At 70.7% G+C, this 55,917-nt stretch carries 55 protein-coding genes and 1 pseudogene (1 of these 56 only partly in view); 9 read left to right on the top strand and 47 right to left on the bottom strand.

Features of this window, described 5'->3' with window-relative positions; translation table 11 throughout:
* From argC to infC, 12 genes are all read right to left on the bottom strand, one after another.
* On the bottom strand, positions 1-506 hold the beginning of the coding sequence (gene argC / locus GY24_RS06915) for an N-acetyl-gamma-glutamyl-phosphate reductase (RefSeq protein ID WP_104474969.1). It extends 544 nt beyond the left edge of the window; only the first 506 of its 1,050 coding nucleotides appear in the window; it begins with the start codon at positions 504-506; its stop codon lies off the left edge, out of view.
* Positions 507-731: 225 nt separating this feature from the next.
* On the bottom strand, positions 732-1,169 hold the full coding sequence (locus GY24_RS06910) for a DUF1801 domain-containing protein (protein WP_202972921.1): 438 nt from the start codon (positions 1,167-1,169) through the stop codon (positions 732-734).
* A 178-nt stretch (positions 1,170-1,347) separates the two neighbouring features.
* The gene (gene pheT / locus GY24_RS06905; protein WP_104474968.1) at positions 1,348-3,873 is read right to left on the bottom strand and encodes a phenylalanine--tRNA ligase subunit beta; all 2,526 of its coding nucleotides are present in this window, start codon (positions 3,871-3,873) and stop codon (positions 1,348-1,350) included.
* A 2-nt stretch (positions 3,874-3,875) separates the two neighbouring features.
* Positions 3,876-4,946: a phenylalanine--tRNA ligase subunit alpha gene (pheS, locus tag GY24_RS06900; RefSeq protein WP_407662154.1), complete on the bottom strand. Its 1,071-nt coding sequence runs from the start codon at positions 4,944-4,946 to the stop codon at positions 3,876-3,878.
* A gap of 44 nt (positions 4,947-4,990) precedes the next feature.
* Positions 4,991-5,938 (bottom strand): amino acid ABC transporter permease, encoded by a 948-nt coding sequence (locus GY24_RS06895; RefSeq protein WP_104474967.1) that lies wholly within the window; start codon positions 5,936-5,938, stop codon positions 4,991-4,993.
* Positions 5,935-6,582: an amino acid ABC transporter permease gene (locus GY24_RS06890; protein WP_104474966.1), complete on the bottom strand. Its 648-nt coding sequence runs from the start codon at positions 6,580-6,582 to the stop codon at positions 5,935-5,937. The genes GY24_RS06895 and GY24_RS06890 overlap by 4 nt, the downstream gene beginning before the upstream one ends.
* Positions 6,583-6,677: 95 nt before the next feature.
* Positions 6,678-7,553 (bottom strand): glutamate ABC transporter substrate-binding protein, encoded by an 876-nt coding sequence (locus GY24_RS06885; protein WP_407662153.1) that lies wholly within the window; start codon positions 7,551-7,553, stop codon positions 6,678-6,680.
* A gap of 81 nt (positions 7,554-7,634) precedes the next feature.
* On the bottom strand, positions 7,635-8,435 hold the full coding sequence (locus tag GY24_RS06880; protein WP_083364457.1) for an amino acid ABC transporter ATP-binding protein: 801 nt from the start codon (positions 8,433-8,435) through the stop codon (positions 7,635-7,637).
* A gap of 104 nt (positions 8,436-8,539) precedes the next feature.
* Complete coding sequence (locus GY24_RS06875; RefSeq protein ID WP_104474965.1) at positions 8,540-9,352, bottom strand: TrmH family RNA methyltransferase; 813 nt, start codon at positions 9,350-9,352, stop codon at positions 8,540-8,542.
* Between the two features lie 73 nt (positions 9,353-9,425).
* The gene (gene rplT, locus GY24_RS06870) at positions 9,426-9,818 is read right to left on the bottom strand and encodes a 50S ribosomal protein L20 (RefSeq protein WP_083364459.1); all 393 of its coding nucleotides are present in this window, start codon (positions 9,816-9,818) and stop codon (positions 9,426-9,428) included.
* Positions 9,819-9,862: 44 nt separating this feature from the next.
* Entirely contained in the window at positions 9,863-10,057 is a 195-nt protein-coding gene (gene rpmI / locus GY24_RS06865) for a 50S ribosomal protein L35 (RefSeq protein ID WP_047406521.1), read from the bottom strand.
* Positions 10,050-10,646 (bottom strand): translation initiation factor IF-3, encoded by a 597-nt coding sequence (infC, locus tag GY24_RS06860; protein ID WP_083364460.1) that lies wholly within the window; start codon positions 10,644-10,646, stop codon positions 10,050-10,052. The genes rpmI and infC overlap by 8 nt, the downstream gene beginning before the upstream one ends.
* Before the next feature lie 266 nt (positions 10,647-10,912).
* Between infC and GY24_RS06855 the strand changes: the two genes are divergently transcribed.
* On the top strand, positions 10,913-11,293 hold the full coding sequence (locus GY24_RS06855; protein ID WP_104474964.1) for a DUF1844 domain-containing protein: 381 nt from the start codon (positions 10,913-10,915) through the stop codon (positions 11,291-11,293).
* A gap of 70 nt (positions 11,294-11,363) precedes the next feature.
* Here the strand turns inward: GY24_RS06855 and GY24_RS06850 are convergent, their stop codons facing one another.
* The 7 genes from GY24_RS06850 to GY24_RS06820 form a co-directional block, all read right to left on the bottom strand.
* A complete protein-coding gene (locus GY24_RS06850; RefSeq protein ID WP_233279239.1) occupies positions 11,364-12,845 on the bottom strand; it encodes a pyridoxal phosphate-dependent decarboxylase family protein in 1,482 nt (493 codons plus the stop codon).
* Between the two features lie 75 nt (positions 12,846-12,920).
* Positions 12,921-13,763, bottom strand: a complete 843-nt coding sequence (locus GY24_RS06845; RefSeq protein WP_104474962.1) for an SseB family protein — start codon at positions 13,761-13,763, stop codon at positions 12,921-12,923.
* A 17-nt stretch (positions 13,764-13,780) separates the two neighbouring features.
* The gene (priA, locus tag GY24_RS06840; protein ID WP_083364464.1) at positions 13,781-14,527 is read right to left on the bottom strand and encodes a bifunctional 1-(5-phosphoribosyl)-5-((5-phosphoribosylamino)methylideneamino)imidazole-4-carboxamide isomerase/phosphoribosylanthranilate isomerase PriA; all 747 of its coding nucleotides are present in this window, start codon (positions 14,525-14,527) and stop codon (positions 13,781-13,783) included.
* A 111-nt stretch (positions 14,528-14,638) separates the two neighbouring features.
* A complete protein-coding gene (hisH, locus tag GY24_RS06835) occupies positions 14,639-15,280 on the bottom strand; it encodes an imidazole glycerol phosphate synthase subunit HisH (protein WP_083364465.1) in 642 nt (213 codons plus the stop codon).
* Positions 15,277-15,888, bottom strand: coding sequence for an imidazoleglycerol-phosphate dehydratase HisB (gene hisB, locus GY24_RS06830; protein ID WP_104474961.1), 612 nt, complete (start codon positions 15,886-15,888; stop codon positions 15,277-15,279). The genes hisH and hisB overlap by 4 nt, the downstream gene beginning before the upstream one ends.
* 9 nt (positions 15,889-15,897) lie before the next feature.
* Entirely contained in the window at positions 15,898-17,046 is a 1,149-nt protein-coding gene (locus GY24_RS06825; RefSeq protein ID WP_104474960.1) for a histidinol-phosphate transaminase, read from the bottom strand.
* A gap of 72 nt (positions 17,047-17,118) precedes the next feature.
* Positions 17,119-17,496 carry a LysM peptidoglycan-binding domain-containing protein gene (locus GY24_RS06820; RefSeq protein WP_104474959.1) on the bottom strand — a complete coding sequence of 126 codons (378 nt, stop codon included), beginning with the start codon at positions 17,494-17,496 and terminating at the stop codon, positions 17,119-17,121.
* Positions 17,497-17,898: 402 nt separating this feature from the next.
* Here GY24_RS06820 and lexA point away from each other — a divergent pair, with 402 nt between their 5' ends.
* Positions 17,899-18,534, top strand: a complete 636-nt coding sequence (gene lexA / locus GY24_RS06815; RefSeq protein WP_202972922.1) for a transcriptional repressor LexA — start codon at positions 17,899-17,901, stop codon at positions 18,532-18,534.
* A gap of 66 nt (positions 18,535-18,600) precedes the next feature.
* Here the strand turns inward: lexA and metE are convergent, their stop codons facing one another.
* From metE to hflX, 3 genes are all read right to left on the bottom strand, one after another.
* Positions 18,601-20,949: a 5-methyltetrahydropteroyltriglutamate--homocysteine S-methyltransferase gene (gene metE, locus GY24_RS06810; RefSeq protein WP_104474958.1), complete on the bottom strand. Its 2,349-nt coding sequence runs from the start codon at positions 20,947-20,949 to the stop codon at positions 18,601-18,603.
* A 160-nt stretch (positions 20,950-21,109) separates the two neighbouring features.
* A complete protein-coding gene (locus GY24_RS06805; protein WP_233279238.1) occupies positions 21,110-22,150 on the bottom strand; it encodes a methylenetetrahydrofolate reductase in 1,041 nt (346 codons plus the stop codon).
* A 137-nt stretch (positions 22,151-22,287) separates the two neighbouring features.
* A complete protein-coding gene (gene hflX / locus GY24_RS06800; RefSeq protein WP_104474956.1) occupies positions 22,288-23,877 on the bottom strand; it encodes a GTPase HflX in 1,590 nt (529 codons plus the stop codon).
* A gap of 43 nt (positions 23,878-23,920) precedes the next feature.
* Between hflX and GY24_RS06795 the strand changes: the two genes are divergently transcribed.
* Positions 23,921-24,541 (top strand): class I SAM-dependent methyltransferase, encoded by a 621-nt coding sequence (locus tag GY24_RS06795; RefSeq protein WP_104474955.1) that lies wholly within the window; start codon positions 23,921-23,923, stop codon positions 24,539-24,541.
* 33 nt (positions 24,542-24,574) lie between these two features.
* Here the strand turns inward: GY24_RS06795 and dapF are convergent, their stop codons facing one another.
* The 19 genes from dapF to GY24_RS06700 form a co-directional block, all read right to left on the bottom strand.
* Positions 24,575-25,456: a diaminopimelate epimerase gene (gene dapF / locus GY24_RS06790; protein ID WP_104474954.1), complete on the bottom strand. Its 882-nt coding sequence runs from the start codon at positions 25,454-25,456 to the stop codon at positions 24,575-24,577.
* 9 nt (positions 25,457-25,465) lie between these two features.
* The gene (gene miaA / locus GY24_RS06785; protein ID WP_104474953.1) at positions 25,466-26,479 is read right to left on the bottom strand and encodes a tRNA (adenosine(37)-N6)-dimethylallyltransferase MiaA; all 1,014 of its coding nucleotides are present in this window, start codon (positions 26,477-26,479) and stop codon (positions 25,466-25,468) included.
* On the bottom strand, positions 26,479-28,074 hold the full coding sequence (miaB, locus tag GY24_RS06780) for a tRNA (N6-isopentenyl adenosine(37)-C2)-methylthiotransferase MiaB (protein WP_104474982.1): 1,596 nt from the start codon (positions 28,072-28,074) through the stop codon (positions 26,479-26,481). The genes miaA and miaB overlap by 1 nt, the downstream gene beginning before the upstream one ends.
* A gap of 18 nt (positions 28,075-28,092) precedes the next feature.
* Positions 28,093-29,085 carry a regulatory protein RecX gene (locus GY24_RS06775; RefSeq protein ID WP_104474952.1) on the bottom strand — a complete coding sequence of 331 codons (993 nt, stop codon included), beginning with the start codon at positions 29,083-29,085 and terminating at the stop codon, positions 28,093-28,095.
* Positions 29,086-29,098: 13 nt separating this feature from the next.
* Entirely contained in the window at positions 29,099-30,211 is a 1,113-nt protein-coding gene (gene recA, locus GY24_RS06770) for a recombinase RecA (RefSeq protein WP_104474951.1), read from the bottom strand.
* 273 nt (positions 30,212-30,484) lie between these two features.
* Positions 30,485-30,715 (bottom strand): DUF3046 domain-containing protein, encoded by a 231-nt coding sequence (locus tag GY24_RS06765; protein ID WP_083364477.1) that lies wholly within the window; start codon positions 30,713-30,715, stop codon positions 30,485-30,487.
* A 163-nt stretch (positions 30,716-30,878) separates the two neighbouring features.
* Positions 30,879-31,187 (bottom strand): helix-turn-helix domain-containing protein, encoded by a 309-nt coding sequence (locus GY24_RS06760; protein ID WP_083365465.1) that lies wholly within the window; start codon positions 31,185-31,187, stop codon positions 30,879-30,881.
* A gap of 179 nt (positions 31,188-31,366) precedes the next feature.
* Positions 31,367-31,906, bottom strand: a complete 540-nt coding sequence (locus GY24_RS06755; RefSeq protein WP_104474950.1) for a CinA family protein — start codon at positions 31,904-31,906, stop codon at positions 31,367-31,369.
* Positions 31,907-31,915: 9 nt separating this feature from the next.
* Positions 31,916-32,536 carry a CDP-diacylglycerol--glycerol-3-phosphate 3-phosphatidyltransferase gene (pgsA, locus tag GY24_RS06750; protein ID WP_083364479.1) on the bottom strand — a complete coding sequence of 207 codons (621 nt, stop codon included), beginning with the start codon at positions 32,534-32,536 and terminating at the stop codon, positions 31,916-31,918.
* A 6-nt stretch (positions 32,537-32,542) separates the two neighbouring features.
* The gene (locus GY24_RS06745; protein WP_104474949.1) at positions 32,543-35,443 is read right to left on the bottom strand and encodes an FtsK/SpoIIIE family DNA translocase; all 2,901 of its coding nucleotides are present in this window, start codon (positions 35,441-35,443) and stop codon (positions 32,543-32,545) included.
* 208 nt (positions 35,444-35,651) lie between these two features.
* Positions 35,652-37,778: a bifunctional lysylphosphatidylglycerol flippase/synthetase MprF gene (locus GY24_RS06740; protein ID WP_162842926.1), complete on the bottom strand. Its 2,127-nt coding sequence runs from the start codon at positions 37,776-37,778 to the stop codon at positions 35,652-35,654.
* Positions 37,779-37,899: 121 nt separating this feature from the next.
* Complete coding sequence (locus GY24_RS06735) at positions 37,900-39,117, bottom strand: ABC transporter permease (RefSeq protein ID WP_104474948.1); 1,218 nt, start codon at positions 39,115-39,117, stop codon at positions 37,900-37,902.
* Entirely contained in the window at positions 39,114-39,911 is a 798-nt protein-coding gene (locus GY24_RS06730) for an ABC transporter ATP-binding protein (protein WP_104474947.1), read from the bottom strand. The genes GY24_RS06735 and GY24_RS06730 overlap by 4 nt, the downstream gene beginning before the upstream one ends.
* Positions 39,911-40,954, bottom strand: coding sequence for an efflux RND transporter periplasmic adaptor subunit (locus tag GY24_RS06725; RefSeq protein WP_104474946.1), 1,044 nt, complete (start codon positions 40,952-40,954; stop codon positions 39,911-39,913). Before GY24_RS06725 ends, GY24_RS06730 begins: the two co-directional genes overlap by 1 nt.
* A 161-nt stretch (positions 40,955-41,115) precedes the next feature.
* Positions 41,116-42,792, bottom strand: a complete 1,677-nt coding sequence (locus tag GY24_RS06720) for a ribonuclease J (RefSeq protein WP_104474945.1) — start codon at positions 42,790-42,792, stop codon at positions 41,116-41,118.
* Between the two features lie 71 nt (positions 42,793-42,863).
* Positions 42,864-43,841 carry a 4-hydroxy-tetrahydrodipicolinate synthase gene (gene dapA, locus GY24_RS06715; protein ID WP_083364485.1) on the bottom strand — a complete coding sequence of 326 codons (978 nt, stop codon included), beginning with the start codon at positions 43,839-43,841 and terminating at the stop codon, positions 42,864-42,866.
* 113 nt (positions 43,842-43,954) lie between these two features.
* Positions 43,955-44,899 carry a type IV toxin-antitoxin system AbiEi family antitoxin domain-containing protein gene (locus GY24_RS06710; protein WP_104474980.1) on the bottom strand — a complete coding sequence of 315 codons (945 nt, stop codon included), beginning with the start codon at positions 44,897-44,899 and terminating at the stop codon, positions 43,955-43,957.
* Positions 44,900-45,337: 438 nt separating this feature from the next.
* Complete coding sequence (locus GY24_RS06705) at positions 45,338-45,925, bottom strand: dihydrofolate reductase (protein WP_104474944.1); 588 nt, start codon at positions 45,923-45,925, stop codon at positions 45,338-45,340.
* Positions 45,922-46,746, bottom strand: coding sequence for a thymidylate synthase (locus GY24_RS06700; protein WP_104474943.1), 825 nt, complete (start codon positions 46,744-46,746; stop codon positions 45,922-45,924). The genes GY24_RS06705 and GY24_RS06700 overlap by 4 nt, the downstream gene beginning before the upstream one ends.
* Positions 46,747-46,836: 90 nt before the next feature.
* On the opposite strand from GY24_RS06700, the gene GY24_RS06695 reads away from it, so the two are divergent.
* The 4 genes from GY24_RS06695 to GY24_RS06680 are packed head-to-tail and all read left to right on the top strand — an operon-like array spanning position 46,837 to position 49,220.
* Positions 46,837-47,307 (top strand): TlpA family protein disulfide reductase, encoded by a 471-nt coding sequence (locus GY24_RS06695; protein ID WP_104474942.1) that lies wholly within the window; start codon positions 46,837-46,839, stop codon positions 47,305-47,307.
* Positions 47,288-47,821, top strand: a complete 534-nt coding sequence (locus tag GY24_RS06690; RefSeq protein WP_104474941.1) for a DUF4395 domain-containing protein — start codon at positions 47,288-47,290, stop codon at positions 47,819-47,821. The genes GY24_RS06695 and GY24_RS06690 overlap by 20 nt, the downstream gene beginning before the upstream one ends.
* Positions 47,822-47,843: 22 nt before the next feature.
* Positions 47,844-48,269: an OsmC family protein gene (locus tag GY24_RS06685; protein ID WP_104474940.1), complete on the top strand. Its 426-nt coding sequence runs from the start codon at positions 47,844-47,846 to the stop codon at positions 48,267-48,269.
* The gene (locus tag GY24_RS06680) at positions 48,270-49,220 is read left to right on the top strand and encodes a TIGR01777 family oxidoreductase (protein WP_233279237.1); all 951 of its coding nucleotides are present in this window, start codon (positions 48,270-48,272) and stop codon (positions 49,218-49,220) included. It abuts the gene before it with no gap.
* Between the two features lie 216 nt (positions 49,221-49,436).
* On the opposite strand, the gene GY24_RS06675 is transcribed toward GY24_RS06680, so the two are convergent.
* On the bottom strand, positions 49,437-49,880 hold the full coding sequence (locus GY24_RS06675) for a tetratricopeptide repeat protein (RefSeq protein ID WP_407662152.1): 444 nt from the start codon (positions 49,878-49,880) through the stop codon (positions 49,437-49,439).
* A complete protein-coding gene (dapB, locus tag GY24_RS06670) occupies positions 49,877-50,704 on the bottom strand; it encodes a 4-hydroxy-tetrahydrodipicolinate reductase (RefSeq protein WP_104474939.1) in 828 nt (275 codons plus the stop codon). The genes GY24_RS06675 and dapB overlap by 4 nt, the downstream gene beginning before the upstream one ends.
* 59 nt (positions 50,705-50,763) lie before the next feature.
* On the opposite strand from dapB, the gene GY24_RS06665 reads away from it, so the two are divergent.
* A complete protein-coding gene (locus GY24_RS06665) occupies positions 50,764-51,261 on the top strand; it encodes a GNAT family N-acetyltransferase (protein ID WP_104474938.1) in 498 nt (165 codons plus the stop codon).
* A 75-nt stretch (positions 51,262-51,336) separates the two neighbouring features.
* Here the strand turns inward: GY24_RS06665 and GY24_RS06660 are convergent, their stop codons facing one another.
* Positions 51,337-51,939 (bottom strand): histidine phosphatase family protein, encoded by a 603-nt coding sequence (locus GY24_RS06660; protein WP_104474937.1) that lies wholly within the window; start codon positions 51,937-51,939, stop codon positions 51,337-51,339.
* Between the two features lie 73 nt (positions 51,940-52,012).
* Positions 52,013-53,506, bottom strand: a complete 1,494-nt coding sequence (locus GY24_RS06655; protein WP_104474936.1) for a M16 family metallopeptidase — start codon at positions 53,504-53,506, stop codon at positions 52,013-52,015.
* Positions 53,507-53,912: 406 nt separating this feature from the next.
* On the opposite strand from GY24_RS06655, the gene GY24_RS06650 reads away from it, so the two are divergent.
* A complete protein-coding gene (locus tag GY24_RS06650; RefSeq protein ID WP_104474935.1) occupies positions 53,913-54,533 on the top strand; it encodes a TetR/AcrR family transcriptional regulator in 621 nt (206 codons plus the stop codon).
* A 19-nt stretch (positions 54,534-54,552) separates the two neighbouring features.
* On the opposite strand, the gene GY24_RS06645 is transcribed toward GY24_RS06650, so the two are convergent.
* Both GY24_RS06645 and GY24_RS18055 read right to left on the bottom strand, forming a co-directional pair.
* A complete protein-coding gene (locus GY24_RS06645) occupies positions 54,553-55,722 on the bottom strand; it encodes an aldo/keto reductase (protein WP_104474934.1) in 1,170 nt (389 codons plus the stop codon).
* A gap of 68 nt (positions 55,723-55,790) precedes the next feature.
* A pseudogene (locus tag GY24_RS18055) lies at positions 55,791-55,917 on the bottom strand (CoA ester lyase); the annotation flags it as partial.

Below are 55,917 nucleotides of genomic sequence, written 5' to 3'. Positions count from 1 at the left end.
ACGCCGGAGCGGATGCCGGGCGCGAGCGAGAGGGCGACGGTGCTGGCGTTGCAGCCGGGGGCGGCGATGCGGCGGGTGCCGGCGAGCCGCTCGCGCTGCTTGGCCGCTCCCCCGTCGACCAGCAGCTCGGGCACGCCGTAGCTCCAGGCGCCGTAGAAGTCGCCGCCGTAGAACGCCGCCCAGTCGGACTCGCTCTCCAGCCGGTGGTCGGCGCCGCAGTCGACGACGAGTGTGTCGGCGTCGAGGTGGGCGGTGAGCTCGCCGGACTTCCCGTGCGGCAGGGCGAGGAAGACGACGTCGTGGCCGGCGAGGTTCTCCGGCGTGGTGTCGACGAGGGTGAGGTGGGCGAGACTGCGCAGGTGTGGCTGCACGTCGACCAGCTGCTGGCCGGCGTTCGAGTGCGCCGTGACCGTGCGCACCTCGAAGTCGGGGTGTTGGGAGAGGATGCGGAGGAGTTCTCCGCCTGCGTAGCCGGATGCCCCGGCTACCGCGACCGCGAATGTCATTCTGTTGCCTTACGTGAGTGGACGACGAGGTTGCGACGGCGACGCCACGTCAGACTCCACGAAGGGTCACGCAAGCGCCGCCTAGATTCGGCGGTCGGCCCGGCGTCGACGCAGCGCAGGCACGGCGGGGATGGCCAGTGCGAGGGGGGTGCGCCGAGCGGAAAGCATGTCGTGAGCCTATCGCGCCCCGCGGGCGGGCGGCAAACTCGATTGCGCCGAGTGAGCTCAACCCTCGTACGGCAGCCCGATCCCGGAGATGCCGCGGCGCCAGCTCTCGGCGTAGAGCTCCTCGAGCACGGCCAGGTCGAGCTTGTCGAATCGGCCGACCCAAACGCAGCCGGCGCCGCGCTTGTTCGGGCCGAGACGGTCGAGCAGCTCCTCGCTGCCGGGGTACCGGTCGAGGTAGAGCGACATCGAGGCCTTGCGCGGCGAGAAGCCGATCAACGGGGAGTCGCCCTCGCGCCCGCTGGCGTAGCGGTAGTGGTAGCTGCCGTAGCCGACGATGCTCGGCCCCCACATCACCGCGGGCACGCCCGTGATCCGGTCGAGCATCGACTTCAGCACGTAGGCGTCCTCGCGGCGGCCGGCGGGCTCCGCACGGTCGAGGAACTCGTCGACGGATGCCGTCGTCGGCACCATCACGGTGTTTGCGCTCTCGCTCATGCAGCCATTCTGGCACTCGGGGGTGCCGCTGTCTCCGGTTCCCGCTGCTTCCCCCTCCCGTTGGCTCGAGGGAGCGCCAGCGACCGAAGCCACCACCGCCGAGCGGCACAGACGAGCGGCCCAGAGACGACGGAGGGGCGCCGCAGCGCGGCGCCCCTCCGTCGTTCAGATGCTGCGGCTACTCGCGGGTCGCGGCGCCGAGCAGCTCGGCGGCGCGGGCGGCACCGGCCACCTTGGCCTCGCTCGCCTCCGCCGCGGTGAGCGTGCGGTCGCTTGCCCGGAAGCGCAGCGCGAAGGTGAGGCTCTTCTGCCCCTCTTCGAGGCCGGCGCCGCGGTAGTCGTCGACCAGGTGCAGTTCCTCGAGCAGCGCGCCTGCGCCCTCGCGCACGGCGGACAACACCGCGGCAGCGGGCACGGACGCGTCGACCAGAAGGGTGAGGTCCTGCGTCGCGGCCGGGAAGGTGCCGATCTCGGCGGCCTCCACGACGGGCTTCGCGAGTGCGATCACGGCGTCCAGGTCGAGCTCGACGACGGCGACCACGCGCGGCAGGTCCGCGTCCGCTGCGATCTGCGGCAGCAGCTCGCCGGCGAAGCCGACGGCCTGGCCGGCGACGCGCAGCTCGGCCGTGCGGCCGGGGTGCATGGCCTTGTGGCGGCCCTGCACGATCTCGATGTCCGCGCCGGTGGCGAGGGCGATCTGGGCGACGATAGCGAGGGCATCGGCGATGCCGGCGGCGACGGCGCTCTGGCCGGGCTGCTTGCGCACGACGTTGCCCACGATGAGCGCGCCGACGTGGCGCGGCTGCGGCGGGATGCCGGCGTTCAGCTCAGCGAGCTGCTCCGCGCTCGGACGCTGCGTGCCGGCCGGCAGCGTGGCCTGACCGTAGGCCGCACCCTCCTCCGGGGTGAAGACGAGGCCGAGCTCGTACAGCGCGACGTCCGTGAGGCCGCGGGACAGGTTGCGCTTGGCGGCCTCGATCAGGCCGGGCAGCAGCGTGGTGCGCAGGTACGGGGCGCTCGCGTCGAGCGCGTTCGCCACCTTGATCTGCGGCACCTCGGCCGCCTCGGCCGTGCCGAAGAGGTCGTTCTGCGCCTTCGGCAGGAACGGGAACGCGATGATCTCGGTCGAGCCGGCCGCGGCCAGGGCGTCGGCCACGGTGCGGCGGATGCGCTGCTCGCGGGTGAGGCCGTGCCCGGCGGGGGCGACGGGCAGCACCGAGGGGATGCGCTCGTAGCCGACGATGCGGGCGACCTCTTCGGCCAGGTCGGACTTGTCGGTCACGTCGGGGCGCCAGCTCGGCGGGGTGACCAGCAGGCCGCCGTCGGTCTCGGCGATGGTGCCGCCGACCTCGGCCAGCGATCCGCGGATCTCGTCCTCGGTGTAGTCGACGCCGATGAGCCCGGAGACGTAGCCGTCGGGCAGCAGGATGGCGGCGGCGCCTGCAGCCTCGCCGGTCAGCGAGCCCGCGTCATCCGCGGTGCCGCCGGCCAGGTCGACGAGCAGCTGCGCCACCCGGGAGGTCGCCGCCGCCGCGATCCGCGGGTCGACGCCGCGCTCGAAGCGCTTCGCGGCCTCGCTCGGCAGCTTGTGCCGGCGCGCCGAGCGCGCGACGGTGACCGGGTCGAAGTTGGCAGCCTCGACGAGCACATTGCGCGTCGTGTCGCTGATCTCGGTGCTGGCCCCGCCCATGACGCCGGCGATGCCGATGGCGCCGCTGTCGTCGGTGATGAGCAGGTCCTCGATGTGCAGCGCGCGCTCCTGCTCGTCGAGGGTGGTGATCTTCTCCCCCGCGGCGGCGCGGCGCACGACGATGCCGCCGGAGAGCTTGTCGAGGTCGTAGCCGTGGGTCGGCTGGCCGAGCTCGAGCATCACGTAGTTGGTGATGTCCACGGGCAGCGAGATCGAGCGGATGCCGGCGAGCTTGAGCCGGGCCACCATCCACGGCGGGGTCGGCCGGGTCGGGTCGATGCCGCGCACGACGCGCGTGGAGAACACGGAGACGCCGGGGCGGCCATGGATCGGGGCGTCGTCGGCGAAGGTCACCGGGAAGCCGCCGTCGGCGCTCGGGGCGAGCTGGCCGTGCGCAGCGGGGTCGCGGAAGGCGGCCCCGGTCGCGTGCGAGTACTCGCGGGCGACGCCGCGGATCGAGAAGGCGTAGCCGCGGTCCGGCGTGACGTTGATCTCGACGGCTTCGTCGGCCAGGCCGAGCAGCTCGATGGCGTCGGTGCCGACCTCGGGGTCCAGGCCGAGCGTCGACAGGCGCAGGATGCCGTCGTGGTCGTCGCCGATGCCGAGCTCGCGCACCGAGGCGATCATGCCGTCGGAGACGTGGCCGTAGGTCTTGCGCGGCGCGATCGGGAACGGGCCGGGCAGCACGGCACCGGGCAGGGTCACGACGACCTTGTCCCCGACAAAGAAGTTGCCGGCACCGCAGACGATGCCGTGCACGGCGTCGCCGCCGTCGGCGGCCTGCTGGCCGTCGGGTGCGACGCGCACCTGGCACCAGCGGATGGTCTTGCCGTTGGCCTGCGGCTCCTCGACGAACTCGAGCACCTCTCCGACGACGATTGGTCCGGTGAGGTCGAAGCTGTGGACCTCCTCCTCCTCGAGGCCGACCTTGACGAGCGCGGCATGCACGTCGTCAGCGGTCGTTCCCGGTGCGAGATCGACGAATTCCGCGAGCCAACTCAGGGGCACCCGCATGACTAAACCACCATTCCGAACTGCTGGGAGAAGCGCACATCGCCCTCGACCATTTCACGCATGTCTTGTACATCGCTGCGCAGCATGAGGCCGCGCTCGATTCCCATTCCGAAGGCGAAGCCCGAGTACACCTCGGGGTCGATGCCGGCGGCCCGCAGCACGTTGGGGTTGATCATGCCGCAGCCGCCCCACTCGATCCAGCGCGCGCCGTGCTTGAACGTCGGGTGCCAGAAGTCGAGCTCGGCGCTCGGCTCGGTGAACGGGAAGTAGCTGGGGCGCAGGCGGATCTTGGCCTCATCGCCGAAGATCGACTTCACGAAGTGGTCGAGCGTGCCCTTGAGGTGCGCCATGGTCAGGCCCTTGTCGACGGCGAGGCCCTCGAACTGCATGAACACGGGCAGGTGCGTGGCGTCGAACTCGTCGGTGCGGTAGACGCGGCCGGGGGCCAGCACGTAGACGGGCAGCTCGCGGTCGAGCATCGAGCGCACCTGCACCGGCGAGGTGTGCGTGCGCAGCACGAGGTGCGACTCCGGCGGGTCGATGAAGAAGGTGTCCTGCATGGCGCGCGCCGGGTGGTCGGCGTCGAAGTTCAGCGCGTCGAAGTTGAACCACTCGCTCTCGACCTCTGGCCCCTCGGCGATCTCCCAACCCATGCCGGTGAACACGTCGCAGACGCGATCCTGCAGCAGGGTGAGCGGATGCCGGGCGCCGGGGCGGTAGCGGCTGGCCAGCGCGGTGACGTCCAGCGCCTCCGCCTCGAGCTGGGCGGCGGCCTCCGCGGCCACGATGCCCTCCTCGCGGGCGGCGAACGCCTGTGCGACACGGCCGCGGGCCTGGCCGACGAGCTTGCCGAGGGCGGCCTTCTGCTCTTTGGGGACGTCGCGCAGGGTGGCGTTCAGCTGCGCCAGCGGCGAGGCCTCGCCGGTGTGCGCCGTGCGCACGGCTTTCAGCGCGGCGGAGTCGCCGGCGGCCTCGATCGCCGCCAGTGCGGCGTCGACGGCCGCGGCGACGGTGGATTCGGTGATGACGGCTTCGGCGTTTATAGCTTCAGGGAGCTCAGTGGACTCAGACACAAGGCCCAAGTTTACCCAGCCGCGCGTGGGCGGCGCACCGCGGGCTAGACGGAGCCGCCGGTGGCGGAGGCCGCGGCATCCGTGGAGGCCTGCCGCATGTTGAGCATGGCGTCGTTGGGATCCTCCGGCGGCCGCCTGCGCCCCCGGCCGGCCCTGCCCGCCTTCCCGCCGCTCGCGGTGCGGCGGGAGAGCCAGCGGGCGAACCAGGACAGGGACAGGTTCATGATCAGGTAGAGCACGAGGGTGACGAAGAACAGGGAGAAGAGGTAGCGGTTGCCGACCGCGCTGGCAATGTTGTTCATCGTCACCCGGATGAGCTCCGGGTAGCCGACGATGAAGCCGAGCGAGGTGTCTTTCAGCAGCACGACGAGCTGGGCCACGATGATCGGCAGCATCTGCCGGAATGCCTGCGGGAACTCGACGAGCAGCCGGGACTGCAGCGGGCGCATGCCGAGGCTCAGACCCGCCTCCCGCTGGCCGCGCGGCAGGGCGACGAGCCCGGCCCGCAGCGCCTCGCCGATGAGCGCCCCGTTGTAGAGGATCAGCGCGATCACGACGGCCCAGTATGCGCCGGTCGAGCCGGCCAGCAGGATGAACAGCATCATCAGCAGCACCGGCATGCCGCGGAAGAACTCCAGGATGATGGCGATGGGGATGCGGATCCAGCGGGTCTGCGCGCTGCGCAGCAGGGAGAACACCACACCGAGGGCGACGGCGCCGACCGCGGCGACACTCGCCGCCTTCAGCGTGTTGGCGACGCCGACGAAGATGATCCGGTTCCAGACGCGTGGGTCGAGGAAGATGTCCCAGCGGCTGGGGTCGAGCATGCTGGGCAGCTCGACGCCGCTGGTGGCCACGCGGGGCGCGGCGAGCACGGAGTAGACCCAGGCGGCGCCGGCCGCGAGCAGCAGGAGCCCGACGCCGGAGAGGATCAGCGAGAGCCGCCGGCCCTTGGGGCCCTGGGCGTCGAAGAGGACGTTGGAGCCGCTCATCGCTGCACCGCCAGTCGCTTCTCGATGCGCCCGGCCACGAGCCCGAGCGGCACCGTGATGATGAGGTAGAACGTGGCGACCCCGAGCAGGATCGCGATCACCGCGTTGCCGTTGTCATTCGCCAGCTCCTTGCCGATGGTGAACAGCTCCGCGACGAAGAAGCCGCCGGCGACGGAGGTGTTCTTGGTGAGGGCGATGAAGACGTTGATCAGCGGCGGCACGGTCATCCGGAACGCCTGCGGCAGGATGACGAGCGTCACGCTCTGCCCGAAGCCCAGCCCGACGCTGCGCGCGGCCTCGGCCTGCCCGATCGGCACGCCGTTGATGCCCGAGCGGAGCGCCTCGGCGACGAACGGCGAGGTGTAGACGCTCAGGCCGATCATGGCGAAGACCAGGTAGCTGAAGTCCACCCCGAAGTAGGGAAGGATGAACGCGCAGAAAAACAGGATCAGCGTCAGCGGGGTGTTGCGCACCAACTCGGTGTAGACGGTGGCGAAGCCGCGCAGCGAGGCCACCGGCGAGATGCGCATCGCCGCGATCAGCGTGCCGATGATGAACGCCGCGATGCCCGCGACGACGAGCAGCAGCAGGGTGTAGCCGAACCCGCTGAAGTAGCGGGGCAGGTTCTCGATCACCGCATCCATGCGCGGGAGTCCTTTCGCGAGAGTGGTTGCGCGTGGGCCGGGCCGGGGCCCGGCCCACGCGCGTCACGCTGAGATGCGGTCGGCTGCGGCCGCGATCAGCTGCAGGGCTCGACGGCCGGCGGGTCGACGTAGGGAAGGACCGTTCCCGCGGTCGAGTTCCAGGCCTCCTCGTAGGAGCCGTCTGCGTACGCGGCCTCGAGGGTCTCGTTGATGAAGGTGCAGAACTCGGTGTCGTCCTTCTTCAGGCCGATTCCGTACGGCTCCTCCGTGAACGGTTTGCCGACGACCTTGAACTCGCCCTCGTTCTGCGCGGCCAGGCCGGCGAGGATCACGTTGTCGGTGCTGACGGCGACCACGTCACCGCTCCGCAGCGGCTCCAGGCAGTTCGTGTACGTGTCGGTGAGGAACGGGATCGCGCCGATCTCCGCGAGCTTCTGCGCCGGCGTCGAGCCGGTCACCGAGCACACGTTCTGCCCGACGAGGTCGTCTTCGCTCTTGATCGTGTCGTTGTCGGCCAGCACCAGGATCGACTGCCCGGCCAGGTAGTACGGGCCGGCGAAGTCGACGACTTCCTTGCGCTTGTCGTTGATCGTGTAGGTGGCGACGACGATGTCGACCTCGCCGTTCTCGATGAACGGCTCGCGGTTGGCGGAGACGGCCTCCTTCCACTGGATGTTCTCCGGTGCGATGCCGAGGCCCTTCGCGATGATCTTCGCGATCTCGACGTCGAAGCCCTCCGGCTCGCCGTCCAGGTTGATCAACCCGAAGAGGGGCTGGTCGAACTTCGTGCCGACGGTCATCGTGCCGGCATCCGCCAGCGCGGCCATGGTCGTTCCCTCGGCGAAGGTGGGCGCGGGGGCCGCGCTCTCGCCACCGTCGGTCGATCCGGTGTCACCGCTCGCGCACGCGGCGAGAGCGAGAACGCTGGCCGCAGCTAGGGCGATCAGGGGCATTCTCTTCTTCATGTTCATCCTCATTTCGTCTGGGTGATTCATGGTGGGTGGCGTTTCGGGTGTGGGTGGGGGTCTTCGCGTGCGCTCAGCGCCGGGGTCTCAGTGTTCGAGGATCTTGGAGAGGAAGTCCTGCGCGCGATGCGACTGCGGGTTCGAGAAGAAGTTCTCGGGGGTGGCCTCCTCGACGATCTCGCCGTCGGCCATGAACAGCACGCGGTCGGCGGCTTTGCGGGCGAAGCCCATCTCGTGGGTGACGACGATCATCGTCATGCCGTCCTTGGCGAGGCCGATCATCACATCGAGCACCTCGTTGATCATCTCGGGGTCGAGGGCGCTGGTCGGCTCGTCCATCAGGATCAGCTTCGGGCTCATCGCCAGCGAGCGGGCGATGGCGACGCGCTGCTGCTGGCCGCCGGAGAGCTGGGCGGGCATCTTGCCGGCCTGGTTGGCGACGCCCACCCGCTCAAGCAGCTCCATGGCCTTCTGCTTGGCCTGTGCCTTGGGGAGCTTCTTCACCTTGATCGGCGCGAGGGTCACGTTCTCCAGCACGGTCTTGTGCGAGAACAGGTTGAACGACTGGAAAACCATGCCGACGTCGGCACGCAGCCGGGCGAGCTCGGCGCCCTCCTCCGGCAGGTGCTCACCGTCGATCGTGATGGAGCCGGAGTCGATGGTCTCGAGCCGGTTGATGGCGCGACAGAGCGTCGACTTGCCTGACCCGCTCGGCCCGATCACCACCACGACCTCGCCGCGCGCGACGGTCGTGTTGATGTTCTTCAGAACGTGCAGCTCACCGAAGTGCTTGTTGACGTTGTCGATGACCACGAGGGGCTCGCCGCGTCGAACGGCGATGTTCGAGGTGGCGGGCTCCAGGCGGGCTTTCTTCGGATTTGAATCCATACCCCCAACATAGGGACACAGACCCCTGTTGCATCACCCCTTCGGGGGGTGGTTACACAACTGTTACGGGGCCGCAGCCGCGGGCCGCGGCTGCGGGGACGCCGTTACCGGTCGCTGGCGCTGCGCTGGGCGAAGGCGGACTCGTAGAGGCAGACGGATGCCGCGGTCGCCAGGTTCATCGACTCGGCCTGACCGTAGATCGGCACCATGACGGAGCGCTCGGCCAGCGCCAGCTTCTCCTCGGTGAGGCCGCGGGCCTCGTTGCCGAACAGCCAGGCGGTCGGCTCGGCCAGCAGACCGGTGGCACGCACCTCGAGCATGTCCTCGCCCTTGATGTCGGCGGCGATCAGCTGCAGGCCGGCCTCGCGCACGCGGAGGCGCACGTCCTCCAGCTCGACGTCGATGGCGATCGGCAGGTGGAACAGGCTGCCGGTGGTGGAGCGGACCACCTTGGGGTTGTACAGGTCGACGGAGCGGCCGGTCAGGATCACGGCGTCGGCGCCTGCGGCATCCGCCGCCCGGATGATCGTTCCTGCGTTGCCGGGGTCGCGGACCTCTTCGAGGATGGCGATGAGCTTCGGCTTGCCGGCGAAGATGTCCTTCAGGGCGGTCGGGAAGACGCGGCAGACGGCGATGAAGCCCTGCGGGGTGACGGTGTCGGCCATCGCGTTCAGCACCTGCTCGGTGACGAACTCGAACGGGACGTCGGCCTCCTCGGCCGCCTGGGCGATCTCCGGGTAGCGGTCCAGCGCGGTCGGCGTGCCGAACAGCTCCTGCACCAGCTCCGGGCGGAAGTTCAGGGCCTCGGCGACGGCCTGCGGGCCCTCGAGCAGGAAGAATCCGCTCTCGACCCTCGCAGCCTTCTTCGCCAACTTGGCTACGGAGCGAACGCGGGGAGAACGAGGATTTTCAAGCATGCCTCAAGTCTACCGACAGCGCGAAAAAGGCCCGACACCACGCGGGTGTCGGGCCTTCTCAAGATGGTGATGCTTACGCAGCGACCTTCGCCTTGGGAGCGTTGACGTCGGCGGGCAGCGCCTTCTTCGCGGTCTGCACGAGGGCAGCGAAGGTGGCGGGCTCGTTGACGGCCAGCTCGGCCAGGATGCGACGGTCAACCTGCACGCCAGCCAGGCCGAGGCCCTGGATGAGGCGGTTGTAGGTCATGCCGTTGGCACGCGACGCAGCGTTGATGCGCTGGATCCACAGGCGACGGAACTCACCCTTGCGGGCACGGCGGTCGCGGAAGCTGTAGACCAGCGAGTGCGTGACCTGCTCTTTGGCCTTGCGGTAGAGGCGCGAACGCTGGCCGCGGTAGCCCTTGGCGCGCTCGAGGATAACCCGACGCTTCTTGTGGGCGTTGACGGCCCTCTTTACTCTTGCCATTTTTGTTTCTTCCTAACGGGTGTGACGGCGGGTGATCGAGAGGATCAGCGACCGAGAAGCTTCTTGATGACCTTGGCGTCTGCCGGAGCCAGCACCTGGTCCTGGTTCAGGCGAGCCTTGCGCTTCGAGGCCTTGACCTCGAGGTTGTGACGCATTCCGGCCTGCTGCTTCATGATCTTGCCGCTGCCGGTGACCTTGAAGCGCTTCTTGGACCCGGAGTGGGTCTTCTGCTTAGGCATTGTTTTCCTCCTGCTTCGCCGCTTTAGTCGCGGCCCGATTTGCGTTGGCCTCACCCTTGACCTCTGACTTGTTCTTCAGAGGACCAATGACCATGACCATGTTTCGACCGTCGATGGTGGGGGTCGATTCCACAGAACCGTACTCCGCCACATCTTCGGCAAATTTCTGGAGCAGGCGCACGCCCTGATCGGGGCGGGACTGCTCGCGACCACGGAACAAGATCATTGCTTTGACCTTGTCGCCGCCCTGGAGGAAGCCGATGGCGCGCTTCATCTTGGTCTCGTAGTCGTGCTTGTCAATCTTGAGACGGAACCGGACCTCTTTGAGGATCGTGTTCGCCTGGTTGCGACGGGCTTCCTTCGCCTTCTGCGCAGCCTCGTACTTGAACTTGCCGAAATCCATGATCTTGGCCACGGGGGGCTTCGAGTTGGGGGCAACCTCAACGAGATCGAGGTCAGCCTCCTGCGCCATGCGCAGTGCGACCTCAATTTTGACGACGCCGACCTGCTCGCCACCAGGGCCGACGAGGCGGACCTCTGGCACTCGGATGCGGTCGTTTGTACGGGGATCGGTGATGCGAGTCTCCATCTACTCAAGATTCAGCCACTGCCACAGTGCGGATGCCCTGTGACGGACGAAGAGGAGAGATTCACGCAAAGACCACTCGTGCGAACACGAGCTTTCTTGCTGCACCCTGGCTGCTCTCCCGCGCCCCAGTCGAAACTGTTCTGCGGGAAAACGGAGTGCTAACTACCCGGTAACCTAGTGAAGCGGTCAAGCGCGGGTGGGAGAATATCCACTTTCGTCACGGAGCATTCGCTCCGTAGCCCAGATGAGCCTAGCAGAGGAATGCCTTGAGCAATAATTTTGATGAAAACCCGGCATTCGACGAGGACGCCGCAGCAGCACAGGCCGCTGAGGCCACCCGTGACATCGCAGACGTGCCAGCGGTTGAGGTCATCACGACCACCGCCGTGCACCTGATGAGCGCGGCCGCCGTCAAGTGCGGCCTGGCCGACGACCCCGAGACGCAGCAGGACCTGGACGAGGCGCGCAAACTCATCAACGCCCTTGCCGGCCTGATCACCGCCGCCGCCCCGGAGATCAGCGACATGCACGCCCGCAGCCTGCGCGACGGCCTGCGCTCCCTGCAGCTGGCCTTCCGCGAGGCCTCCGTCATCCCGGATGCCATCGGCCAGGGCCCGGGCGAGAAGTACACCGGCCCCGTCAACTAGGCGGCCACACCCGGCGGCCTCAACCAGGCCGCCACGCCAGGACGGTGCGCGGCCGCGCGGAGCGAGAGGCTCAGCGCGGCGGCAGCGCCGCCCGCACGGCGTCGACCGTGGCGCGCACCTCGTCGGCATCCGTCGCCCAGTTGCTCACCGAGAACCGCAGCACGGCCCGATCCTGCCAGTGCGACGGCGAGGCCAACACGCGGCCCTCTGCCAGCAAGCGCTCCCCCAGTGCCGTGGTCGCCTCGTCATCCTGCATCGCCATGCAGACCTGGGTGAACACGACATCGTTGAGGATGCGGACGCCGGGCAGCGCCGCGAGCTCCTCCGCGAGTCTGCTCGCGTTCTGAGCGAGTCCGGTGACGAGCTGCTCGACGCCGTCGCGGCCGAGCCAGCGCAGGGTGGCCAAGAGGGGGACGCCGCGTGCGCGGCGCGACATCTCCGGCACCTTCTCGAACGGGTCGGCCCCGGCCGCCGGCGCGAGCAGGTAGCTCGCGTGCACGCCGAATGCCGTGTGCAGCGCGGTGGGGCGGGCGACGATCGCCACCCCGCAGTCGTAGGGCACGTTGAGGGTCTTGTGGGCGTCGGTCGCCCAGGAGTCGGCGAGCTCGTACCCGGCGGTCAGGTGACGGAGACCGGGGGCCGCGCCCGCCCAGAGCCCGAAAGCGCCGTCGACGTGCTGCCAGGCGCCGGCGGCCCGGCACAGGGCGGATGCCGCGGCGAAGTCGTCGAACGCCCCGGAGTGGATGTTCCCCGCCTGCAGGCAGACGATCGTCGGGCCGCTCCCCTCGCCGAGCGCCCGCGCGAGCCCGGCGATGCTGATCCGGCCGTGGGCGTCCGCAGGAACCAGGGTGGCCTCGCCGAGGCCGAGGTAGCGTGCGGCGAGATCGACCGCGCCGTGCCGCTCTGCCCCGGCGATGAGGCGGATGCGCGGGGCGCCGCTCAGGCCGTCGCGGTTCACGTCCCAGCCTGCCTGCTCGAGCACGTGCTGGCGGCCGGCGGCCATCCCGACGAAGTTGGCGGCCGTCGCACCCGTCACGAAACCGACGTCGGCGCCGCCCGGCAGGCCGAGCAGCTGCAGCAGCCACTCGCCCGCCAGCTCCTCCGCGGCGATCACGCCGGGTGTCGCGTCGCGCATCCCCGCGTTCTGGTCCCAGGCGCTCACCAGCCAGTCGGCGGCGAGGGCGACCGGATAGGTGCCGCCCATCACCCAGCCGAAGAAGCGGCCGGACTGGCTCGCCATCAGCCCCGGCTCGACCGCTGCAGCGAGCTGCTCGATCACGGACTCGGCCTCGAGCCCGTGCGGCGGCAGCTCCCGGCCGATGGCGGCCTTCACCTGGTCGATGTCGTGGGCGGCGGGGATCGGGCGGCTGAAGACGCCGTCCAGCCAGCGTCTGGCCACGCCGGCGGCGGTGTCCAGCACCGCGTCGTAGGCCGCCGTCGGTGCCGGGGCTGTCTGGGTGCCCCCACTGAGCGGAACGGCATCCAGCGGGGTGCCTGGATCCATCGGGATGCCGGGATCCGTCGGGGTGCGGGGAGGCTGAGGTGTGTCCATCCGGAGACCTGGATTCTGCGCGCGGCGCGCTCCCCCGATTCTCCGCCCGCTCCCCCGGCCCGTCAACGGCGCGGCTCAGGCGGAGCGGACCAGCTTCACCGTGAGCGAGTCGACCTGCGTGGCGATGACGTCGCTGGCGGCCCAGCGCTGCGCGAGCCGGGCGAGGGTCGCGTCAAGCAGCTCCCGGGTGAGGCCGTCGACGAGCTCGAGCCGCACGATCAGCTCTGGGCCGGCCAGCACCGCGCCGGGGTCGCCGGGCACGAGGGTGACGGAGAGCACGGAGAGCTCGGTGCGCACCGAGTGCTGGAAGGCCTCGAGCACCGCGCCGGACTCGAAGCTCGGCCGCCACGGCTGCGCCTGCGCGATCGCCCAGAGGGCGGGGCGGCGCAGCGCGAACTCGGTCGGCGAGAGCGGGTCGAGCACGACGAGGTCGGTGTTCTCGCTGGCGGCGGCCAGCGCGACGCGCACGCCGTCGGCCGGCACGGGCCTGGCCTGCGGGTTCCACCTGGCCATCGCCTGTACCGAGCTGAACACGGGCAGCACGTTGCGGCCGTCCGGTCCGGCGACGGTGACGATCGAGAGCTCCTGGCTCTTGTCGATGGTGTGGCCGTGCTCGTTCTCGCCGGCCTCGCCGAGGTGGGCGACGAGCGGGATCAGCAGCCGGGCGCCGCGCAGGGCGTCGACGACGCCCGCCTGCCCGTGCTCCCCCGCCCGGAAGCGGGCGAGGGCGTCCAGCAACTCCGGCGGCGCGGAGCCGTCATCCTCTGCGTGCGTGTTCTCGTCGAAGCTGCGGCCGGCCCAGGGCTGGCCGGCGGAGTCGGCGAGGTGCGCGGGGAGCTGCGGCGCTGCACCGGGCTCCGGCTGCGCCGGGTCGGCCGGCGTCGGGTCGGGTCGCTTTGGTTCGGGCTGCGTGGGCACGGGCTGCTCGATCCGGTTCAGTCGCTCGCGACGTCCAGCGCCTCGGCCAGCGTGAATGCGCCCGCGTAGAGCGCCTTGCCGACGATGGCGCCCTCGAGGCCGCCGGGGACGAGCTGGCGCAGGGCCGCGATGTCGTCGAGGTTGGAGATGCCGCCGGAGGCGACGACGGGGCGGTGGGTGCGCGCCATGACCTGCTTGAGCAGTTCGATGTTCGGCCCCTGCAGGGTGCCGTCCTTGGTCACGTCGGTGACGACGTAGCGGGCACAGCCGGCGCTCTCCAGGCGGTCCAGCACGGACCAGAGGTCGCCGCCGTCCTGCGTCCAGCCGCGGGCGGCCAGCGTGGTGCCGCGCACGTCGAGGCCGACGGCGATGGCGTCGCCGTACTGGGCGATGACGCTGGCGGCCCACTCGGGGTTCTCCAGCGCGGCGGTGCCGAGGTTGATGCGCTTGGCGCCCATGTCGAGGGCGGATTCCAGCGAGGCGTCGTCGCGGATGCCGCCGGACAGCTCGATGTGCACGCCCTTGACCTGGCGCAGCACCTTCTTGACCACGCTGTGGTTGTTGCCCCGGCCGAACGCGGCGTCGAGGTCGACCAGGTGGATCCACTCGGCGCCCTGGGCGGCCCAGTCGGCCGCGGCGTCGACGGGGTCGCCGTAGTTGGTCTCGGTGCCGGCCTCGCCCTGGGTCAGGCGCACGGCCTTTCCGCCGGCGATGTCAACAGCGGGCAGAAGCACAAGACGCGGGGTCTTGTTGAACTCACTCATGATTGTCCTTGACTCGATGGCCGCCACGTTCGGGCGGCCGACACAAACAGTTGATACTACGCGCTCGGCGTCTGACGCTGCGCGCCCCCGGACCTGGCGGGGCGATTTTGCTCAGGCTGAGCGCAGGGAGTCCAGCCAGTTCTTCAACAGACGGATGCCGGCATCCCCCGACTTCTCCGGGTGGAATTGCGTGGCGGAGAGCGGCCCGTTCTCGACCGCTGCGAGGAAGCGCCCGCCGTGCTCCGCCCAGCTCAGGCTCGGCTCGGGGAAGGGCGGCATGACGTCGAGCGTCCAGCTCTGGGCGGCGTAGGAGTGCACGAAGTAGAAGCGCTCGTCCTCGACGCCGTTGAACAGCACGGAGTTCTCGCCGGTCTCGATCGTGTTCCAGCCCATGTGCGGCAGCACCTCGGCCGGCAGCTCGGTGACGGCGCCCGGCCACTCGCCGAGGCCCTCCGTGTCGACGCCGCGCTCGACGCCGTGCTCGAACAGGACCTGCATGCCGACGCAGATGCCCATCACGGGGCGGCCGCCGCCGAGGCGCCGGTCGATGATCTCGTCGCCGCGCACGGCGCGCAGCGCGCTCATCACCGCGCTGAACGCCCCGACACCGGGAACCAGCAGGCCGTCGGCCTCCTGGGCGAGCTTGCGGTCCGCCGTCAGGGTGACGTCGGCGCCGGCAAGCTCCAGGGCCTTGACGGCCGAGTGCACATTGCCGGTTCCGTAGTCGAGGACGACGACGCTGGGTGCGCTCACAGCGCGCCCTTGGTGGAGGGGATGCCGACGACGAGCGGGTCGACGGCCTTGGCCTGGCGGAAGGCGCGCGCGAAGGCCTTGAACTCGGCCTCGGCGATGTGGTGCGCGTCGCGGCCGCCCAGCACGGTGATGTGCACGGTGAGGGCCGCGTTGTAGGTGATGGCCTCGAAGACGTGCCGCACCATCGAGCCGGTGAAGTGGCCGCCGATGAGGTGGTACTCGAAGCCGGCGGGCTCGCCGCTGTGCACGAGGTAGGGGCGGCCGGAGATGTCGACGACGGCCTGGACGAGCGCCTCGTCGAGCGGGACGAGGGCGTCGCCGTACCGGGAGATGCCGCTCTTGTCGCCGAGCGCCTCGCGGATCGCGAAACCGAGCGCGATGCCGATGTCCTCGACCGTGTGGTGCACGTCGATCTCGGTGTCGCCGTGGGCGCGCACCGTGAGGTCGGTCAGCGAGTGCTTCGCAAACGCCGTGAGCAGGTGATCGTAGAACGGGACGGAGGTCTGGATGTCGGCGACGCCGGTTCCGTCCAGGTTGATCGACAGCTCGATGCTGGACTCGCTGGTCTCGCGGCGAATCGAGGCGGTACGGGGCGCAGAAGGGCTCATACCTTGATTCTATTCACCGCCGGGGGCCTGTGACGCTGCCCCGCCGGGCCCGCCGGAACCGCGGCCGTCGGGGCCGATCTCGGCCAGCGCGGTCAGGAACGCGCTCGTCTCGGCCTCGGTCCCGGCCGTGACGCGCATCTGACCGGGCAGGCTGACCTCGCGGATCAGGATGCCGCGGTCCAGCAGCGCCTCGAAGACGGCGTGCGGGTCGGCCACACCCCCGAACAGCACGAAGTTGCTCGCGCTCTCGTATGGCTCGTAGCCGAGCGCGCCGAGCTCCCGCACGAGGCGGTCGCGCTGCACCCGGATCTCGCCGACCATGCCGAGCATCTCGGCGGAGTGTGCCAGCGCGGCGTTGGCCGCGGCCTGCGTGAAGGCGGACAGGTGGTACGGGAGGCGCACCAGGCGCAGCGCGTCGGTGACGGCCGGGTCTGCGGCCAGGTAGCCGACCCGGGCGCCGGCGAAGGCGAAGGCCTTGCTCATGGTGCGCGAGACGAGCAGGCGCGGCCGGCCGGGCAGGAGGCCGAGCGCGCTCGGCGTGCCCTCCGGCGAGAACTCGGCGTACGCCTCGTCGACGACGACGATCGCGGCGCCGTCGTCATACTGGCTGGCCTCGTAGACGGCCTCGATGACGGCCAGCGGCAGCGGCGTGCCGGTGGGGTTGTTCGGGGAGCAGAGGAAGATGAGGTTGGGCTGGTGCTCGCGCACGGCCGCGGCGGCACTCTCCGGGCTGATCGTGTAGTCGGCGGCGCGCGGCACGCCGATCCACTCCGTTCCGGTGCCGGAGGCGAGCAGCGGGTACATCGAATAGGTGGGGGTGAAGCTGAGCAGGGTGCGGCCGGGGCCGCCGAAGGCCTGCAGGATGTGCTGCAGCACCTCGTTGGAGCCGTTCGCCGCCCAGATGTTGGCGGCGTCGAGGCCGTGGCCGAGGTAGCGGGCGAAGCTCTCGCGCAGCTCCGTGAACTCGCGATCCGGGTAGCGGTTCACGCTGAGCACGGCCGCGGCGACGCGGGCCACGATGTCGTGGGCGACATCCTCCGGGATGCCGTGGCTGTTCTCGTTGACGTTGAGGGCAACGGGGACGACGGCCTGCGGGGCGCCGTACGGCTGCTGCCCGACAAGGTCGTCACGGAGGGGGAGATCGCTGAGATTCGTCACCGTACGAGTCTATGGGGAGCGTCTGGGCGCCGGCGTGATCGTTACGCCGCGGGCGCCACCCGCTGCGCGGCGCTAGTAGCCGGCGGGGATGGCCAGGCGCTGGCCGGCCTGGACCTGGGAGGAGTCGAGCTGGTTGAGCTCGATGAAGGCGGCGATGACATCGCGCGGATCGGCCTGCGGTGCCAGCTCGACGGCGAGGGTCCAGAGCGACTCCCCCGGCGGCACGGAGATGTAGTCGAAGCTGGCGCCCTGCTGGCTGGCGTCGCCGGCGACGGCGCCGCCGCCGTTGACGGCGAACATGAGCGCCCCGGCCACGATGGGCAGGGCTGCGAGCGTCGTGAACACGACGCGGCCGCGGCGGGTCAATCGAAGGTGGCTACGAACAACGACCGGGGCGTCAGCGCCCTGCACGGCCTGCACATTCGCCGGGATTGCGTGTACTGCACTCATTTCGACCTCCTCTGGGATTCGCGCCCGGGCCCTCGGGTGGGACCGGATTCGAAGCTGTGTTCCGAACATACATTCGAATGATTCGAAGATGCAAGCCTTTCTTCGAGAAATTCGGAAGAAACGCGCGACACACTCGAACATTCGTTTGCCGAGACACCCGCCTCGCGATAAAGTCGTGAGTGTCTGGAGACAGACAATCAGGCACCTCTGACACGGTCAGATGCGCACACCGCCCCGGCGTTGTGCGGCCAGATCACAGCTGGTCAGCACAGCAATTCGGAAGCGGCACGAAGACAGGACAGCGAGGGCAGCACGGTGACGACAGAGCGCGACACACCCCCCGACGTGAAGGGCACGGCGAAGCCGGGCAACCGCCGGCGCAAGAGCCTGAGCGCGAAGCAGATGGCGATCCTCGACGTCATCCAGCGCTCCGTGAGCGCGCGCGGCTACCCGCCGAGCATGCGCGAGATCGGCGACGCCGTCGGCCTGGCCTCGCTCTCCAGCGTCACCTACCAGCTCAAGCAGCTGGAGCTCAGCGGCTACCTGCGCCGCGACCCCAACCGCCCGCGCGCCCTCGAGGTGCTCATCGAGGTGCCGGCACAGAACGAGGGCTCGGAGAGCTACGAGGGCGAGAGCTTCGCCACCCCGATGGCCACCGTCGGCGATGCCGCCATGGTGCCGCTCGTCGGGCGCATCGCCGCCGGCATCCCGATCACCGCCGAGCAGCAGATCGACGAGATCTTCCCGCTGCCCCGCCAGATCGTCGGCAAGGGCGAGCTGTTCATGCTCAAGGTCGTCGGCGAGTCGATGATCGACGCCGCCATCTGCGACGGCGACTGGGTGGTCGTGCGCGCCCAGAAGACGGCGGAGAACGGCGAGATCGTCGCGGCCATGCTCGACAACGAGGCCACCGTGAAGGTGTTCCGCCAGCGCGACGGCCACACCTGGCTGTTGCCGCGCAACAGCAACTTCGAGCCGATCCTCGGCGACTACGCCGAGATCCTGGGCAAGATCGTCGCGGTGCTCCGCAGCGTCTGATCCGAGCACAACAGGGAAGGGCCCCGATGCTGCGCATCGGGGCCCTTCCCTGTTGGCATGTCTCGACTAGCGCGCGGCCGCCCCGGCGCGGACCGCCTGCGTGGCGGCGAGCATGTTCTGCAGCGACTCCGTGGTCTCTGCGTAGCCGCGTGTCTTCAAGCCGCAGTCGGGGTTGACCCAGAGCCGGCGGCCGGGCACGACCTCCAGCGCCCGCTCGAGCAGCTGCGTCATCTCGGCGACCCCGGGCACGCGGGGCGAGTGGATGTCGTACACGCCGGGCCCGATGCCGTGGTCGAATCCGCTGCGGCCGATGTCATCGACGATCTCCATCCGGCTCCGGGCGGCCTCGACGCTCGTCACGTCGGCGTCCAGCCGGCCGATGGCGTCGATGACGTCACCGAACTCCGAGTAGCAGAGGTGGGTGTGGATCTGGGTCTCGGCGCGCACCCCGGCCGTGGCCAGGCGGAAGGACCCGACGGACCAGTCCAGGTAGCCGGCGTGGTCCGCGCGCTGCAGCGGGAGCAGCTCGCGCAGGGCCGGCTCGTCGACCTGGATGATGCCGATTCCGGCGCCCTCCAGCTCGCCGATCTCGTCGCGGAGGGCGAGGGCGAGCTGCGTCGCGGTCTCCCCCAACGGCTGGTCGTCGCGCACGAACGACCAGGCCAGGATCGTCACCGGGCCGGTCAGCATTCCCTTGACCGGCTTCTCGGTGAGGCTCTGCGCGTACACCGCCCAGTCGAGCGTGATCGGGGCGGGGCGGGACACATCGCCCCAGAGCAGCGACGGGCGGGTGCACCGGCTGCCGTAGGACTGCACCCAGCCGTGCTCCGTCACCGCGAAGCCGTCGAGGTTCTCGGCGAAGTACTGCACCATGTCGTTGCGCTCCGGCTCGCCGTGCACGAGCACGTCGAGCCCGATCTCCTCCTGCAGCCGCACGACCCGGTCGATCTCGGCCTTCATCAGGCTCTCGTACTCGGCCGGGCTGAGCGCGCCGGAGTTCAGCCGGGCGCGCGCGCGGCGGATGTCGGCGGTCTGCGGGAAGGAGCCGATCGTCGTGGTCGGCAGCAGCGGCAGCGGCAGGGCCGCCTCCTGGGCGGCGACGCGCTCGGCGTAGTCGCCGCGTTCGTAGTCGGCCGTGCCGAGCGCGCCGGTACGCGCCCGGACGGCGGCGTCGCGCACTCCCGGCGCGGCCAGCCGCTCGGCGAGGGCTGCCGCCGCGGCCTCCAGCTCGGCCCGGACACTCTCCCGCCCGTCGCGGAGCCCGGCGGCGACGGCCGCGATCTGGCCGACCTTCTGGTCGGCGAAGGCGAGCCAGTTGCCGAGCGCGCCCAGCTTGGTCTCCTCGCTCGCGTCGTGCGGGAGGTGCAGCAGGGAGGTCGAGCTCGACACGGAGACGGCCGGCGAGAGCGCGCCGAGCGATTCGGCCGCGGTGAGCGCCGCCTCGAGGTCGCCGCGCCAGATGTTGTGCCCGTCGATGACGCCGGCGACGAGCGTCTTGGACGCCAGCGCCGCAGAGGTCTCCTGCCCCAGCCCGGTCGGCAGGGGCCCGCGCACCAGGTCGAGCCCGATCGCCTCGACGGCGGATGCCGCGAGCACGGGCAGCGCGTCGCCGAGCGCTCCGTAGGGTGCGGCCACGAAGATCGCCGGGCGGGCGGTCGCGCCCGCGAGCACGCGGTAGGCCTCCGCCAACGCGGCCAGCTGCACCGGGCGGGCGACGGGGATGCTCTCGTTGACGAGGCCGGGCTCGTCCAGCTGCACCCACTCCGCTCCGGCGGCGTGCAGGCGCGCGAGCAGCTCGGTGTAGACGGGGAGCAGCTCGTCCAGGCGCGAGAGCGGCTCGAATCCGGCCGGGGCGCCGTCGCTCGCCTTGGCGAGCAGCAGGAAGGTGACCGGGCCGACGATGACGGGGCGGGTCAGGTATCCGCCCGCCTTCGCCTCCTCGAACTCGCGCACCAGGCGGTCGCTGGCCAGCCGGAACTCGGTCTCCGGGCCGATCTCCGGCACCAGGTAGTGGTAGTTGCTGTCGAACCACTTGGTCATCTCCAGCGGGAGGTTGTCGCCGGCGCCGCGGGCCAGCGTGAAGTAGCCGGCCAGGTCGAGGCTGCCGTCATCCGCCACCAGCTGCGCGAAGCGGCTCGGCACGGCTCCGACGGTGACAGCGGTGTCCAGAACGTGGTCGTAGAAGGAGAAGCTCTCCGGGATGGCGGAGTCGCCCCGGCCGAGGCCGAGGCCCGCGAGCCGGGCCCTCGTGGTCGCGCGGAGCTCTGCCGCACGCAGCTCGAGCTCGGCGGCGGTGATGCTGCCCACCCAGAACGCCTCGACGGCGTGCTTGAGCTCGCGCCGGCGGCCGATGCGCGGGTAGCCGAGGATGGTGCCGGCGGGGAACGCCGGAGCGGGAGTGGGTCGTGCGGTCATTCGTCGTCCTTACTGATGGGGTGCGGCCGCTGGGTGGTGCGGCCTGCGGGATTTTCGGGTTCGGCGGTCGTCGGAAAAAGACATGGGGGTAGTGCGGAAAGGTGCCAGAGGGCGTTGCCCGGCGTGGGGGCCGGGGTACAGGGTCGGTCGCGGGCCCGCGCTAGCGGCCGGCGACCGCCGGCATTCGGCCGAGGCGTTCCAGCACGCCGAGCACCGCGCGGTGCTGGTTGAAGGTGTACAGGTGCAGGCCGGGTGCGCCGCCGGCGAGAACCTCGGCGGCGACGCGGGCGATGTAGTCGACGCCGATCTCGTGCTGGCGCTCTTCGCTGGGCTCCACCTCGAGGGCGATCTCGAGCTCGGCGGGGATCTCCTCGCCGGTCAGCTCGGCGATCCTGGCCAGCCGGGTCGGGGTGGTCGCGGGCATGAGGCCCGGCACGATGTCGATCGTGACGCCGGCCGTGCGGGCGCGGTCGACGAAGCTGAGGTAGTCGTCGGCGTGGAAGAAGAGCTGGGTGATGGCCAGCGTCGCGCCGGCGACCTGCTTCGCGAGCAGGCTGTCGACGTCGGCGCTCGATCCGCGGGCACGCGGGTGCCCGTTGGGGAAGGCTGCGACGGCGACGCGCTCCGGCCGGCGGCGCCGCGCGATGCGGCTGCCCTGGCTGGCCCCTGGCACGCGCTTCTGGGAGAACGGCTCGCGCTCCTCCTGTACCCGGTGGATCAGCTGCACGAGCTCCGCGGCGCTGCCGAGGTCGCCGAGCTCGGCCGGCCCGGTGACGCCGCTCGGCGGGTCGCCGCGGAGGGCCAGGAAGCTGGTGATGCCGGCGTCCAGGAACTGCCGGACCAGGCTGTTCGCCTCGGCGTGGGAGGAGCCGACGCAGGTGAGGTGGGCCATCGGCTCGACGGCCGTGTGCTCGAGGATGTAGCGGAGCACGGTGAGGGAGCGCTCCCGGGAGGAGCCGCCCGCGCCGTAGGTGACGGAGATGAACGCCGGGTCGGCCTCCGCCAGCTTGTCGATGGTTCGCCCGAGCGCCAGGGCCGCGGCATCCGTGCGGGGCGGGAACAGCTCGAACGAGACGGGCGTCACGACTCCGCTGTGGCCGCCCGCTCGGGGCGAGACGTGGTGGTAAGCGGCCAAGGTGTTGTCCTCTGCGTGGGCGGATGCCGCGCGGTGCAGGGGGTGTCGAACCGTCAGGCCGCGCACCACCGCACAGTGCGGGTGTGGTTGCGGGCGGATGCCGGGCTCGGCTGTCGCTCTGGTTGCCGTCAGACGGCAACAACGTTTCACCGAGAATACAACGGGCAGTCAGCGGCCGGCAGGCTGTGACCGAATGTGACGGGCTAGGCCTCGAGGGCGCCGGCCGGGGCGCGGTAGGCCGAGAACAGGGCCTCGAGGTCGGCGGCGATGCGCGCGTGCACGAGGGTTCCGGTCTCGACGTACTCGGTCGAGATGACCCGGCCCTTCTCGTGCAGCAGCGAGATCAGGTCGCCGCGGTCGTACGGCACGACGAGCTCGATGGCGAGGCTCGGGTCCGGCAGCATCTCGCCGATCGTGGCGAGCAGCTCGTCGATGCCCTCGCCGCTGCGGGCGGAGGCGAAGAGGGCGCGGGGCTCGAGGCCGCGCAGCACCAGTCGGGCGTCGTCGTCGATCAGGTCGGACTTGTTGAAGACGATGAGCTCCGGGATGTCGCGGGCGCCCACCTCGCCGATGACGTCGCGCACGGTGGCGATCTGGCCGGCCGGGTCGGGGTGCGAGCCGTCGACGACGTGCACGATGAGGTCGGAGTCGGCGACCTCCTCCAGCGTGGAGCGGAACGCCTCGACGAGCTGGTGCGGGAGGTTCCGCACGAAGCCGACCGTGTCGGCCAGCGTGTAGATGCGCCCGTCGGCGGTGGTGTTCTTGCGCACGGTGGCATCGAGGGTGGCGAACAGCGAGTTCTCCACCAGCACACCGGCGTGGGTGATGCGGTTCAGGATGCTCGACTTGCCGGCGTTGGTGTAGCCGGCGATGGCGACGGAGGGCACCGCGTTGCGGCGGCGGTTGGCCCGCTTGGCCTCGCGGGCGGGCTTCATCGCGGCGATCTGCTTGCGCAGCTTCGCCATCCGGGTGTGGATGCGGCGGCGGTCCAGCTCGATCTTCGTCTCACCGGGGCCACGGCTGCCCATGCCGGCGCCGGCGCCACCCACCTGGCCACCGGCCTGGCGCGACATGGAGTCACCCCAGCCACGGAGGCGGGGCAGCAGGTACTGCAGCTGGGCGAGCTCGACCTGCGCCTTGCCCTCACGGCTCTTCGCGTGCTGGCTGAAGATGTCGAGGATGACGGCGGTGCGGTCGATGACCTTCACCTTGACCACGTCTTCGAGTGCGCGGCGCTGGCTGGGCGCGAGCTCGGTGTCGGCGATGACGGTGTCGGCGCCGAGAGCCTGCACGATGCCGGCCAGCTCGCGCGCCTTGCCGCTGCCCAGGAAGGTGCTCGGGTCCGGGTTGGGGCGCCGCTGCAGCAGGCCGTCGAGCACGGTGGCACCGGCGGTCTCTGCCAGGGCGGCCAGTTCGCGCATCGAGTTCTCGGCGTCATCCACCGAGCCCTGCATGTAGATGCCGATCAGGACGACGTTCTCGAGGCGCAGCTGGCGGTACTCGACCTCTGTGACGTCTTCGAGCTCGGTGGAGAGGCTCGGCACGCGCCGCAAGGCGTTGCGGTCGTCGCGGTCGAGCTGCTCGCCGTCGCTGAACGCGGCGGCGCCGGTCTCGGTCTGCAGCGCCTGCGCGCCGCTGGCGAAGATGCCGGAGCTGAAGTGGGCGCTGCCCGCCGAACGGGCCTCGGCGCTGGCCAGCACCCGGGCGACGACGTCGTCGCTCTCGAATGCACCGTCGCCGTCAAAGGCGTCGGTGCCGGTGCTGTCGTTGGTGGTGTTGCTGGCGTCAGTCATTGCTCTCAGTTTACGGGTTTCAATCTGCGATAGATTCGCTGTCATGGCTTCAGAGCATTACTTCAGCGCGGAACCGGGGAGTGAGCTCAAATTGCGCCGCATCCAGGTGCGCCTCGGCGGGCAGGACCGTGAGGTCACGACCTCCAACGGAATCTTCAGTCCGGACCACATCGACCAGGGCACCGAGGTGTTGCTGCGCTATGCGCCGACTCCCCCGGCGACCGGCAATCTGCTGGACCTCGGCTGCGGCTGGGGCCCGATCGCCTTGACACTGGCCCTGGAATCCCCGGAGGCCACCGTCTGGGCCGTCGACGTGAACGACCGCGCGCTGGAGCTGGTCCGGCGAAACGCCCAGGAGCTCGGCCTCGGCAACATCCGGGCCGTGCAGCCTGAGGACGTGCCGGAGGACGTGCGCTTCGACACCATCTGGTCGAACCCGCCCATCCGCGTCGGCAAGGACGTGCTGCACTCGATGCTGCAGCACTGGCTGCCGCGCCTGAAGGCGGGCACCGACTCCTACCTGGTCGTGCAGCGCAACCTCGGCTCCGACTCGCTGCAGCGCTGGCTCGAGGCGGAGTTCGCCGGCTCGCTGGCGATCGCCCGCGAGGCCATCAGCAAGGGTTTCCGGGTGCTGAAGGTTGCCCGTCCGGACGCCGCGGAGTAGCCAACCGCGTGCTCGGCCGGGAACGGGCGCCTTCTAGCCGAGGCTGAGCACCCCGTCGAAGACGAGCTCGGCCGGGCCGGAGAGCGCGACGTGCTCGCCGTCCTCGGTCGGGAACATCCGCACGCCGAGCACGCCGCCCGGTACCTCGACCCGCCACTGGTTGGGCGCGCCGGCGCCGGCCCAGTGCCGGACCGCGAGGGCGGCGGCCGCCGCGCCGGTGCCGCAGGACTGCGTCTCGCCCGAGCCGCGCTCGTGCACCCGCATGCGGAAGCGGCCGACGCCGTCGTGCACCAGTGGGTCGGCCGGCACGACGAACTCGATGTTCGCTCCGCCCTCCGGGGCGGGGTCGAGCTGTGGGATGTAGCCGAGGTCGGCGGCGTCGAGCTCTGCGTCGTCGGCGAGGGCGACGACCACGTGCGGGTTGCCGACGCTGATGCCGAGGCCGGGTCGGGCCACCGGGAGGTTCTTGGCGCGCACGAGCGGCTCGCCTCCGGCCAGCCGCCACCGGCCGAGGTCCACCTGGAAGCCGCTGCGATTGCTCTGCACGTCACGGACGCCGGCGCGGGTGCCGATCGAGAGGGTGTCACCGGCTGGCAGCTCGGCCAGGCCCTGCTCGAGCAGGAAGCGGGTGAAGACGCGGGCGCCGTTGCCGCACATCTCTGAGGGGGTGCCGTCGGCGTTCCAGTAGTCCATGAACCAGACGGCGTCCGGGTCCTCGGCCAGTGCCGCCGCGCCCTCCGGCAGGGCGTCGGAGCGCACGGCCCGGATCAGCCCGTCGGCGCCGATTCCGAAGCGCCGGTCGCAGACGGCGGCGATCTGTGCCGGGCTGAGCGGGTGCGAACCGTCCGGGTCGGCGAAGAGCACGAAGTCGTTGCCGGTGCCCTGGCCCTTGGTGAAGTGGAGGTCGAAAGCCATGCGCCCAGTCTAAACGGCGGGTGCGCTCCGGCCGGCGTCGACCGGTGCGGCCCCGGCCGCCCGCCAGGCGGACAGCGCGGCGTCAACGCGGGCGGCGCCGGCATCCGACCCGTCCTGTTCCGTCGCGGCCGGCAGCCAGTGCGCGTGCGGGTAGCGCTTGAACCAGCTGACCTGCCGGCGGGCGTAGCGGCGGGTGAGCTGCTGCGTCGCCTCGATCGCCTCGGCCCGGGTGCTGCGGCCGTGGATCTCGTCGATGGCCTGGGTGTAGCCGATGGCCCGGCTGGCGGTGACGCCCTCCTCGAGGCCGAGCGGCAGCAGGGCGCGGACCTCGTCGAGCAGGCCGTCGGCCCACATCTGCTCGACCCGGCGGTCCAGGCGCGCGGTGAGCTGCTCGCGCTCGGCCGCCAGACCGATGACGGCGAGCGGGCGCCAGGGCTCTGGCTCGTCCGGCAGGGCGGCCGCGTTCGGCTCGCCCGTGATGGCGATCACCTCGAGGGCGCGGACGATGCGCCGGCCGTTCGTGGATCCCACCCGGAGCGCGGTCGCCTGGTCGAATGCGGCCAGCCGGCGGTACAACAGGCCGGGTCCGAGCTCGACCAGCTCCGCCTCGAGTGCGGCCCGGATGACGGGGTCGGTGCCGGGGAATCGGAAGTCGTAGACCACTGCGGAGACGTACAGCCCGGAGCCGCCGACCACGATCGGCACCGCCCCGCGCGCGCGGATGTCGTCGACGACCGCCCTGGCCTGCTCCTGGTAGCCGGCGACGGCCGCCTCGTCCCGCACGCCGAGCACGTCGAACATGTGGTGCGGGATGCCGCGGCGCTCGGCCGGCGGCAGCTTGGCCGTGCCGATGTCCATGCCGCGGTAGAGCTGCATCGCGTCGGCGTTGACGATCTCGGCCGCGATGCCGTCGGCGGCGAGGCGCTCGGCGATGTCGAGGGAGAGCGCGGACTTGCCCGTGCCGGTGGCCCCGACGACGGCGATCAGCGCGGCCGGGTCTGCCCCGGGCCGGCCGGGCCGCATCAGCGCAGCTCGTCGTCGGTGTTGTAGATGGGGACCGTGCTGGCGCCGCCCGCGCGCAGTGTCGGGAAGCCGAGCAGGACCGGCCCTGGTGCGCCCTGGCCGCCGTCGGCGGCGCCGGACGGCACGCCGCAGGACTCCGCCTCCTGGCGGTCCCAGGCGTCGCCGGAGCGGGTGCGCCGGATGACGAGCGGGGCATCGTCGACGGAGTCCGCGATGAGGAAGAACGGTGCGGCCTGGGTCACCGTCACGGTGACCACGTCGCCGGGGCGCGGCGTCTCGGAGCCGGCCGGCACCTCGAAGTGCACGAGGCGGCTGTCCTCGGCCCGCCCGGAGAGGCGGTTCGTGTCGGCATCCTTCTTGCCGGCGTGGTTGCCGACGAGCACCTGGACGGTGCGACCGACGACCTTCTCGTTCTCCTCCCAGGAGATGCGATCCTGCAGGGCGATGAGGCGTTCGTAGCGCTCCTGCACGACCTCCTTGGGGACCTGCTCCTCCATGGTCGCTGCCGGCGTGCCGGGGCGGATGGAGTATTGGAAGGTGAAGGCGGTGGCGAAGCGGGCCTCTTCGACGACGCGCAGCGTCTCCTGGAAGTCCTCCTCGGTCTCACCGGGGAAGCCGACGATGATGTCGGTGCTGATTGCGGCGTGCGGCATGCGCTCGCGCACCCGCTCGAGGATGCCGAGGAACTTCGCGGAGCGGTAGGAGCGCCGCATCGCCTTCAGCACCCGGTCGGAGCCGGACTGCAGCGGCATGTGCAGCTGCGGCATCACGGAGGGCGTCTCGGCCATCGCGTCGATGACGTCGTCGGTGAAGGCGGCCGGGTGCGGGCTGGTGAAGCGGATGCGCTCGAGGCCCTCGATGGCGCCGGCCGCGCGGAGGAGCTTGCCGAAGGCGAGCCGGTCGCCGAACTCGACGCCGTAGGAGTTCACGTTCTGGCCGAGCAGGGTCACCTCGAGGGCGCCGTCGTCGACGAGGGACTGGATCTCGGAGAGCACCTCGCCGGGGCGGCGGTCTTTCTCCTTGCCGCGGAGGGCGGGCACGATGCAGAAGGTGCAGGTGTTGTTGCAGCCGACGGAGATGGACACCCAGCCGCTGTAGCTGGAGTCGCGCTTGGTGGGCAACGTGGAGGGGAACGTCTCCAGCGCCTCGAGGATCTCGATCTGCGCCTCGTCGTTGTGGCGGGCCCGCTCCAGCAGGCTGGGCAGGGCGCCCATGTTGTGGGTGCCGAAGACGACATCCACCCAGGGCGCCTTCTCCAGGATGACGTTCTTGTCCTTCTGGGCCAGGCAGCCGCCGACGGCGATCTGCATGCCGGCATGGCGGCGCTTGACGCCGGCCAGGTAGCCCAGGTTCCCGTAGAGCTTGTTGTCCGCGTTCTCGCGCACGGCACAGGTGTTGATCACGACGACGTCGGGCTCGACGCCGTCTGCCTTGATGTAGCCGGCGGCCTCGAGCGAGCCGCTCAGGCGCTCCGAGTCGTGCACGTTCATCTGGCAGCCGTAGGTGCGCACCTCGTAGCTGCGTGCTCGCCCCGCGGCATCGTGTGACGCCGACGACGGCGCAATGATCGTGGGGTTCTCGCTGACGGTGCTCATGATGAGCACTAGCTTAGATCAGCGGAACCGAACGCCGCCTGTCGGCCGCTTGCGCGCGGCGAGGGCCGCCTTCACCGCGTCGCGCACCACGCCGGACCCGTAGCCCTTGCGCATCAGGAATCCGGTGAGACGCCGCTCGGCGGTGGCGTCGTCGTAGGAGCTCAGCTGCCCGGCGCGCTTGACCGCGAGCTCCATGGCCCGCGCCCGTTCCTCGTCCTGGTCGGACTCCCCCAGCGCCTCGCTGACGACGGCCGGGGAGATCCTGCGCCGGTTGAGCTCCTGCTTGATGGAGGAGGCACCGAGGCCCTTGCGCCGGCGCAGCTGGTCGATGATGTTCTCGGCCAGGCGGAGGTCGTCGAGGTAGCCGAGGCGCACCATCCGTTCCACCCATTCCTCGAGCTGCTCGGCCGGCAGGCCGTTCTGCTCGAGGAACTGCTCGACCTCGACGATGGACATGTCGCGTCTGGCCAGCTTCTTCAGCAGTGCGCGTTCCACGGCGTCGGGGTCGAATTCCTCGACCTCGGCCTCGTCGTCCGTCTCGTCGCTGTACTCCTCTGTCCAGTCGCCCGGCTCGGCGAGCTGGCGCGGCAGCGCCACCGGCGCCGATGCGTCGAAGCCGCGCTCGGCCAGCTCGCGCTCCGGCTCCACCCAGGGGCGTCGGAATGCGGTGCTGCCGATGCCGGACTCCGTCGTGACGTCGACGCCGGGTGCCGCCCACGGCAGGTAGCTGACCGTCGCCAGCGGCTCCGCCTCCACCGGCTCGCCCGCAGGCTCATCGACCTGGGGTGCTGCGGGGCGGGGCCGAACCGCGCGGGGCTTCGCGGCCACGGTCTTCGCGGCCACGGGCTTCGCAGCTGCGGGCTTCACGGCTGCGGGCTTCGCGGCCGCCGGTTCGGCGGGAGCGTCCTCCGCGCCCGGCGTGCCGGGGCGGCCGCCCGGCTCGGCGTCGATCTGGGTGTGCTCACCCTCGTCGTCGCTCGAGCCGGGGCCGCCCCACCATCCGATTTCCATGATGCGCCTCGGGCTAGGCGCCCTTGCGGGCCTTCAGCTTCTCGACGAGCGGCGTCTCCTCGGCGACGATGCCCGCCGCGGCGTCTTCCGCCGCCTTCTTGGCGGCCTCCGCCTTGGCTGCGACGCCGGCCGGGCCGATGCCCAGCTTGCCGAGCAGGCGGGTCTCGATGTCCAGGGCGATGTCGGGGTTGCGCAGCAGGAAGTTGCGCGAGTTCTCCTTGCCCTGGCCGAGCTGGTCGCCCTCGTAGGTGTACCAGGCGCCGGACTTCTTGACGATGCCGTGATCGACGCCGAAGTCGATCAGGCTGCCCTCGCGGGAGATGCCGACACCGTAGATGATGTCGAACTCGGCCTGCTTGAACGGCGGCGCCATCTTGTTCTTGACGACCTTGACACGGGTGCGGTTGCCGACCGCGTCGGTGCCGTCCTTCAGCGTCTCGATGCGGCGGATGTCGAGGCGGACCGAGGCGTAGAACTTGAGCGCCTTGCCGCCGGCGGTGGTCTCCGGGCTGCCGAAGAAGACACCGATCTTCTCGCGCAGCTGGTTGATGAAGATCATGGTGGTGTTGGTCTGGCTGAGGCCACCGGTGAGCTTGCGGAGCGCCTGCGACATGAGGCGGGCCTGCAGGCCGACGTGGGAGTCGCCCATCTCGCCCTCGATCTCGGCGCGCGGCACGAGGGCCGCCACGGAGTCGATCACGATCAGGTCGATGGAGCCGGAGCGGACGAGCATGTCGGCGATCTCGAGCGCCTGCTCACCGGTGTCCGGCTGGGAGACGAGGAGCGCGTCGATGTCGACGCCGAGTTTCTTGGCGTACTCCGGGTCGAGGGCGTGCTCTGCATCGATGAACGCGGCGATGCCGCCGTTGCGCTGGGCGTTGGCGATCGCGTGCAGCGTCAGCGTGGTCTTACCCGAGGACTCCGGGCCGTAGATCTCGACGATGCGGCCGCGGGGAAGCCCGCCAATGCCGAGGGCGACGTCCAGCGCGATCGAACCGGTGGAGATGGTCTCAACGGGTGCGCGCTCGTCGCTGCCGAGGCGCATGACGGAGCCCTTGCCGAACTGGCGGTCAATCTGGGCGAGAGCGGTTTCGAGCGACTTCTCGCGGTCTGCAGGTGATGGCATTTCGGTCTCCTTTTGCTGGTTCGATTCGCCTATAGGCTGTCGTGTTCGACTCGGCGGAATGGGATTCCCTGGGACGAACTGACAAGGCAGTCAGCAGTTCTTCCGCTGATGTTTTCGACTGTACGCCGGCCCTCTGACACGAGGTTTTGCACGGGCGTAGTGGTGGAGAACGATCAGCTCAAGCGCTGCTGTGCAGGAGCCTAGTACGAACCGAACAAATATTCGACCCCAGAGCGGCGTGTCGGCGTCCGGAATCGAAGGCGTTGCGGGGCGCTAGCTGGCGGATGCGGGCTTGGGCAGGCCCACGCCGTACCAGCGCTCCCGCGGGACGTCGGTCTCAGCGCAGATCGCCAGCCACACCTCGCGCGGTTGCACGCCGTCCGCCAGCGCCTGGGCGGCGGTGCGGTTCCCGAGCGCGGTGAGCACCAGGTCGGCCTGCACGACGGCGGCGTATGCCGGGCCGAACTCGGTGGCCATGGCCAGGTTGAACTCACTTCGACGCATGCGATAACGCTAACCAGTGCCGGCCGGGATTCACAATCGCGCCGGAGGAGGCCGGCACCAATGCAAAACGACAGGCCGGTCAGAAGACCGGCCTGTCGAATGTGTGTCTCCGTCGCGCGTCACACCGTTGCGCAGCGACCGAGGAAATAGTGAGTCTGCGTGGTTATCGAACCATCATGTCCACGTCGAAGTTCACGACGAACTCGTCGGGAACGGTGTCGGGGATCGGGTCGATGCCTTCGAGAACGGCGAGACGATCGCCGACCTCACGCATGATGACCGAAATCGGGGTGTCGAGTGCATCAGCAACCGAAGCGAGAATCTCGCTCGAGGCTTCTTTCTGGCCACGCTCCACCTCGCTCAAGTAGCCCAAGGCCACGCTGGCCTTGCTGGCAACCTGCCGAAGGGTGCGCCCCTTCTGAAGTCGGAAGTCCCTGAGTACATCGCCGATTTCTTGACGAACCAGAATCATCGGAACCTCCTCCATATTTCTCAAGGCCCAGAGGCCTGTTAAGGAGGTCAGTTTATCCGAACCCCCCACTGCACCGACTCTAGCGGTGCACACTGGGCTTTTCTTGTGAATTCGTGGGGTGTAACCGCACTTTGTGCGCTTCTATTCCACGGCGGAGCAGGAATATGCACACGGTGCCCTCACGCGTGTGGGCGCTGCCCGCCCAGCGCCTCGCGGAGCGCCTCCAGCGCGGCGTTCACCGACGCGGCCCGGACGGCGGTGCGGTCCCCCGACAGGCGCAGGCCGACCGAGCGGATGCCGGCAGCCGAGGCCACGCCGAGGTAGACGACGCCCGGCGGTTGGCCGTTTTGCGGGTCGGGCCCGGCGACGCCCGTCGTGGCGATCCCGTAGTCGGCGGCGCGGCCGTCGACGGCGAGCACCCGGCGCACGCCGTCGGCCATCTGCCTGGCGACCTCCGGATCGACGGCGCCGCGCTCGGCGAGCAGGGCGGCGTCGACACCGAGCACGCTGTGCTTGATGGCGGTGTTGTAGGCGACGACGGCCCCGCTGACCGCGGCGGAGGCGCCGGGCACGGCGATGAGTGTCGCGGCGAGCAGGCCGCCGGTGAGCGACTCGGCGATGGCGACGGTCTCGCCGCGGCGGGTGAGCTCGGCGATGACGTGGGCCGCGGCATCCGGCGTCACAGCAGTCGTCGGCTCGGGCTCGGCGGGGTTCGGCATGGTGCCGCCCTACAGGCCGCTCTTCTTGAGCTTCGCGGCGTCGAGGAGGTACTGCACGCCCGTGTAGACGGTGATCAGGACGGCCGCCGTCATGGCGATGCCGTTCACCCAGAACACCCAGTCGCCGAAGAGCGTCCAGAACGGCAGCAGCGCGAGCGAGATCGCCACGGACTGCACCAGCGTCTTGAGCTTGCCGCCCTTGGAGGCCGGGACCACGTTGCCGCGGCCGAGCTCGACGAAGCGCCACACGGTGATGCCCACCTCGCGCACGACGATGATGGCCGTCACCCACCACGGGAGTTCGCCCAGGATCGACAGGCAGACCAGCGCGCCGCTGGTGAGCAGCTTGTCGGCGATCGGGTCGAGGATCTTGCCGAGGTCGGTGACGAGGTTCTTGCGCCTCGCGATGGCCCCGTCGATGCCGTCGGTGCCGATCGCGACGATGAACAGCACGGCCGCCCACCAGCGCAGTGCGCCGTCGGCGCCGTTGTCGGCCAGCAGCATCCAGAAGAACAGCGGCGCCAGCAGGATGCGCACCCCGGTGATCACATTGGGGGCGTTCCAGTTGCTGGGGCGCGCTGCGGGCGCCGGCTGCGCGGGGCCGCCGGACGTCGTGTCGCTGGGTGTCATGTCTGGCTAGTCCCTACCGGTCAGATTCCAGGCGTCCTCGTCGGTGTCACCCTCGACCTCAGGGTACCCCTCCGACATCTTCGCCACGGGATCGCCGCCGTAGGGGTCGTGCTCCGGGGCGGGCGCCGGGGCCGGCGCGGCGGGCGCCGCCTGCTCGCGCGGCTCCTCGCCGCGGAGCTTCGCCAGCACCCCGCCGAGCTGCTCGGCGGTGACCAGCACGTCGCGGGCCTTGGAGCCCTCGGACGGGCCGACGATCTCGCGGCTCTCCAACAGGTCCATCAGGCGGCCGGCCTTGGCGAAGCCGACGCGGAGCTTGCGCTGCAGCATCGAGGTGGAGCCGAACTGGGTCGACACGACGAGTTCGGCGGCGGCCAGCAGCAGCTCGAGGTCGTCGCCGATGTCGGAGTCGATCTCCTTGCGCTCGACCGAGGCCGCGACATCCTGCCGGTACTCGGGCCGGGCCTGCTGGGTGACGTGTTTGACGACGCGCTCGATCTCGGCCTCGCTCACCCAGGCGCCCTGCACGCGCAGCGCCTTGGACGCGCCCATCGGCAGGAACAGGGCGTCGCCCTGGCCGATCAGCTTGTCGGCGCCCGGCTGGTCCAGGATGACGCGGGAGTCGGTGACGCTGGTCACGGCGAAGGCGAGGCGGGAGGGCACGTTGGCCTTGATCAGGCCGGTGACGACGTCGACGGAGGGGCGCTGGGTGGCCAGCACCAGGTGGATTCCGGATGCCCGGGCGAGCTGGGTGATGCGCACGATCGAGTCTTCGACGTCGCGCGGGGCGACCATCATCAGGTCGGCGAGCTCGTCGACGACGACCAGCAGGTACGGGTAGGGCTTGAGCTGGCGCTCACTGCCGGCCGGCAGGATGATCTCGTTGTTGACCACGGCCTTGTTGAAGTCGTCGATGTGGCGGAAGCCGAAGCTGGCCAGGTCGTCATAGCGCATGTCCATCTCCTTCACCACCCAGGAGAGGGCCTCCGCGGCCTTCTTCGGGTTGGTGATGATGGGCGTGATGAGGTGCGGGACGCCGGCGTAGGGCGCCAGCTCGACGCGCTTGGGGTCGATCAGCACCATGCGCACGTCGCTCGGCTTGGCCCGCATCAGCAGCGAGGTGATCATCGAGTTCACGAAGCTGGACTTGCCGGAGCCCGTGGAGCCGGCCACGAGCAGGTGGGGCATCTTGGCGAGGTTCGCGACGACGTAGCCGCCGCCGACGTCCTTGCCGACGCCGATCGTCATCGGGTGGGTGCTGTTGGTGGAGGCGCCGGAGCGCAGCACGTCGCCGAGGGTGACGATCTCGCGGTCAGAGTTGGGGATCTCGATGCCGATGGCGCTCTTGCCCGGGATGGGCGAGAGGATGCGCACCTCGTTGGAGGCGACGGCGTAGGAGAGGTTTTTGGAGAGCGCGGTGACGCGCTCGACCTTGACGCCCGGGCCGAGCTCGACCTCGTACTGGGTGACTGTCGGGCCGCGGGAGAAGCCGGTCACCCGCGCGTCGACGGAGAACTGCTGGAGCACGTCGGTGATCGAGCGCACGACCTCGTCGTTGGCCTCCGAGCGGGTCTTGGCCGGGGCGCCGGCCACCAGGGTGGAGGTGGACGGCAGGTTGTACGGCGCCGTGGGCCGGGCGGGGGCGCCCTCGCCGATGGCTGCCTCGTCGAAGTCGTCGCCCTCCAGGCCGAAGCCGGGCAGCACGCCGGTGGCGGCGAGGTCGTCGCTCGCATCGTCGGCGCCGTCGGCCTGCAGACCGGTGGACCCGCGCTGCAGGCCCACCTCGCCGGTGTAGCGCTGCAGGGCGGCCTCTGCCTTGTCGAGGTCGCCGAGCACCTCGGTGTTGTAGCCCTGCGCGGCGGGAACGGTCGGCACGGTGGGGGGCGAGACGGGGGGTGCCGCGCTCGGCGCGCTCTCCAACGCGCTCTCGAAGCCGCCCTCGCCCGGCTGCTCGCCGAACACCGCGGTGAGGTCGTCGACGATGGCGCCGCCGAAGTCCGGGTCCTCCTCGCGCTGCGAGTTGTTGCGGCGCCACCAGGGCAGGGCCCCGTTGCCGGCCGGCTCCTCGTCGTCATCGAGATCGTCGATGCCGGCGAGCTCCACCTGCTTGCTGGCGCGTTTGTCGGCTTTGGCGGCCGCGCGCTCCTCCGGCTCCTGCAGCTGCTCGCCGAACAGCCAGGCGTAGAGCTCGCGCAGGCGCTGCGGCAGCCTGTTCGGCGGCGTCTTGGTGATGATGAACAGGGAGAGCAGCAGAAGCAGCGAGACGACGATGCTCGCGCCGATGGGCGTGATCAGGAGCACCAGCGGTGCGGCGATCATCCAGCCGAGGATGCCGCCGGCGCGGGCGAGAACGGGCATGCCGTCGGCCGGGGCCGGCTGTCCGCCGAAGATGTGCGAGAGGCCGGCGACGCTGACCAGCAGGATGCCGAGGCCGATGCCGATGCGGGTGTTGTCATGCACGCTGGCCGGGTGCCGGAACAGCCAGCCGGCGAAGAACAGCATGATCACGGGCAGGGCGAACGCCACCCGGCCGAGCAGGCCACCGAAGCTCCAGGCGTCGAGGTTCCGTGCGAACTGCTCGTTGATCAGGAACCACTCCACGACGGCCCCGGCGATGGCCAGCAGCACGAGGAAGAAGGGCAGGCCGTCGCGGCGCTCGTCTTTGGCGAGCTTCTCGGGGCCGAGCGCGCGGAAGGCGCCGCCGGTGAAGTGGGCCAGGCCCATCCACATGCGCACGATGAGGGCCGGCTTCTCCTGCACCGCCTCGAACTTCAGCGTCTTCTGGGCAGCGGTTTGACGCGGTGCACGCTTCGTCGGGGTCGCCCCCGTCTTGGCCGCCGCCGTTTTTGGCACAGAGGCGCGCCCTGAAGTGTTGCCGCCGCGCCCGGTCGGCTTAGTGCTCGTTGCCATAGATTCCACGGTACTTGTGCCCGCCGACATTCGCTCGCAGGCGGCGGCGAGTGTTGGAACTGTGATGAGTGCTCACTATCGTCCCTGGATGTCTCCCGCGCCGACGTTTCGGCGGCCGCCGCACTCCGCGAAACGCCGGCAGGACGCGAGGACCACTCCCCTGACGAAGGCGGAGCGGACGCCGTGGCGCAGGAGGCTGAGCGCCGGCTCAGGAGGCGGCGCGCACCAGGTCCCGCAGCGAGGCGTCGGGCAGGTAGGCCCTGGTCAGCGCGATTCCGATGCGGGGCAGGTCGGCCTCGTCGCGGTAGAGCAGGTACAGCGGTTCCGGCCGCGGGTTGAACTTGGCCTTGAACTGGTGCAGCGAGCGGAAGCCGTACAGCGGCTCGAGCAGTGTCGCCATCATGCCGAGCACCCGCTCGATCGGACCGATCTCCGTCTCGGAGCTGTTCACCAGCGGCGCACCGGAGAGGGACACGAAGCGCGCCCCCTGCTCCTTGAACGCCAGGGCCGACGAGGCGATCAGGTATTCCATCACCGGCCCGAACCCGCCGTCGCGTCGCCGCATCAGGTCAAGCGTCCACCCGTCGACGACGCCGCCGGCGCCGTAGACGGGCAGCCAGGAGGTGACGCCGTGCACGCTGCCGTCGGCGTCGACGGCGATGCCGACCCAGACCTCGGGGTCGAGGGCCTCGTCGACGCCACCGAGCGTGAACCTCATCTCCGGCAGTCCCTTGTCGCCGACCCACTGCTCGGAGATGGCCCGTACCTGGGCGAGGATCGCCCAGGGCTGCTCGGCGAGGCGCACCAGCCGGAAGCCGATGCCCTCGCGCTCGGCGCGGTTCAGCGCCGCCCGCACGTTCTGCCAGCGCTTGCCGCGCAACTCCATGGCGGGCAGGTCGATGAGGGTGTCCTCGGCCACCTGCAGGCTGCGCCAGTCCGCGGGCGCCGCGTCCCGGACCGCGGCAGAGGCGGAGAAGACGCACGGAGTGAGGCCGGCGCCCTGCGAGGCCTCGGCGAAGTCGCGCAGCACCGCGCCGACCCGCCCGGCGGGGGCGATGGGGTCGCCGAGGGCGATGGCGACACCCGCGTGCCGTTGGAAGGCGACGACGGCATCCGGTGCGGCATCCGGCAGCGCCCGGGAGAAGAGGTACTCGTTGCCGCGCCACGTCGACATCCAGGAGAGCGTGCCGCCGCCGACGCCGCGGAGCAGGGAGACGGCGTGCCCGGGCGCGCTCTGCAGCGCCCCGCCCGGGTGGCGCAGCCGGCGCCGCACCGGCACCCGGAACGCGCCCCTGGCCACCAACAGGACGAGCAGCTGCGCCAGCCACAGCACGGAGGAGGCCGCGGCGAACGCGGCGCCCGGAACGCTCTCCCCGGCCAGCACGAAGAGGACGATGAGCAGGATGAGCTGCACCTGGTTGAGCAGCGCGAGGATCACGGCGCCCCACCACGCCAGGCGCACGCCGCGGCGCACCCCGTGCCCGATGAGCGCGATCACCAGCAGGTCGAGGGCGACGTCGCCCCAGAGGGCGAGGGATGCCGTGGAGGAGCCGAGCGGGCCGTCGACGGTCACGAGGTTCACGATCACCTGCACCGCGCCGATGACGACGAGGCCGGAGAATGCGACGAGTCGCCACTCCCGCTCGCTCGGCCTGCTGAGCGGCATCCGGTAGCGCGGCAGCAGGGGCATGACGGCGAGTGCGAGCCCGGCGCCGAGCAGGTGTTCCAGGTCTGGCAGCGTGCCCAGGAAGAGGGCGGCGACGCCGACCCAGGCCCCGAGGGCAAGCCTGGCGCGCAACCGCCACGGCGACCGCAGCGTGACGGTGGCGGCTGCGGCGCACGCGAACGCTCCGCCGGACGGGCCGACATCGTACTGAGCGGCCAGCTCGACCGCCCAGCTCCAGCCGCTGGGCCGGAGCACGGCGAGCAGCGCCGCGGCGCCGAGGATCGCGAAGAGCTGGCCGGCCGCGAACACGGCCGCCGCCCGCCAGGCGCCGAGCGCCCGCTCCGCCCAGCCGAGGCCCCCGGCCACGAGGATCAGGATCGGCAGGTAGTGGCTCGGTTCTGCCCCCAGGAAGGTGCCGGTGAGCGGCGTCCACCACGCGCCAGCCTCGAAGGCCGGCAGCCCGTAGCCAACCGACGGGTACCAGCTCTGCTGGGAGGCGGGCATCCAGAGCGCGCCCGTCGCCGCCCCCACGCCGAGCAGGAGGACGAGCGCGGCCAGCGTGAGGCCCGAGCGGCGCGGCAGCTCCGCGACTGTGCGCACGACGGCGGCCGGGACGGCACGCCGCCCGTCCCCGCCCGCCCGGAGACCTGCGACATCCGTCTGGCTCACTGGCACGCTCTCCCGTCCGGTTGTGCGACCCCCGCCGAGTGCCGTTGGCGCCTGCCCAGTTTACGGCCCCGCCCACGCGGGCCGGCCCCGCGCCCGCTGGGCCCGCGCGGTTCCGGGCCGCTCAGTAGCGGATGGCGTCGATCACCCGCACCCGCACGGCGACCAGCGCGGGCATCAGCCCGGCCAACGCGCCGACGACCGTGGCCGCGCCGAGGCCGAGCAGGGCCGCCTCGATCGGGAACGGCGGGAAGTCGGTGATCATGCCCTGCCCGATCAGGTCTTCGACCATCGGCGACTTGACGATGAAGATGGCGACCATCACCCCGACGACACCGGCGGCGACGGTGGCCACGACGCTCTCCAGCATCACCGCGAAGAACACCCGGCCGGCCGTCGCGCCGAAGCTGCGCCGGATGCCGATCTCGCGGATGCGCTGCTTCACCGTGACCATGGCGATGTTGACGAGGCCGAGGGCGCCGAGCAGCAGCACCAGGCCGGCGATGCCGCCGACGGTCAGCTTGAGCGAGAGCAGCGGGTCGTCGTCGTAGGCGCCGGGATCGCTGCGGTAGATGTTGACGACGTAGCTCTCGCCGAGCCCCGCCTGCAGGTCGCGCGTCAGGCCGGCCTGGATCTGCTCCGTCAGGTCAGCCGGGATCCACATCTCGTACTCGGTCAGCCCGATAGCCGGCCCGTCACTCGACACCGCGGAATATGCCTCGGTGAGCATGTACATGGTCGGCTCCATCTCCCAGCTCTGCGAGCGGTGCACGCCGACGATCACGGCGGTCGCCGGCGCGTTGCCGAGCAGTTGCACCGTCGGATGGCTGCCGAGATCCGGCGAGCCGATGCGCTGCCAGAACGCCTCGTTGACGACGATGGCCGGCGCCAGGCGCAGGGCGTCGTCCGCGGCGAACCACGCACCATGGTCAACTTGCAGCCGGTGCATCTGGGCGTAGGCGGGGTCGACGGCCTGCACAGAGACGTTCACGGCGCCGTCGGCGAATTGCACGAACGCCGCCCCGTAGGCGATGCGCCCCGCATAGTCGATGCCGTAGCGCTCGAGGGTCTCGGTCCAGAGCGCGGTCATCGCCTCCGGGTCCGGGGCGGTGCCGTCCGCCTTCGACGCCGTCACCTTGAGGGTGGCCGGCCGGCCGCCCCAGCGCTCGTTGCTCTCGGTCATCGCCTGCTCGGCGATGCCGGCGACCCCGACGACGGTGGTCAGCGCGCAGACGGCGACGGCCACGCCGATCAGCGAGAGCAGCACGCGGGTGCGGTGGATGCGCAGCTCCTGCCAGGCCTCGGCGAGGGCGCCGACCACCCCGGTGAAGAACCGGCTCATGCGCTGAGCTCCTCGTCCGGCACGGCTCCGGATGCCGCGGGCACCGCGTGCACGCCGGCGGCGTGTGGCAGCCGCCGGCTGACGGCGACGAGTTCGCTCGGCCGGCCGTCATCCCGCACCGTGCTCAGTCGGCCGTGGTCGAGCAGCAGGTGCCGGCTCGCCAGGTCGGCAATGGCCGGGTCGTGGGTGATCGTGACGAGCGCGGCGCCCGTCGAGAGCGCCACCTCGTCGAGCAGCGCCATCACGCTGGCACCGGTCTCCACGTCGAGCGCGCCGGTGGGCTCGTCGGCGAGGATGACGCGCGGCCCGCGCACCAGCGAGCGGGCGATGGCGACCCGCTGCTGCTCTCCGCCGGAGAGCATCGTCGGCATCGCGTCGATGCGGTGGCCGAGGCCGACCCGCTCGAGCATCTCCGCGGCCAGCTTGGAGCGGTTCCAGAACTGCTTGCCGGTGGCGTAGAGCAGGGGGGTCATCACGTTCTCTCTGGCCGTGCGGCCCGGCAACAGGTTGAACTGTTGGAAGATGAAGCCGATCTCCCGGCCGCGCACCCTGTCGCGCTCGGCGGAGGAGAACTTCTCGGCCGGGCGGCCGTCGAAGGTGATGCTGCCCGTCGTAGGGCTGTCGAGCAGCCCCATCAGGTTGAGCAGGGTGGACTTGCCGGAGCCGGAGCGCCCGACGATGGAGAGCCGGTCGCCGGAGGAGATCTCCAGGTCGACGCCGTGCAGGATCGTCAGCGGCGGCGCGTCCGGCAGGGGAACCGTCTTCGTGACGGAGTGCAGGTTGAGGAGCGACATCAGCCCTCGACCGCTTCCATGCACTGCATGCCGCCGCCCGGCATCGGCATGCAGCCGTCGTCGGTCTGTGCGGGGGCGCCCGGCACGAACTCGAGCACCATGTCGCCCTCGGCGACGCCGGAGGTGATCTCGACGAGGGCACCGTTGTTCAGGCCGAGGACGACGGGGCGCTCCTCGGTGCTGCCGTCGGGGAGCACCGCCCAGACGACGCCGTTCTCCGCGGCGCCCTTGACGGCGGTCGTGGGCACGGTGAGCACGTTCTCGGCGCTTCCGGCCGCGATGGTGATGTCGGCGGCGAGGCCGGCGAACACGGTCACCTCCGCCGGGATGGCGCAGCGCACCGTCGTTCCGGAGCCGCCGGTCGCGCCGGCGCCGCTCCCCTCCCCGGGTGTGGCGCTCTCGCCCTGCAGCGGGGTGGAGATGGTCAGGCCGGTGCACTGGAACGGCGCGGGCCCGCCGGTGATCGCGATCATCGCCTCGGTCGGCTGGCTGACCAGGCGGTACTGCTGCTCGGGGCTGAGCGCGCCGGTCACCGAGAAGCTCGGCGGGGCGACCTGTCCGGTCGTGTCGCCGACGGCCACCTGCTGGCCGGCGAGCACGCTGAGGGCCGTCAGCGTGCCGCTGATCGGCGCGTAGACCTTGGCGAAGCTGGTGACCGGCTTGCCCTGGGTGATCGTCGGGAGGCCGTCGGGGCCGACGCCCTCGACCGGCTCCGGCACGGTGACGACCTTGATGTCGTAGAGCTTGGTGCCGGCGTCGACCCACTGGCCGGCCCCGACGAACACCTCGTCGACGGTGCCGGCCCCGGTCGCCTTGACCGCGACGGCCGGGTCTGCGGCGACGTTGCCCTTCAGCGTGACCTCGTTCGTGATGCTGCCGACCACGACGGCAACCTCTGGCTGCGTGATCTGCCCGCTCGGCTGGGCCGGGTTGGAGGTGTCCGCGTTGTCCGGGAAGAAGGCGACCTTCACGAGCGCCGCGGCCACGGCGGCCAACAGCACAATCCTGATGATCGGAAAGATCCACTTGCGTACGACGCCCACGGGGCCCCCTTGCTTCGACGACAATGCGCCCAACGCTATCGGGATCGACCGCTCAGAAAACCCTACTCAGGGATGATTCAGGGATGCCCCCGCCCACAAATAAGGGCCCCGGATGCCGCGCGAGGCGGCATCCGGGGCCCTGATCGTTGCTGCGAGGCTGTTTAGGCCTCGATCACGAGCGGCACGATCATCGGCCGGCGGCGGTAGGAGACGTTCACCCAGCGGCCGACCGTGCGGCGCACGACCTGTGCCAGGGCGTGCGTGTCGCGCACGCCGTTCTGTGCGGCGTCGGTCAGCGCGGCGGCGATCTTCGGCTTGACGGCGTCGAAGATCTTGTCGTCCTCGGCGAAGCCCTTGGCGTGGATCTCGGGCCCGACGACGATCTTGCCGGTGGAGGCGTCCACGACCACGATGACCGAGATGAAGCCCTCCTCGCCGAGGATGCGACGGTCCTTGAGGTCGGCATCGGTGATCTCGCCGACGGTGGAGCCGTCGACGTAGACGTAGCCGAGGTCGAGCTGGCCGACCTGCGTCATCTCGCCGGCCTTGAGGTCGTAGACGGAGCCGTCCTCGCCGAGGAACACGTTCTCCTCCGGGATACCGGTCTGGATCGCGAGCTGCGCGTTGGCGTAGAGGTGGCGGTGCTCGCCGTGCACGGGCAGGACGTTCTTCGGCTGCAGGATGTTGTAGCAGTAGAGCAGCTCGCCGGCGGCGGCGTGGCCGGAGACGTGCACCTTGGCGTTGCCCTTGTGCACGACGTTGGCGCCGAGCTTGGTGAGGCCGTCGATGATGCGGTAGACCGCGTTCTCGTTGCCGGGGATGAGGCTGGAGGCCAGGATGACGGTGTCGCCCTCGCCGACCGAGATCTGGTGGTCGCGGTTGGCCATGCGGCTGAGCACGGCCATCGGCTCGCCCTGCGAGCCGGTCGACATGTAGACGATCTTGTTGTCCGGGATGTCGCCGGCCTTCTTGTAGTCCACGAGGACGCCGGCCGGAACCTTGAGGTAGCCGAGCTCGGCGGCGATGGTCATGTTGCGCACCATCGAGCGGCCGAGGAGGGCCACGCGGCGGCCGTTGGCGTGGGCGGCGTCCAGCACCTGCTGCACGCGGTGCACGTGGCTGGAGAAGCTGGCGACGACGACCTTCTTGGTCGCCTTGGAGATGACCTGGTCGAGCACGGGCCCGATCGAGCGCTCCGGCGTGGTGAAGCCGGGCACGTCGGCGTTGGTGGAGTCGACGAGGAACACGTCGACGCCGCTCTTGCCGAGGCGGGCGAACTCGCGCAGGTCGGTCAGGCGGCCGTCGAGCGGCAGCTGGTCCATCTTGAAGTCACCGGTGGCGAGAACGGTGCCGGCGACCGAGTGGATGACGACGGCGAGGGCGTCGGGGATCGAGTGGTTCACGGCGACGAACTCAAGGTCGAACGGGCCGAGGGCCTCCATCTGGCCCTCTGCGACGTTCAGCGTGTACGGCTTGATGCGGTGTTCCTTGAGCTTCGCCTCGATCAGGGCGAGCGTCAGGGTCGAGCCGATCAGGGGGATGTCGGCGCGCAGGCGGAGCAGATAGGGCACCGCGCCGATGTGGTCCTCGTGGCCGTGCGTGAGCACGACGCCGACGATGTCGTCGAGGCGGTCCTTGATCGGGGTGAAGTCGGGCAGGATCAGGTCGACACCGGGCTGGTGCTCCTCGGGGAAGAGCACGCCGCAGTCGACGATCAGGATCTTGCCGTCGATCTCGAACGTGGTCATGTTGCGGCCGATCTCGCCGAGACCGCCGATCGGGGTGATGCGGAGTGTTCCCGGCTGCAGTGGTGCCGGTGCGTAGACGTCGTTGGGCATATGCCCTCCTTGCGTATGTCGGGCTCGTCGAGCCTCGTTGTGGTGGGCGCGGCCAGGCCGCGCGTTGTTTCCTAGCGTGTGGTTCCGGCCACCTTCGGCAGGGCGCCGCCGGCGGCGGCATTGCGGTCGGGGCGGAAGTTGGAGAGGTCGAGACCGGGGATGTCGCGGACCAGGTCGAGTTCGTCCTCGATCTGCGCGGCCTCCCACTCTTCGGGTCCGACGAGGGGCAGCCGCACGCGCGGGCTGCCGATGCGACCGAGGCCGTGCAGGATGTACTTGGCCGCGACGGTGCCGGGCACGTGCGTCATGACGGCGCGCACGAGCGGCTCGAGCGCCTGGTGCGCGGCGGTCGCCGTGGCGAGGTCGCCCGCGTTGACGGCGTCGATCATCTGGCGGTACGGGGCGGGGGCGATGTTGGCGGTGACGCCGATGAGGCCGGTGGCGCCGATGGCCAGGTGCGGCAGCACGTTGGCGTCGTCGCCGGAGAAGTACATCAGGTCGGTCTGGTTGAGCACGCGGCTGACCTCGCTGAAGTCGCCCTTGGCGTCCTTCACGGCGAGGATGTTCGGGTGCTTGGCCAGGCGCATGATCGTCTCGTACTTGATCGGCACGCCGGTGCGACCGGGGATGTCGTAGATGATGACGGGCAGGTCGGTGGCGTCGGCGACCATGCGGAAGTGGGTGAGGATGCCGGCCTGGGTGGGCTTGTTGTAGTACGGCGTGACGATCATGATGCCGTCGGCGCCGGCCTTCTCGCTGGCCTTGTAGAGCTCGATGGCGTGCGCGGTCTCGTTGGAGCCGCCGCCCGTGATGATCTTGGCGCGGCCGGCCGCGACGTCCTTGCCGACCTCGACCAGCTTGAGCTTCTCCGGGTCAGTCAGGGTGGACGTCTCGCCGGTGGTTCCGGTGACGACGATGCCGTCTGCTCCGGCCGTGATGACGTCGTCGATGTGCTTCTCCACCGCGGGCCAGTCGACTTCACCGTCTGCGGTGAAAGGGGTCACGAGTGCGACGAGGACCTGGCCGAAGGGATTCGCTGTAGAAGACACAGATCATAGGTTATCTGGTCGGCGGCGCCGCGGCATCCGGGGGCCGTCACGGGCGGCCTCACTGAGCGGCCTCACTGCGCCACCCGGGCGGCGTGGATTCGGCTTGCGCGCGCCTATCGCTGTGGCCGGTCCGCGGATGCGACGGCCCGCACGGTCGGTTTCAGCCCCTTGCGTCGGCGTGTTCCACCGCGCATCCGCTCACTGGCCACGATCCGACTCGCTCGTGCCCGGAGCGCGCCGAGGACCGCGGCCTCGACGCTCGGCCAGTCGTGCACGATCAGCGCGTAATCGAAACGCAGTGTGTCGTAACCCAGCGCGGCAGCGCGTGCGTCTCTGCGGCGATCGCGGTGCCGCTGCCCCGGCGCCTCGTGGTTGCCCTTGCCGTCCGCCTCGATGATCAACCAACCGTCGACAACGAAGTCGACCCGCCCGACGGTGGGGATCACGACCTGTGCGCGCACGGTGATGCCGTGCGCGGCGAGACGGTAGCGGATGAGCGATTCGAGTCCACTCTCGGCGGACGCTGTCGCCAGGTGGAAGAGATCGTCGAAGCCCTGTGGCAGCAGCGCGCGCAGCGACCGGATCTCCGCGGCGCTGATCTTGTGTTGAAAGAGAGCCGATTCCAACGCGACGAAGAATGCCTCCCTCCCGAGGCAGAAGGCCATCTGCTCGAGCGCGAGCGGCACCGTCATCACGGCCCGGTTGCGACGGAACGCGATCGCCTCGCTCCAGTGCGCCACGCACTGGCAGTCCTCGTGGGCACGTTCGTGGCCGGTCGGGGTGAGCCAGACGTGCAACCCCGTGAAGGGCATGACCCAGAGGCCCGCAGCCTGAGCCGCAGACACGCACCCCAGCACCCCGCCGTGCAGGATGGCGGCTCGCCGGCTCTGGCCGATGTCGGGTAGCGCATAGATGCCCTCGCGCAATCGCTCGATCGAACCGTCGTGCACGGCGCGGCGCAGGCAATGCCGGCTCGCGCCGCGGGCACGGAGCTCGGCCGTGCGGGCGACGCCGCCCAGGGAGCGACACTGGGCGGCTACCTCAACTGGTGTCAACATGCACTGAGTGTCACCCACCCGCTGGCCGCATCGGAGGCCCGTTCACAAGCTGGGCACAACTCGCGCCGACCGCCAGCCTGTGCAGAACTGTGCTCCGCTGTGTCCCGCGCACCCCGCCGCACCCCTGCACGCCGCTGCGCCCCGTACGCCCCGCCGCTCCCGCCTGCCCCGCCGTACCCCCTGCCCGTTCCACCGCCGAGCGCTCGTAGCCGGTCGGCGGATGCGGGGGACATTTCCGGCCATATCTGGCCGTTCCGTCGGTGTATGGGCGGCCTCATCCGCGAACTGGCTACGGACACCGGGGGTCGCGCCGCAGTGGAGTGGCGCGGGCGATCAGGGGCCCGGGAGGAGGCGCTCAGGCGCGGGGCTGCGGCGCTCAGGGCGGAGCGGTGGCGATCAGGGGGCGGGGTGGTGGCGCTCAGGGCGGAGCGGTGGCGCTCAGGCGCGGGCGTAGCTGAGGAAGCGGTAGTCCAAGCCGGTGCGGGAGGTGTGCCAGCCGGATTCCGGATCGGACGCCTGCACCGACCAGCCGGAATCGATCGCCGGGGCGTGGGTGTCGCCGTCGAACGCGGCGTCGATCTCGGTGACCTCGAGCCGGTCGACGAGGAACCCGCCATCGGCCGCCACCCCGCTGCCGGCCAGGGCCAGCGCGAAGATCTCGGCGCCGCCGATCACCCAGACGCGGTCCCCCGGGGTCAGGGATGCCGCGAGGGCCACGCCGTCGGCCAGCGAGCCGGCCGTGTGCGCGCCGTCGGCCGACCAGTCGGCCTGCCGCGTGACGACGATGTTCTCGCGGCCGGAGAACGGCCGGAACCGCTCCGGGATCGAGTCCCAGGTCTTGCGCCCCATCACGACCGCGCCGCCGAGCGTCGCCGCTTTGAAGTGGGCGAGGTCCTCCGGCACGTGCCAGGGCATGACGCCGTTCAGACCGATCACGCCGCCGCGCGCCTCGGCCCAGATCAGGCCGACGCTGATCGGTGCCGGTGCCACGGCCGCGCCGCCTGCGGTATCCGTGCCCGCGCTCATACGGCGACGGCGCCGCGGATGGCGGGGTGGTGCTGGTAGTCGACGACGGCGAAGTCCTCGAACTCGTAGTCGAGCACGCTCGGCCGCTCGGCGGTGATCTCGAGGCTCGGGTACGGGTACGGCTCGCGGCTCAGCTGTTCGGTGACCTGCTCGACGTGGTTGTCGTAGATGTGGCAGTCGCCGCCGGTCCAGACGAAGTCGCCCACCTCGAGGCCGGTCTGCGCCGCGATCATGTGGGTGAGCAGCGCGTAGCTGGCGATGTTGAACGGGACGCCGAGGAACATGTCCGCACTGCGCTGGTAGAGCTGGCAGCTGAGCTTGCCGTCGGCGACGTAGAACTGGAACAGGGCGTGGCAGGGGGCCAGGGCCATGTTCGGGATGTCGGCCGGGTTCCAGGCGCTGACGATCAGCCGGCGCGAGTCCGGGTTGGTCTTGATCTGCTCGATCACCTCGGTGATCTGGTCGATCTGCTCGCCGCTCGGCGTCGGCCAGGAGCGCCACTGCACGCCGTAGACGGGGCCGAGCTCGCCGGCGGCATCCGCCCACTCGTCCCAGATGGTGACGCCGTGCTCGCGCAGCCAGCCGACGTTGCTCTCGCCGCGGAGGAACCAGAGCAGCTCGTAGGCGATGGACTTGAAGTGCACGCGCTTGGTGGTGATGAGCGGGAAGCCCTCGGCCAGGTCGAAGCGGACCTGGCGGCCGAAGACGCTGCGCGTCCCGGTGCCGGTGCGGTCGGTCTTCTGCGTGCCCGTTTCGAGCACCTCTCGCAGCAGGTCTTCGTACGGGGTGGCAATGCCGGGGGTGGGGGTCGTCGCGCTCACCCCTCGATGCTAGTCGGCCGCCGCCGGGCTGCGGCTGTCATTCGCCGTCACAGTCGACCGCGCGGCTCGATCCCCGCGTAGATTCACCGCATGAATTGGCCTCCCGCCCTGGTCGGCGCCCTCGCCCTGCTCGCCCTGAGCACGGCGCTCGGCCTGCTCTGGAAGGCGCGGAGCGGGCGCGCCCGACGCGCCCCGGCCGCCCTCTCCCCCGTTCTGACCCCGGCCGAGCTGGCGGATGCCGCCGGCACCCCCGCGCTCTTCGGCAGCCGTGCGACGCTGCTGCAGTTCTCCACCGAGTTCTGTGCGCGCTGCCCGCAGACCCGGGTGCTGCTCGCCGGCGTCGCCGCCGCGCACGAGGGCGTCCGCACCGTCGAGATCGACCTCGGCCAGCGGGCCGACCTGGCCCGGCGCTTCCGGATCATGCAGACGCCGACCGTTCTCGTGCTGGACGCCTCCGGCGCCGTGCACACCCGGATCGGCGGGGCGCCGGAGCGGCGCACGCTCACCCACGCCATCGAACAGATTCTCGGAGAGGACTCCCATGTCGCTGCCATCCGCTGAGCCGGCCGCCCCGCACACGCCCGCCGCGTCCGCGCCCGCCACCGCGCCCGCGGCCGCCGCGAACGCCGACACGCCCACCGCGCCCGCCGGCATCGACCCGCGCGGCCCACGATTCAGCGCCGCGATCACGGCGGTGCTGCTGTTCGCGGTGGTGCTGCTCGCGCTCTCCGGTGCGGAGACGGCGGCCCTGCTCGGCCTCGCCGCGATCGCCGCCCTCTTCGCGTGGGGCGCCTTCGCCGGCATCCGCCGCCACCCCTACGGCCTGCTGTTCCAGAAGCTGGTGCGCCCGCGGCTGGCGGCGCCCACGGAGTGGGAGGACCCGCGGCCGCCGACCTTCGCGCAGGGGGTCGGGCTCGTCGTCACCGGCATCGGAGTCGTGCTCGGCCTGCTCGGGCTGCCCGTCGCGGTCGGTATCGCGGCGGCCGCCGCCTTCGTCGCGGCCTTCCTCAACGCGGTGTTCGGATACTGCCTCGGATGCCAGATCTACGTCCTGCTCGTCCGCCTGCGCGGATAGGCTGGGCGCAGGAGGTTTCACAATGGCGCTCACCAGCGAAGCAACAACGGTATGGAACGGATCACTCTTCGAGGGTTCCGGCACGGTCACCCTGGATTCATCGCAGACCGGGGAGTTCCCCGTGAACTGGAAGGCCCGCTCAGAGGGAGCCCCGCACACGACGAACCCTGAAGAGCTGCTCGGGGCGGCGCACGCCTCCTGCTTCTCGATGGCGTTCTCGCTCGCGCTGACGCAGGCCGGCTTCACGCCGACCAGCATCCAGACAACGGCGGCGGTCACCTTCGAGGCCGGCAAGGGCGTGCTCGGCAGCCACCTGCTGGTCAACGCGGTTGTGCCCGGCATCGACGAGGAGGAGTTCCACCGCATCGCGGAGGAGGCCAAGGCCGGCTGCCCCATCTCGCAGGCGCTGGCGGGCATCCCGATCACGCTCGAAGCCGACCTCGCCTAGGTGAGCGACCGCTTCATCCCGAGCGGCCACGTCCCCCGCACGCGCCGCCAGAAGGAGTCGCAGCTGCGGGTGCTGGTCTCCGGCGCGTCCGGTCTCATCGGCACCGAGCTCACGCGCCAGTTGGAGGCGACGGGGCACACGGTGCTGCGCCTCGTCCGCCGACGGCCGCAGGCCGAGAACGAGGTGAACTGGGCGCCGACCGCGCGCATCCTCGACTTCACCCTGATGAACAGCGTGGATGCCGTCGTCAACCTGTCCGGCGCCTCGCTGGCCCGGCTGCCGTGGACGGCGGCCTACCGCAAGGAGATCCTGTCGTCCCGGATCGAGACGACGCACGCGTTGACGGATGCCATGCGCATGGCGTCCTCGCCGCCGCCCGTGTTCCTCAGCGCCTCGGCCGTCGGCATCTACGGTGACCGGCCGGGCGAGCGCCTCACCGAGGACGCGCAGCGCGGCACCGGGTTCCTCGCCGACGTCGTCGACGCCTGGGAGCGGGCGGCGCACCTCGCCCCGGAGAAGACGCGCGTCGTCACGTTCCGCAGCGGCATCGTGCTCGGCCACGGCGGCGCGCTCAGCCGCCTCGAGACGCTGACCAAGCTCGGTCTCGGCGGCCCGATGGGCAGCGGCGGCCAGCACTGGCCGTGGATCAGCCTGTACGACGAGGCGGCCGCCATCCGCCACCTGCTCACCTCGCAGCTGAGCGGTCCGGTCAACCTGGTCGGGCCGACCCCGGCCACGGCCGACCGCATCAGCAAGGCCATCGCGAGCGAGCTGCACCGGCCCTACCGCTTCGCCGTGCCCGAGAAGCTCGTCTCGCTGACCATGCGCGAGGCCGGCGACCAGCTGCTGCTGGCCAGCGCCAAGGTGGTGCCCGAGCGGCTCCTCGCCGACGGCTTCACCTTCCGCAACGAGACCGCGGAGTCCGCGATCGCCGAGATGCTCGGCCGCTAGCGCCGCACGCGCGCTCGCAGCCGGCACGAGCCGCGCGCGGTCGCTGTGGCGGTCGCTGTGGCGGTCACGCGCGCCCTCGCGGACGCCGCACGCGCTCGCGGCCCTCGAAAAGTCTCGCGGCCCCGGACATACCGAGGGCCGCGAGACTTTTCGGGGGCCGCGACGTCCGGGAGCTCAACGGGGTGAGGTCAACGGGGTGCGCTCAACGGGGTGCGCTCAGTGGGCGGAGCGCTCCAGCGCGATCGCGTGGATGATGGCCTTGCGGGCGCGGCGGCGGTCGCCGGAGGCGTCGTAGGCGAGTCCGAGCCGGAACCAGGCGCGCCAGTCCTCCGGCGCCGCCTCGACCTCGGCCTGGAACCGGCCGAAGTCCTCGTCGGCGGCGTCGCGCAGCGGGCGTCCGCTGGCCCGCGTCGGCAGAACTTCCTCCGGCAGGGCCCCCTCGGCCTCCAACACGCCCACGAGGCGCTGCGAGCGGACGCCGAACAGCAATTCGCGGCCGAGCGCCCACGCGCCGACGAGCGGCAGCACGATGAGCGCGATGCCGATGCCGACCGCGATCGGCTCCCCCGTCATGACGAACTGCACGGCGCGCCAGCCGATCAGCACGATGTACAGCGCGAGCAGGGCCGCCATCAGGAGGGCGGCGGTGCGGCCCTTCACAGGGCGGGTCCGGATGCCGCGGCGGCGCCGTCTGCTGCGGGCGTGGCGGGCGCGATGGGGCTCGTGGCCTCCGGCATCCCGAGGCCGAGCAGTGAGTCAAGGCCGACCGTGACGCCGGCCAGGCCCGGCAGCGCGCGCAGGGCGAGCACGATGCCCTGCTCGTAGGAGCTCGGCGAGAGCGTGTCGTGGCGCACGGTGAGGGTCTCCCCCACGCCGCCCAGGATGACCTCCTGCCGGGCGAGCAGGCCGCTCATCCGCAGGCTGTGGATGGGGATGCCGTCGACCTGCTGGCCGCGGGCGCGCTGGTCGGTGTGGGGGGCGAGCACGGGGCCGAGGGCGCCGCGGGCCTCGGCGATGCGCTCCGCCGTGCGCACCGCGGTGCCGGAGGGCGAGTCGATCTTGGCGGCGTGGTGCGCCTCGATAATCTCGATCGACTCGAAGAAGCGGGAGGCGATGGCGCTGAGGGCGGTGCCGAGAACGGAGCCGACCGAGAAGTTCGGCACGACGAGCACGGCGGCGCCGTTCCCGAGGGTCTCGACCGTGCGGGACAGGGCCGCGACGGCATCCGCCGACCAGCCGGAGGTGCCGACGAGCACACTCAGGCCGTGCGCGAGCGCGAAGTCGACGACCTGCTGACTGACGCCGGGGTGGGTGAAGTCGATGGCGATGTCAGTGCGGGCCTCGCCGCTGCCGAGCATCTCCTCCAGCGCGCTCGAGGAGTCGAGTTCGGCGACGAGCTCGAAGCCCTCTGTCTCGCGGACGAGGCGGGCGGCGAGCTGTCCCATTTTGCCGGTGGCGCCAATGATGGCAACGCGTGAAGTCACCCGCTCAGACTAGCAACTGCGGCCTGCCCTCCCGCCGCGCGGAGCCCTACGCTGGGGGGATGATTCAGTTTGTCGAGACGTCGGTTGACAGCGCGGAGGCGCAGGAGCTGCTGGGTGAGTACTTCGCCGAGCGCGCGGTGGGCTTCCCGCCGGAGCAGGGTGTGTACCGCCCGACGTTCCCCTCTGCGGAGCAGTTTGCCGGGCAGGCAGGCCGTTTCCTGCTGGCGCGGGAGGACGCTCCGGGCGAGGCGGGCGACGGCGCGCTGCTCGGCTGCGGCGGCGTCCGCCGCATCCAGCGCGCGGATGCCGGCCTGGTGCGCTTCGAGGTCAAGCACCTGTACCTGCGCCCGGCCGCCCGCGGCCGCGGGCTCGGGCGCGCCCTGCTCGCCGAGTTGGAGCGGCGGGCGGCGGAGCTGGGCGCCGAGGAGATCGTGCTCGACACGAACGCCAACCTCGAGTCGGCCGGCGCGTTGTACCAGCGCGCCGGGTACAGCGACATCACGGCGTACAACGCGAACCCGAATGCGACGAACTGGTACGGCAAGCGGCTCGGCTGACGCGTTTCGACATTTCCGGCGGTTGAGCTTGTCGAAACCAGCGAGGGGTTCCGACGGGGCGCCCCACCAGCGGCGCTAGATCTGCAGCTGGTCCGGCAGCCCGGTGCGCAGCTCCACCGGGAGGTGGCCGAGGTCGTTGTGCGTCACGAGCGTCCACGGGCGGCCCGGTTTCTGCTGCAGCACGGTGAGCCCGCAGTTGGCCTGGTTGATGCTCACCCAGCGCCAGTCGGGCGCCCCGAGCACCTCGCGCACGAACCAGCCGATCACGAAGTTGTGCGTGATCAGCAGGTCGTGCCTGTCCGCGCTGCTGGACTGCAGAAACTCCGCCGTGGCGTCCTCCATCTGGGCCCGTCCGGCCTCGATCTCGGCCGGCGTCACCGAGCCGAAGAACGGGTCGTAGCTGGACGGGGTCTCCGGCGACGGGCCGGACGGCACGCAGTCGAAGAGCAGCGCCGAGGGTTCCGGTGTGATGGCCGGCAACCGCTCTGCGATGATCGCGGCGGTCTCGGCCGCGCGCTGCAGCGGCGAGTGCCAGGCGCTCGTGAAGGGAACGCCGCCGAGCCGCTCGGCGATGAGCTGCGCCTGGCGGATTCCGCGCGGGGAGAGTGGGCCGTCGGGGAGGCCGTGCTCGGCGTCCTGTTGCTCGCCATGGCGCACGAGATAGAGGTAGTGGGGCACCGGTGACCCTTTCTTGTGGAACGAAGAGTGTGGAACGAAGTGTGTGTGGGCGAGCTGTGGGGCGGGCCGGCGCTCAGCGCCGGGGACCGGGCGGGGTGAGGTCTGCGGATGCCGCGGCCACGGCGTCGCCCTGAGCGCCGGGCGGAGCCAGGGTCCCCGGCGCGGATGCGGTCGCTGCGGCGCCCGTGCTGCTCGGCATGATCGGGGCGAACACCTCGGCGTCGACGGCGCCGACGGCGACGAGGGAGAGCGGCCCGCTGGCGAGGTCGGCGGCCAGCTCGCGCACGTCGTCCGCGCCGACGAGGGCGAGCCTGCGCAGCGCCTCGTCGAGGTCGACGAACTCGCCGGTGGTGATCTCGGAACGGCCGAGGCGCGACATGCGGGTGTCCGAGTCTTCGAGGGCCAGTGCGGAGGCGCCGGAGAGCTGCCCGCTGGCGCGGCGCATCTCCTCCTCGCTCACGCCGTGCTCCGCCAGGCGGTGCAGCTCACCGAGCAGCAGCTCGGCGACCTGGCCGCTCTTGGCCGGCGAGCAGCCCGCGTAGAGGCCGAAGACGCCGGCGTCGGAGTAGGAGGCGGCGTACGAGTACACCGAGTAGGCGAGGCCGCGCTTCTCGCGCACCTCCTGGAACAGGCGTGAGGACATGCCGCCGCCGAGGATCGAGTTGAGCACGCTCATGGTCACCCGGCGCTCGTCGGCCGCCACGATGCCGGGCATGCCGATCAGCATGTTCACCTGCTCCAGCGGCCGGTTGACGATCGTCAGCGGGCTGCCCTGGCTGATCGGCACGGCAGCCAGGCTGCGGCGTGCGACCGGGGTGGCGTGCGTGCCGAGATCCCAGCCGGCCTCCTCCAGGGCCGCCACCACGATGGCAACGAGCTCGTCGTGGTCGACGGCTCCCGCCACCGAGACGACCAGGTCGTTCGGCCGGTAGTTGGCCCGGTAGTGCTCCATCACCGCGTCGCGGGTGACGGCCTCGATGTGGTCGGGGGTGCCGCCGATGGGCCGGCCGAGGGGGTGGTCGCCGAGCACCGCGTGGAACAGGCTCTCGTTGGCGACATCCGCCGGGTCGTCCTGGGACATCGAGAGCTCTTCGAGGATGACGCCGCGCTCTGTCTCGAACTCGATCGGGTCCAGCACCGAGGAGGCGAGCATGTCGGTGAGCACCTCGACGGCCATTGGCAGGTCGCGGTCGCGCACCTTGGCGTAGTAGCAGGTGTATTCCTTGGCCGTCATGGCGTTGTGCTCGCCGCCGACGGAGTCGAAGGCAACAGCGATGTCGAGGGCAGTGCGCTTCGTGGTGCCCTTGAAGAGGAGGTGCTCGAGGAAGTGGGTGGATCCGAAGGTGGCCGGGTGCGCCGGGGCGGAGCCGCGGGCGGGGCGGGCGGGCTGCTCGTCGCGGGATCCGACGGCCACCCAGAAGCCGATGGTGGCGCTGCGGGCGCCGAGCACCTGCTCACTCAGGACGCGCACGCCGCTCGGCAGAACGGTTCGCCGAACGCGGGCATCCCCCGACGCTTGAAAAGACAGCTCGGGCGTATCCAGGGAGAACTCAACTGCACCATTCATCACAGCCACCCTACGCCAGCGCACAGACGGGGTGCCGAAAAACCCCCCGCGCGGGGGTGCCACGGGCGCCCGATCCGTGCGGAGACGCCCCTCCGGGCGAGGGCTGCACCCCGCGTCGTTCCGGGCGCGCCGAGCCCGCGATTATGGGGGCAGACAGATCTGTCTGCCCATGCTATGTTCAACTCGTCATCGACCGGCGGCACCCCCAAAACACCGCGAGAAGACGCCGAAGTGGGCGCCGCTACCCCGGGGCCCAGTTCTCCCGCCGCCCCGAACGGCGGAGGAAGCCTCTGACTTCCGGGAGCCCCGAAGCTCTCACGGGAATGCAACACAAACGAGTGTCCCTAGCACTTGTTGAGCATGGCAAGGTTTGTCGACCCTTGCCCGGCACAGAGGAGGTGGCTGGATGGAAGACCGCCACGAAGCGCCCGTCCAGCCCGCCACGCATGCCAAGGTGCGCATCCTGGACACGGCCAATCGCCTGTTCTACAACGAGGGCGTCCACAGCGTGGGCATCGACCGCATCATCGCGGAGGCCGGCGTCACGAAGACCACGCTCTACAAGTACTACAGGTCCAAGGAACTCCTCACCGTGTCCTATCTCCAACTGCGCGACAACTATGTGCGCGACATCGTCGCGCGCTTGCAGGCGCAGACGGAGGATCCGATCGAGCGGCTGCACCTGTTGGTGGAGGCCATCGCCGGCGAGGCCGAGAAGCCGGACTTCCGCGGCTGCCCGTTCATCAACGCCACCGCCCAGTTCAGCGATCCGCAGCACCCGGTGCGCCTGGCCATCGCCGAGCACCGCCGCTGGTACTCCGAGCAGGTGGAGCAGATGTTCCGCAATGCCGGGCACCCCGACCCCGTGCAGGCCAGGGACGACTTCTTCCTCGCCCGCGACGGCGCCTACGCGAGCGCGAACCTCGGCGACCCGGCGACGGCGACGGCGGCACTGCGGCGGATGACGGGGCGGCTCATCGGGCAGGCATCCGGCGGGCAGGCATCCGGCGGGGACAGCGAGGCCTAGCCCGGCTCGCGGCGGCGGCTCAGTTGCCCGCAGTCGCCCTGTCCAGGTCGATGATGTCGGCGCGGCTGAGCCGGAACGTGGCCGCCGCCATCACGGCGTCGAGCTGCTCCGGGCTGCTCACCCCGGCGACCGGTGCGCAGATGTTGCGCTTGGACTGCAGCCAGGCCAACGCGACGGTGGCCAGTTTCACGTCGAAGTCCTCCGCGATGCGGTCCATCACGGTGAGGAGGCGGGTGCCCCGCCTGGTCAGGTGGGAGGCGATGCGCATTCCCCGAACGTCCGGGGCGATCATGGAGCGCGAGCGGTAGCCGCCGGCCAGGAAGCCGTTGGCGAGGGCGAAGTAGGGCATCACGGCGAGGCCCTGCGCGCCGGCCAGCAGCGCCAGCGACGTCTCGTACTCTGCGCGGTGCATCAGGTTGTAGTGCGATTGCAGCACCCGGAAGCGGGGCAGTCCGTTGGCGGCCAGCACCCGCGCCTCGAGCAGTCGCTCCGCGGTGAAATTGGAGGCGGCCAGGTAGCGCACGGCGCCCGCCCGAATCAGCGAGTCGACCGCGCTGAGGCTCTCCTCCAGGTGCACGTCTCGGTCGTCGAGGTGGAAGGTGAGCAGGTCGATGTGGTCGGTCTGCAGGCGCGTGAGCGAGGCCTCGACGGCGCGGATGATGCCGGTGGCGCCGAGCCCAAGGTTCTCGGGGTTGCGCCCGATCTTGGTGCACAGCACGGTGGCGTCGCGGCTGCCGGTGCGGCGCAGCCACGATCCGATCAGCTGTTCGCTCCGCCCCGCGGCGTAGCTGTCCGCGGTGTCAATGAAGTTCCCGCCGGACTCGCGGTAGCGGTCGAGCACCGCCTCCGCCGCGGTGGCGCCGAGGGTCCAGCCGAACATGCTCGTGCCGAGGGCCAGCGGGAAGACGTCGAGATCGGTGTCGGCCACCCGGCGGCGCATCGCGTCCGGGAGCGGCAGCAGCGCCGCGGCGGCCGCGCCGTATGCCCCAGCGGGTGATTCGGCACCTGTCGGCGCACGCGGGTCTGGTTCGGGAGCGGCCGTGCGCGTGCCGAGTTCCGGGATCTGGGAGAGGCCGGAGATCTCGCCGGAGTGCGGGGAGTGCTCGAGCGCCTCCGGTTGGCGTCCAGACCGAGCGGTCTCCTCTTCTTCCTGACGCTTCCGGGCCCCCACCCGAACAAATTGAGCCATACTCACCCCTTCCCTGCTTCGACCCTAGCCCCGGGGTACGACAGCGCACCGGGGCCCGCACCGAACCGTTACCAAACCGTGTGCTCTGCCCGTTCGAGAAGCGCGCGGGCATGCCGCAGCACGGGCTCGTCGATCATGCGCCCCTCGAAGCGGAATGCCCCGGGCTCGCCGGCCGCACGCGCGAGCAGGGCGGCC

It is taken from the genome of Microterricola pindariensis (assembly GCF_002936985.1).
In the GTDB taxonomy this organism is placed as follows: Bacteria; Actinomycetota; Actinomycetes; order Actinomycetales; family Microbacteriaceae; genus Microterricola; species Microterricola pindariensis.
This window is presented reverse-complemented; position numbering and strand designations above follow the sequence as displayed.

Coding starts and splice junctions, on each gene's coding strand:
- rpmI (WP_047406521.1), bottom strand. CDS start 10,057: ATGCCTAAGCAGAAGACCCACTCCGGGTCCAAGAAGCGCTTCAAGGTC.
- GY24_RS06730 (WP_104474947.1), bottom strand. CDS start 39,911: ATGTCGCTCCTCAACCTGCACTCCGTCACGAAGACGGTTCCCCTGCCG.
- GY24_RS06655 (WP_104474936.1), bottom strand. CDS start 53,506: ATGAATGGTGCAGTTGAGTTCTCCCTGGATACGCCCGAGCTGTCTTTT.
- GY24_RS06690 (WP_104474941.1), top strand. CDS start 47,288: ATGTCGCTGCCATCCGCTGAGCCGGCCGCCCCGCACACGCCCGCCGCG.
- priA (WP_083364464.1), bottom strand. CDS start 14,527: ATGAGTGAGTTCAACAAGACCCCGCGTCTTGTGCTTCTGCCCGCTGTT.
- pgsA (WP_083364479.1), bottom strand. CDS start 32,536: ATGACACCCAGCGACACGACGTCCGGCGGCCCCGCGCAGCCGGCGCCC.
- hisB (WP_104474961.1), bottom strand. CDS start 15,888: ATGAGCCCTTCTGCGCCCCGTACCGCCTCGATTCGCCGCGAGACCAGC.
- GY24_RS06755 (WP_104474950.1), bottom strand. CDS start 31,906: ATGCCGAACCCCGCCGAGCCCGAGCCGACGACTGCTGTGACGCCGGAT.
- miaB (WP_104474982.1), bottom strand. CDS start 28,074: ATGAGCACCGTCAGCGAGAACCCCACGATCATTGCGCCGTCGTCGGCG.
- GY24_RS06775 (WP_104474952.1), bottom strand. CDS start 29,085: ATGGAAATCGGATGGTGGGGCGGCCCCGGCTCGAGCGACGACGAGGGT.
- GY24_RS06760 (WP_083365465.1), bottom strand. CDS start 31,187: ATGATTCTGGTTCGTCAAGAAATCGGCGATGTACTCAGGGACTTCCGA.
- recA (WP_104474951.1), bottom strand. CDS start 30,211: ATGCCATCACCTGCAGACCGCGAGAAGTCGCTCGAAACCGCTCTCGCC.
- hflX (WP_104474956.1), bottom strand. CDS start 23,877: ATGACTGACGCCAGCAACACCACCAACGACAGCACCGGCACCGACGCC.
- GY24_RS06650 (WP_104474935.1), top strand. CDS start 53,913: ATGGAAGACCGCCACGAAGCGCCCGTCCAGCCCGCCACGCATGCCAAG.
- GY24_RS06665 (WP_104474938.1), top strand. CDS start 50,764: ATGATTCAGTTTGTCGAGACGTCGGTTGACAGCGCGGAGGCGCAGGAG.
- rplT (WP_083364459.1), bottom strand. CDS start 9,818: ATGGCAAGAGTAAAGAGGGCCGTCAACGCCCACAAGAAGCGTCGGGTT.
- GY24_RS06705 (WP_104474944.1), bottom strand. CDS start 45,925: ATGAGCGCGGGCACGGATACCGCAGGCGGCGCGGCCGTGGCACCGGCA.
- lexA (WP_202972922.1), top strand. CDS start 17,899: ATGGCGATCCTCGACGTCATCCAGCGCTCCGTGAGCGCGCGCGGCTAC.
- GY24_RS06885 (WP_407662153.1), bottom strand. CDS start 7,553: ATGAACATGAAGAAGAGAATGCCCCTGATCGCCCTAGCTGCGGCCAGC.
- GY24_RS06875 (WP_104474965.1), bottom strand. CDS start 9,352: ATGCTTGAAAATCCTCGTTCTCCCCGCGTTCGCTCCGTAGCCAAGTTG.
- dapF (WP_104474954.1), bottom strand. CDS start 25,456: ATGGCTTTCGACCTCCACTTCACCAAGGGCCAGGGCACCGGCAACGAC.
- GY24_RS06745 (WP_104474949.1), bottom strand. CDS start 35,443: ATGGCAACGAGCACTAAGCCGACCGGGCGCGGCGGCAACACTTCAGGG.
- GY24_RS06685 (WP_104474940.1), top strand. CDS start 47,844: ATGGCGCTCACCAGCGAAGCAACAACGGTATGGAACGGATCACTCTTC.
- GY24_RS06850 (WP_233279239.1), bottom strand. CDS start 12,845: ATGGACACACCTCAGCCTCCCCGCACCCCGACGGATCCCGGCATCCCG.
- GY24_RS06710 (WP_104474980.1), bottom strand. CDS start 44,899: ATGTTGACACCAGTTGAGGTAGCCGCCCAGTGTCGCTCCCTGGGCGGC.
- miaA (WP_104474953.1), bottom strand. CDS start 26,479: ATGCGGCCCGGCCGGCCCGGGGCAGACCCGGCCGCGCTGATCGCCGTC.
- GY24_RS06890 (WP_104474966.1), bottom strand. CDS start 6,582: ATGGATGCGGTGATCGAGAACCTGCCCCGCTACTTCAGCGGGTTCGGC.
- pheT (WP_104474968.1), bottom strand. CDS start 3,873: ATGCGGGTGCCCCTGAGTTGGCTCGCGGAATTCGTCGATCTCGCACCG.
- GY24_RS06765 (WP_083364477.1), bottom strand. CDS start 30,715: ATGCGTCGAAGTGAGTTCAACCTGGCCATGGCCACCGAGTTCGGCCCG.
- GY24_RS06895 (WP_104474967.1), bottom strand. CDS start 5,938: ATGAGCGGCTCCAACGTCCTCTTCGACGCCCAGGGCCCCAAGGGCCGG.
- GY24_RS06820 (WP_104474959.1), bottom strand. CDS start 17,496: ATGAGTGCAGTACACGCAATCCCGGCGAATGTGCAGGCCGTGCAGGGC.
- GY24_RS06735 (WP_104474948.1), bottom strand. CDS start 39,117: ATGAGCCGGTTCTTCACCGGGGTGGTCGGCGCCCTCGCCGAGGCCTGG.
- GY24_RS06880 (WP_083364457.1), bottom strand. CDS start 8,435: ATGGATTCAAATCCGAAGAAAGCCCGCCTGGAGCCCGCCACCTCGAAC.
- GY24_RS06695 (WP_104474942.1), top strand. CDS start 46,837: ATGAATTGGCCTCCCGCCCTGGTCGGCGCCCTCGCCCTGCTCGCCCTG.
- GY24_RS06645 (WP_104474934.1), bottom strand. CDS start 55,722: ATGGCTCAATTTGTTCGGGTGGGGGCCCGGAAGCGTCAGGAAGAAGAG.
- GY24_RS06910 (WP_202972921.1), bottom strand. CDS start 1,169: ATGAGCGAGAGCGCAAACACCGTGATGGTGCCGACGACGGCATCCGTC.
- GY24_RS06795 (WP_104474955.1), top strand. CDS start 23,921: ATGGCTTCAGAGCATTACTTCAGCGCGGAACCGGGGAGTGAGCTCAAA.
- metE (WP_104474958.1), bottom strand. CDS start 20,949: ATGACCGCACGACCCACTCCCGCTCCGGCGTTCCCCGCCGGCACCATC.
- infC (WP_083364460.1), bottom strand. CDS start 10,646: ATGGAGACTCGCATCACCGATCCCCGTACAAACGACCGCATCCGAGTG.
- GY24_RS06720 (WP_104474945.1), bottom strand. CDS start 42,792: ATGCCCAACGACGTCTACGCACCGGCACCACTGCAGCCGGGAACACTC.